Genomic DNA, 57671 nt, shown 5'->3' with positions numbered 1-57671 from the left:
TTTCTTTATTTCCAGAAGGACAGCTGGTCATTCTTGTAGATGACAAAGTTGTCGGCTCTGCACTTTCTATTCTCGTAAATTATAAAAAAGCCAGCTCAAATCATACCTATCAAAAGATTACCGGAAATTCTTCCTTCTCAACACATGATCCCGAGGGTGAAGTCTTATATGGAATTGACGTCTTTATTGACCCGGAATATCGCGGACTCCGCTTAGGACGAAGATTATACGATGCCCGTAAAGAACTCTGCGAAACATTAAATCTCAAATCGATAATTTTTGCAGGAAGGATTCCAAAATATTCTAAGTATTCGGAAGAAATGACGCCTAAAGAATATATCGACAAGGTGCGCTTGAAAGAATTCTACGATCCAGTTCTCTCTTTTCAGCTGAGCAATGATTTCCATGTCATGAAAATCATGAAAAATTACCTTGAAGGCGATGTCAGCTCACAAGAATATGCTGTCTTGCTGGAATGGAACAACATATATTACGAAAAAAGTCCAAAGCTGATCAATGCCAGAAAAAGCGTCATACGTCTTGGGTTAGTACAATGGCAGATGCGTCCGCTTGCTAATCTGGAAGCGCTTTTCGAACAGTCAGAATTTTTTATCGATGTCGTTTCTGGTTATAGCAGCGATTTTGTGCTTTTCCCAGAATTGTTTATCGCTCCATTAATGGCCGATTACAACCATCTTTCTGAAGCCGATGCTATTCGGGAGATTTCGCATTTCTGCGAGCCCATTCGCAAAAAATTCCAAGAATTTGCGATTGCTTACAATATCAACATCATTACCGGAAGCATGCCGTATACAGAGGATGGAAACTTATACAATGTAGGATTTCTGTGCAAAAGAGACGGTACTTCTGAAATGTACACGAAAATCCACATCACGCCTAACGAGGTGCAATATTGGGGAATGAAAGGCGGTTCTGAAATCAAGACTTTTGATACAGATTGTGGCAAAATTGGAATCATGATCTGCTACGACGTAGAATTTCCAGAATTGTCAAGGCTAATGGCCGATGAAGGGATGGAAATCCTATTTGTGCCTTTTCTTACCGATACGCAAAATGCCTATACGCGCGTAAAACTCTGCGCTCAAGCCCGAGCCATTGAAAACGAATGTTATGTTGCAATTGCGGGTTGTGTTGGAAATCTTCCAAAAGTGAATAACATGGATATTCAATATGCCCAAGCAGCAGTCTTCACGCCTTCAGATTTTGCCTTTCCGTCTAATGGAATCAAGGCTGAAGCGACTCCGAATACCGAAATGACCCTCATTGCAGATGTAGATCTTGATATGTTGAAAAAACTGCATGAACAGGGAAGTGTCAGGATATTAAAAGATAGACGTGATGATTTATATAAAATTAAAAAGCTGAAATAGAAAAAAATTTCTGATGTTTGTGTAAGAAAAAAGAACAATGATTTGTTTTTATTTTTATTTTAGCCAAAACACCCTCCAAGTTCACATGAAGTTTGTTAAATATTTACACCAAAAAAAGAAAGATTATGCCAAAAACATGTTTAGAGTGCGGAGCGGTCATAATAGGCCGCGAGGACAAAAAGTTTTGCAATGACGGATGCAGAAATGCATATAATAACAAAATTAATAAAGATTTGAATAATTTAATGCGGGACATTAACAACAAGTTACGCAAAAATTATAGAATTTTATCCGAAATGAATGTCGAGGGTAAGACGAAGGTCACCAAGTCAAAACTTTTAAGCAAAGGCTTTGACTTTGAATTCTTTACGAACATCCTGCATACACAAGCTGGAAGTACCTACTACTTCCTTTATAATCAAGGTTATTTGCTGTTGGATAATGATTTTTACGTGCTCGTCAAAAAAAATTAACACCACCTAAATACTCACGAACTGAATGAAAAAAAGATATAGTTCCCTTATTTCTGCTTTGCTTGTTGCAGGAATTATTTATGGAATTTTCTTTGCAATGATGCCCCAAACCGTTGCCAAAGAGGAAGTTCCATTGACGGAATTTTCTACAAAAAGAGCTCTTGAACAAGTAGCCTCGATATCCAAGCTGCCCCATTATGTTGGTTCTGAAAATCACAAGATCGTAGCCTCTCTTCTTGAAAAAGAACTTCAAAAACTAGGATTAGAAACGACTACTCAAGAAGGTTATACCTTGACCGAATGGGGAAATCTCGCTAAATCAAAAAATATTCTTGCCCGAATAAAAGGATCAAATAGCTCCAAAGCACTTATGCTTTTGTCCCATTACGATAGCGCTCCGCACTCTTCTTCTTTAGGTGCTGGTGATGATGCTTCGGGAATTGCTACAATTTTAGAAAGTGTACGTGCCTTTTTGGCCAATAAGACGGCCAATAAAAATGATATTATCATCTTATTTTCAGACGCAGAAGAATTGGGCCTTAATGGCGCTGCGCTTTTTGTGACCGAACATCCTTGGGCAAAAGAGGTCGGATTGGTCCTCAATCTGGAAGCAAGAGGAAGTGCCGGACCTTCTTATATGTTGATGGAAACTAATGAAGGAAACGCTTCCATGGTTAGAGAATTTACAAAAGCAAATCCTGGCTACCCTGTCTCAAACTCATTAATGTACAGTATCTACAAAATGCTGCCTAATGATACGGATCTGACCGTTTTTAGGGAAGAAGGAAAAATCCAAGGATTCAATTTTGCCTTTATTGATGACCACTTTAATTATCATACGCAGCAAGACGACATTCAGCATTTGAGTCAGACAACGCTAGCGCACCAAGGCACTTACATCATGCCATTGCTGAACTATTTTGCCAATGCCGACTTGAAGACGCTCAGTAGCACAGAAGATTACGTCTATTTCAATACTCCTTTTTACTTTGTAAGCTATCCTTTTTCTTGGAATTATATCTTGGTAATTATTGCAGGAGCGCTCTTTATCTTTCTCGTATTCATCGGTATCGGAAAGAGAACATTGTCCATTAAAGAAATCGGACGCGGTTTTGTTCCGTTTTTTGCTTCTCTCTTAGTATCAGGAGCAGCGGCTTTTTTAGGATGGAAAATCATAAACGAATTTTATCCTCAATACAAAGACATCTTACACGGATTTACATACAACGGCCATTATTATATAGGATTCTTCGTGTTCATCAGCTTGGCCATAAGCTTTGGTTTCTATAAAAAATACTACTTCGAGAATCAGGCCATGAATTTTTCTATCGCGCCTTTATTTATTTGGATTCTCATCAATATAGCTTTAGCTGTTTATCTTCCTGGAGCCGGATTTTTTATCATTCCTGTTTTTTGCTCCTTGATCATGTTGGCTTATTTTGTGATTACACAAAAGAAAAGCTGGATTTTAAATCTTATCCTGAGCATTCCTGCTTTTATAATTTTTGTTCCTTTTATCACCACTTTTCCGATTGGCTTAGGACTAAAACTTTTAGGAGCGAGCGCCGCACTTACTGTTTTAGTTTTCACCTTGCTTATGCCTGTTTTTGGTTATTATCCAAAGAAAGGAATTTGGGCAATGGCAATGGTCGCAATAGCGATAGGCTTTTTTATAAAAGCACATCTGGAATCTGGTTATGAACCCGGAAAAGCAAAACAGAATAGTCTTTTATATGTCTATGACAGCGACACAAATAAAGCGCTGTGGGTCACGTATGATCAAAATCTTGATTCTTGGACAAAAGGTTATCTTGGTGAAAAACCTTCGGATGCCAAACAATTAGAACCTTATAACTTGTTCAGCAAATACAATTCAAAATTCACATATTCTCATACTGCTCCTGCCAAAGATTTGGACGGCCCTACGATTCGTTTCTTGAGAGATACCGTAATAGGAACACAAAGGCATTTGAAGATTCAAATCAGTCCTAATAGAAAAGTTAATCGCTATGATATTTTTGCTCATGAAAATCTGACTTTTCACAATCTGAGAACAAATGGCGTGAAACATATCAACCAAGAAGGCTCTGCTTTCAAGAGAAAAGGAAGAAAAATATTGAGCTATTATGTAACCGACAATGAGCCATTGGAATTGCAATTCAGCGTCGCTTCTAAAGCCGTTCTTGACATGGAATTGATGGAATCTTCTTTCGATTTGCTGTCCAACAAGATGTTCAGCATTGCCAAACGTGAAGACTGGATGATGCCGACGCCTTTTGTATTAAACGATGCCGTTGTTATAAAACAAAAAATCAAGCCGAACTTTAAACAAGAAATTGTTCCTGCTCAAATCTTGGACAGCATACAGCAACAGCCCGCAACTCTAGAAATCAATGCCGGAAATTAGTATTTTAGGCTGCGGCTGGCTTGGACTTCCTTTGGCAAAAGTTTTAATCGGAAAAGGATTTTCGGTGAAAGGATCCACGACTTCAGAAGGCAAGCTTTCCATTCTAGAAAATGCGGAAATAAAGCCTTTTTTGATTTCTGTTGGCGCTCACGAAATTTCGGGAGATATCAATGGTTTTTTAGGAAATTCCGAAATCATTATCATTGATATTCCGCCTAAACTAAAAAGCGATCCATCCGAAAATTTTGCTTTAAAAATCCAAAAACTAATTGGTAAAATTGAAGAATTCTCAATCAAAAAAGTAGTATTTATTAGCTCCACCTCTGTGTATAATGACACGGAAAGTATTTCTATTATTACAGAGAAAGATATTCCAAATCCAGATACCGAAAGCGGAAAGCAGCTTTTCGAAGCAGAAAATCTCTTATTAAGCAATTCTAAATTCGATACTACAATTGTTCGATTTGGAGGATTGATTGGCGAAGACCGACATCCTGTAAAATTTCTTTCGGGACGCGAAAACATTGAGAATCCAGATGGTCCGATAAACCTCATCCATCAAAAAGATTGCATTGGAATCATCTCAACAATCCTTGAAAAAGGGATTTGGAATGAAACTTTTAATGCTGTTGCGCCATCTCATCCTACAAGAAAAGACTATTACACTAAAAAGGCCAAAAGCTTAAACTTAGATTTGCCAAGTTTCAACTCTGAAAAGAAATCGGTTGGAAAAATTATTGATAGTAAAAAATTAGAAGCTATTTTGGGCTATAAATTTTGTGAAATATGAAACGTTTCTTTGCTTGTCTTGGACTGACATTCTTCATCAGTTGTAATGATAAATTACCTCTTGAGCAAAAAGAAAAGGAACTATATATTATCTCAAAAAAGGACAGTATTCAAAACTTGTCCTTTAAAATTGAGCATGATTATTATTCAAGAAATAATTTTGTTCTTGTAGACACCAATAAAATTTTCTTTTACAGAAATGGTCCATTATGGAATTGCACACCTACAGAAGATAAACGTCCTGTTTTTATTGATTTAGACACTGATGATATAATAGAATTACCTTTAAGTAGTATTGGAGAATTTATAGATTTAAATTTTGGTGGCGAAAAAAAGTTTAACAATTCGATTTCCGTAGTATCTTATACAGACACAATAAATTCAAAAGCATTTGATGAGCTAATGAAGGCATTTTCAAAAAATAGATTGCCAAAATTTTTAATACGTAGAACGACTTTAGAAGAAGAAATTGTTCTTCAACATAAAATTCAAGATTTACCTTATCTTCCTGATGAAGTTGAATGGGATACTACACGTATAAATTTCGAATCCGAAGAAGATGTAAAAAATGTATTGAAGATAAGTCAGGCAAAATTTAAAAAATAAAAAATCCCAAGTGTGAGCTTGGGATTTCTTATAAATCTTATTACCAGATCTTAACTCTCTTTTCTGGTTCTACGTACATTCCGTCGCCTTTTTTGATTCCGAAAGCCTGGTAGAAGGCATCCACATTTTGTAGCGGCACATACGCTCTGTACATTCCTGGCGAATGCGGATCAGTTTTTACCTGATTCTTGATTGCTTCGTCACGAGCTTTTGTTCTCCAGATGGTCGCCCAAGAAATAAAGAAACGTTGTTCCGGAGTATAACCGTCGATTAATCCTGGGTTTCCGTTTTCTTTCAAGTACAGTTGTAGTCCGTCATAAGCTGCATTTACGCCACCTAAATCTCCGATATTTTCACCTAAAGTAAATTTTCCGTCCACATAAATTCCTGGTAATGGCTGTAAAGCACTGTATTGATCTGCCAATGAACCTCCCAAACCGGTAAATTGTTTCAAATCTTCGTCTGACCACCAGTTTACCAAGTTTCCGTCAGCATTGTATCGAGAGCCAGAATCATCAAAACCGTGAGAAATCTCATGGCCGATTACGGCTCCAATTCCACCATAATTTACCGCTTCGTCCGCTTTGTAATCATAAAACGGCGGTTGCAAGATGGCTGCAGGAAAAACGATTTCATTATACGAAGGATTGTAATAGGCATTCACTGTCTGAGGCGACATAAACCATTCGTCTTTGTCAACTGGCTTGTTTAATTTTTCGATATCTTCTTTATAGCTCCATCTAGCCAGATTTTTCATGTTGTCAAAATAAGTACCTCCTTTTTCAGGACCTACAATTGTCAATGCAGAATAATCTTTCCACTTGTCAGGATAACCTATCTTGATTCTTGATTTGTGCAATTTCTCGATAGCACTTGCCTTAGTCGCTTTGGTCATCCAAGGAAGTTTGTTGATTCTGTTCTCAAAAGCTAAAAATACGTTTTTGATCATTTTTTCAGCTTTTGCCTTAGCTTCTGGCGGGAATTTTTTAGCCACATACAGCTTCCCTAAAGCTTCTCCAACGCTACCATTTATAGTCTGCAAAGCTCTTTCATTGCGAGGTCTTTGCTTTATGGCTCCGGTTAAGGTTTTTCCGTAGAATTCCCAGTTAGCGGTCTCGATTTCTGTTGAAAGCGTTCCCGAAGATTTGTTCAGCAACGTCCACTTCATATATTCTTTCCAGTCCTCTACTTTATTTTGCTTGAAGATATCTTCGATAGCCGTCATGTATTTTGGCTGAGAAACAATAACAGAGTCCAATTTTGGAAATCCGATTCCTGTCAGATAGGTATTCCAGTTAATAGAAGGCGTTAATTTTTGCAGATCTGCAATCGTCATCGGATTGTAGGTCTTTCTTCTGTCTCTTCTTTCAACTCTGTCCAATCTAGGCTTCGCCATTGCGATTTCTAAGGCTAGAATTTTAGCCGCATTTTTCTTTGCATCGGCTGGTTTTTCACCAAGATACTGCAGCATTTTTGCAACGTGCAGTTCATATTTTTCACGTTTTTCTTTAGAATCTGCTTCATCAGAAACATAATAGTCTCTGTCTGGAAGACCAAGACTTCCTAAACCGACAGTCACGACGTTTCTGTTACTGTTTTTAGCATCGGTTCCGACACCAGCGCCTAAAAATCCAACACCGCCGATAGGTTCCATTTCAATCATCAAAGCCTGAAGGTCTTTTACGTTCTTCACTGCATTGATTTTTGTCAAATACGGTTTCAGAGGCGCAATTCCTTGCTTGTTTCTTGTCACCGTATCCATGATTGTTTTATACAAGTTTACGGCTTTTGCTTGGTCTGATTTTGGATCTAGTTTTTTATCCGCCACAGCCTCATTAAGGATAGCCAACGCGTCTTCATCTGTTCTTTGGCGAAGCTCGTCGAAGCTTCCCCAACGGGTTCTGTCTGCTGGAATTTCTGTCTCATCAACCCATTTTCCGTTTACAAATTTAAAGAAGTTGTCATTTGGCTTTACCGACAAATCCATATATTGGAGTTCAATTCCAGGATGTTTTGGTTTTTCCTGGGCATTTGCCGCAACTGCCGCCAAAACCATTGCGGTGATGGACAGCATACCCTTATTCAAAATTATTTTCATATAGAAGTGTTTAGTATTATTACAAATTTAAAAAGTAAAATATTTGTTTGGCTTATATAACTGTTAAAATAAAATCTGCGTGAGGCTTTCTTTTGTAATTTCGCAAAAATTTCTTTCGAATGCTTACCTTTTTTAAAAAATATAGAATTTTCTTTCTTGTCCTTTTCTTGTTATCGGCGCTTATAATTACTCTTTTTTACTTCGCATTAAAACCTAAAAAGACTTTGAAGATTTACAATCCGGCAGATGTCAATCCGGAAATGGTCGATACAACCGTGCAATACGTCAAAAAATACCATACGATTGATGATTTTTCGTTTACCAACCAAAACGGAAAAACGATTACGCAGAAAGATTACGAAGGGAAAATTTATGTAGCTGATTTTTTCTTCACCACCTGCCCGTCAATCTGCGTGCCGATGGGAGAGAATATGGCTTGGCTACAAGAGCAAATTAAAGACAATCCAAAAGTCATGCTGTTGTCGCATACAGTCATGCCTGATATTGATACTCCAGAAGCCTTGAAAGCCTATGCTGTTAAAAAAGGAGTAATCGACAGCAAATGGAATCTTGTTACAGGCGACAAAAAAGACATTTATTATATTGCCCGAAAATCATATCTAGCCGTAAAAACAACAAGTTCCACAGAATTATATGATATGGTCCATACCGAAAATTTTGTCTTGGTCGATACAAAAAGAAGAATTCGAGGGTTTTATGATGGAACCAAGCTGGAAGATGTAAAAAGGCTTTTAGACGATATTAATTACCTGAGTGCAGAAAAATAACTGTTAGATAAAAAAAGAGGCGATGTAAATTTACACCGCCTCTTTTCTTTTGTAATAAAGCATTATTCTTTTTCCTTTTTCTTTTTCCCATCAATAATAGCTCCAGTACCTGCTCCGACAGCGGCTCCTGCCAGTCCGCCGATAATAGCACCTTCGCCTTTTTTCTTAGAAATGGCTGCACCGGTAATCGCTCCTGCACCAGCACCGATTACAGCTCCTTTAGCAGTAGAGCTCCATCCCTTTTTTTTCTGTTCTGCAGTTACGGGCGCGGCTTTGTTGACAGCAGCAGCTTGTGCTGCACGAGCTTGAGTTTCCGCTACAATAGCATTCATAGAATCGATTGTTCTTTGTTTGGCTAATGCTTCTTCTTGCTGTTTCATAGCAACTTTCATAGAATCTATTTCGCGTTGTTGCTTTATCGCAGCGCTATCTGCCGCGGTATCTTTACAGGCTGTAAAAACAACAGCTATAAGGGCAACATAAAGTAACTTTTTCATGACATTTCTATTTTTTCGATTATGCTATAAAAGTAAGCCAAGATCTCCTATCCAACTTTACACGATTGCACTATAATCTTATACGACTTAAACCTATTCTGTTTTATAGCCTACTTCAATAATAATTCCTATTTTTGCAATCTAAATTGAATCTAAATAAGGCTTGAAAACTTTAGCACAGCTCAAAATCGGTCAAAAAGCACTAATACTTGATTTTAATATTGATAGTATTCCACTAAAATTGCTAGAAATGGGATGTCTCCCAGGCAATCATGTGGAACTCTTGCAGATAGCGCCGCTGGGTGATCCGCTCTATATCAATGTAAATGACAGCCATGTTGCAATTCGCAAGGAAACTGCCCATGCTATTACTGTTGAAGTCGTGAATGAAACCCTATGAGCCATCAAAATCTTAAAGTAGCCTTAATAGGCAATCCCAATACAGGAAAGACTTCTGTTTTTAATCAGCTTACCGGATTGAAACAGCAGGTAGGTAATTATCCTGGAATAACAGTTGAAAAGAAAATCGGCTACAGCAAGCTGACCGACAACTTAAAAGCCACAATTCTTGACTTACCTGGAACCTACAGCCTGAATGCCAGTTCGATTGACGAAAACGTCGTGATTGAACTGCTGCTCAATAAAAACGACTCCAATTATCCTGATGTTGCCGTTGTTGTTACGGAAGTCGAAAACTTAAAGCGCAACCTTTTGCTTTTCACTCAAATCAAGGATTTGGAAATTCCGACAATCTTAGCCATAAACATGTCGGATAGGATGGATTATAAAGGAATTGAACTTGATATTCCATATCTCGAAGAACAGCTAAAGACCAAAATTGCGCTGATTAGCTCCAGAAAAAATATCGGAATAGACAGCTTGAAAAAATTGATAGCCGATTATAAGAATATTTCTACCGAACCTTGCTTGAACGCTTCGAGCATAGACATCGATTATTTCGACAAGCTTCGTCGTGCGTTCCCAAAGGAATTGCTTTATAAATTGTGGCTTGTAATTACACAGGATGTGAATTTTGGGCATCTGCAACGAAACGAGATTGCTGAAAAATCGTTCGCAAAATCCAATTCCGAGCTCAAAAAAATGCAACAAAAGGAAACCATCAAAAGATATCAATTTATCAATGATGTCCTTAAAATCGGATACAAGATTGATACCACTAAGGCAAAAGGCATACGGGCAAAACTAGATAAGATTTTAGTCCACAAGGTTTTCGGATATGTGATATTTTTTGCCATACTGATGCTTATCTTCCAATCTGTTTTTTCTTGGTCGAGCATCCCAATGGATTTTATCGATGAAAGCTTTGCCAAATTAGGCACTTTTGCAAAGACAAATCTTCCGGCGGGCGTCCTGACTGACTTGATTTCCGAAGGTATTATTCCTGGAGTTGGAGGCGTCGTGATTTTCATTCCTCAAATTGCTTTTCTCTTCTTATTTATTTCTGTACTAGAAGAAAGCGGTTATATGAGCCGCGTAGTCTTTCTGATGGATAAAATCATGCGGAGGTTCGGACTTAGCGGAAAAAGTGTCGTGCCATTAATTTCGGGAACAGCCTGTGCCATCCCAGCGATTATGGCTGCAAGAAATATCGAGAATTGGAAAGAGAGACTGATAACAATTCTTATAACTCCTTTTACGACCTGCTCTGCTAGGTTGCCAGTATATGCTATCTTAATTTCCCTGATTATTCCAGAAAAGAGAATCTTAGGTTTTTTGAACTTGCAAGGACTGACGTTAATGGCCTTATATCTTTTAGGTTTTGGAATGGCTATATTTTCGGCTTATATTTTGAATAAAATCCTGAAAATAAAATCGAAATCCTATTTTGTAATTGAAATGCCCAACTACAGGCTGCCTTTGTTCAAAAACGTGGCAATCAATGTTCTTGAAAAGACAAAAGCATTTGTTTTTGGCGCCGGAAAAATCATCTTGGCGATATCGATCATTCTTTGGTTCCTTGGCTCTAACGGTTCGTCTGATGAATTTGCAAATGCAGAAACCATAGTCAAAAAAAGAATTGAACAGCAAGGATTGACGAGATTCAACCAGCATTATATTGACAATAAGTTGTCAGAACATTACGTAGCACTTAATGACAGCGTAACAAAAAACATTTATAAAATAAGCACTCAAGATATAGCCGATTCGCTTACTCATAAGAAACAAGAACTTTTCTTAAAACTGGAAAATCAAGAAATATCAAGCTATAAGCTAGAAAAATCCTATATCGGAGTTTTAGGAAAAACAATAGAACCGGTGATACGGCCTTTAGGCTATGATTGGAAAATTGGCATTGCCGTTATTACTTCTTTTGCTGCAAGAGAAGTGTTTATTGGCACTTTGGCTTCTATTTATAGCGTAGACAGCGAAGAAGAAGTCACGATAAAAAACAGAATGGAAGCAGAAATAAATCCTGTTAATGGCAAGAAAGTTTTCAATTTTGCTACTGGAATATCGCTTTTGCTATTCTATGCTTTTGCAATGCAATGTATCAGTACGTTAGCTATTACAAAAAAGGAAACCAATTCTTGGAAATGGCCTATAATACAGCTAGTATTCATGAGTGCTTTGGCGTATAGTGTTTCGCTAGTTGTTTACCAGATCTTAAAATAGCCACTAGAGTTTATAGTTTTATTAGCAATAGTCAAGGAGTTTAATTTTTAACTTTGCAAGATGAATATTCAAGAAATCATAGTGTACCTCTTAGTCGCAGGATCCATGGCTTTTCTTATCAAAAAATTCTTTTGGAAGAAGAAAAAGAAAGCAGGGAACTGTGGTAATGATAATTGTGGCTGCCACTAAAGCAGTTTCACAAAAAGATTGCTCGCTATTTTATTCGAAATTGTCAGCTCTTTTTTATCAACTCGGATTCTTAAAGACAAATCGAAGCTTTCTCTAGAAAGAAATTCGATTTTTGAGCCTAAGGCAATTTCCTGCTTGTCTAGGTATTTCAAAAATTCAGAAGACGTATCTTTCACTCCAACGCAGACGCCCACTTGGTTTTCTGACAATTCAGAAAGCAGTTGTTTTTCTATTTTCACGATTCTTCCTTCTCTGTCCGGAATTGGATCGCCGTGCGGATCTTCAGTAGGATTGTCTAAAAAATCATCCAGCTTGTTAATCAGTTTTTCTGATTTTATATGCTCCAGTTGTTCTGCGATGTCATGCACCTCATCCCAAGAAAAATCAAGCTTTTCTACCAAAAATACTTCCCAAAGACGGTGCTTTCTCACAATCATTTTTGCCGCAGATTTTCCGGCATCCGTCAAAGAAACACCTTGGTATTTTTTATAATTTACTAAGTCTTTTTCAGCCAATTTTTTCAGCATATCCGTAACCGATGATGCTTTGGTTTCCATTCTTTCAGCAATAGCATTTGTGCTGACTTCAGAATCTGAAGCTGTTGTAAGGTGATAGATTGTCTTTAGGTAATTTTCTTCTGAAAAAGTCATTATAAACTATTTAATTCGGGTATAAATTTACTTCTTTACAATAAATAAAGGAATGGATATTTTATGACGCAATTTGTCGACTGTCGTTCCAAAAATCAAATCCTTAAAACCAGTGTGCCCATGAGTTCCCATCACTAGAATATCAAAAGCTCCTTCATTAACAATAGCTGGGATTACATTATGAGGTTTACCGAATCCTAATTGGGTTTCGACCTTAAAGCCTTTTTGGGTAAGCATTTCTTCATATTGCTTGAGCAATTTCTCATCAATTGTCGTTTCATGATCCTTTATATTTTCTCCATACATCATTGCTCCTACGGTTTCAACCACATGAATCAGCGTGTATTTTGCCTCCATACCACCCAATTCAAAAGCATTATTTATGGCAGCCTCATCAGCTTCAGAAAAGTCAACCGAAATAGCAATATTTTTTTTGTCATAGGTAGCTGTTTCCGAAAACTTCAACACCAAATTATGAGGCGAATGGTTGTAATTCTTGGCTTTGGCCTTGGCAAAAAATGGTTTGAACACGATATATAAAAGCAGGGCCAAGAATCCAAAAGCTAAAGGAACAACCGTAAACCAAAGTACCAAAGGATTTTCTGAGCCTTCAAGCCAACCTGTAATTTCATCGTACACCAGTTTTGCATTTAGTGAAACAATGGTCGTCGCAATAATCCAAGACGCGATTTGAGTCAGCCTTCCGATATGGAAACCGTTCATTTTAGTTTTGTCGCTCACAAAATGAATCAGCGGAATAATCGCAAAACCTAATTGAAGGCTCAAAATTACTTGGCTTAAGATCAAAAGTTTTCCAGTGACTTGTTCTCCATAAATCAAAATGACAATAACGGCCGGTACAATAGCAATCAGACGTGTAATTATCCTTCTGACCCAAGGCTGGATTCTCAAATTCAAATAACCTTCCATTACGATTTGACCTGCCAAAGTTCCTGTAATCGTTGAACTTTGCCCAGCAGCGATTAAAGCAACTGCAAAAAGTATTGGAGCCCATTTTGTGCCCAAAAGCGGCTGTAAAAATTGATGTGCATCTTGGATTTCAGCAACATGAAACATACCGTTACGATAGAAAGTTGCTGCAGCCAGAATTAAGATAGCGGCATTAACAAAGAAAGCTAAGTTTAAGGCTATCGTAGAATCGATAAGATTGTATTTTAAAGCTTGCTTTATTCCTGCTTTGCTTCGGTCGAATTTTCTAGTCTGGACTAAAGAAGAATGCAGATAGAGATTGTGCGGCATTACTGTCGCACCAATAATTCCAATTGCAATATACAACGCCGCTTCGTTGGGTATTGATGGAATCAATCCCAATACGACTTTGTCAAGTTCTGGTTCCGCAAATATCATTTCAAAGACAAACGAAAAGCCAATTATTGCTACCAATGCGATGATAAAAGCTTCCATTTTCCGAATGCCTTTATTGATCAGAAAGAGCAAAAGAAAAGTGTCAAGAACTGTAATCAAGACGCCTTCGATGAGAGGAATATCAAACAAAAGATTAATTCCGATGGCCATTCCCAGTACTTCTGCCAAATCACAAGCTGCAATAGCAATCTCGGCCAAAAAATAAAGTATGTAATTTATAAAAGGAGAATACGTTTCTCTTGATGCCTGTGCTAAGTCACGTTGTGTCACGATGCCTAATCTCGCGCTCAAACTTTGCAAAAGCAACGCCATGATATTACTCATTAGCAATACCCAAAGCAACGTATAACCGAATTGGCTACCTCCAGCAATATCGGTTGCCCAATTTCCCGGATCCATATAACCAACGCTTATTAAGTAAGCAGGACCGAAAAAAGCTAATATTCTCCGAAATACCGACTTCTTGTTTTGAGTGGATACCGATTCATGTACCTCTTCTAATGATTTGCCCATACAATTAAGTTACTGATACAAATATAATTATTTTATTTGTTTAGTAAAATATAATTTTTAGTTTTGTCTAAAAATTAATTAACTTACATGAAAAATATAATTTTACTATTTCTAATAACTTGTTTTCAAAATAGTATTGCTCAAGAAAAAGGAAGTATTTCGGGAATGATAACTTCTGACGGAATTGCCATAACCGATGCCGATATAAAAATTCTAGGAACAAACTTTGGCACTTCTTCGGATAGCCTTGGTAATTATAAAATCGGAAATATTCCTGTTGGAAATCATAAAATCCAAGTTTCTTATGTTGGAAGTAAAACATTAAGAAAAAGCATATTCATCAAAAAAAATGAAAATACAATTGCAGATTTAGAACTCGAAAATGATAAAAATTCTCTTGACGAAGTCGTAATTAGCGGTACGCTTAAACCTGTAAGTCGTTTGGAAAGTCCTGTCCCTGTAGAAGTCTACAAGCCTTCTTATTTCAAGAAAAACCCGACCGCTAATATTTTTGAGGCGTTGCAAAATGTCAACGGTGTCCGCCCCCAATTGAACTGTAACATCTGCAATACGGGCGACATTCATATCAATGGGCTTGAAGGTCCTTACACTTTGGTATTAATCGACGGAATGCCGATAGTAAGCGGATTATCAACCGTTTACGGATTATCTGGGATTCCTAATTCATTATTAGAACGAATTGAAATCGTAAAAGGTCCTGCCTCCTCTTTATATGGAAGCGAGGCTGTTGGAGGATTAATTAATATCATCACCAAAAATCCATCTAGCGCTCCGAGATTTTCAGTTGACGGCTTCAGCAATTCTTGGGGAGAGGCGAATTTAGATTTGGGATTCAAAGGAAATATCGGGGAAAATTCATCTGTTTTGCTTGGCGTAAACTATTTCAATTACAATAATCCAACCGATAATAACCATGATAATTTTACCGATGTGACACTGCAGCATCGTATTTCTGTTTTCCAAAAGTGGAATTTCGGAAGAAAAAGCAACAAATTGTTTTCACTTGCCGGACGCTATTTTTATGAAGATCGCTGGGGCGGTGAAATGCAGTGGGAGAAAAAATACCGCGGCGGAAGCGAGGTATATGGCGAAAGCATTTATACCGAAAGATATGAAATATTAGGAGCCTACGAACTCCCTATTGAAGAGAAAATGTTGTTATCTTTTTCTTATACGGATCACGATCAAAATTCGGTTTATGGAAATACGCCTTATATGGCCCAGCAGCGAATAGGTTTCGGGCAACTGACATGGGATAAAAAAATTTCCAATCATGATTTGCTTTTCGGAACAGCTGTCCGCTACCAATTTTATAACGACAATACTCCGGCAACTTCTACCGCAGACAAGACATGGATTCCAAGTATTTTTGCACAAGACGAAATACGCTTTAATGAAAAACATAGCGTTTTGCTCGGTGCCAGATACGATTACAACAGCGAGCACGGATCGATTTTCACGCCTCGTTTTGCTTATAAATTTAAAGCAACAGACAACGACATTATCCGCCTAAATGCTGGAACAGGTTTCCGTGTTGTAAATCTATTTACCGAAGAACACGCTGCCTTGACCGGTTCGAGAGAGGTGATTGTGGAAGAAGAGTTAAAACCCGAAAGGTCTTATAACGCCAACTTAAATTACCTGAAAAAGATTTATACAAGCAACGGAACGTATATCGGCATTGAAACTGCGGCTTGGTATACCTATTTCACCAACTCGATTATTCCCGATTATGATACCGATCCGAACAAGATTATCTATAAAAACTTAGATGGCTTTGCAGTAACCACGGGAATCAGTACCAATATCGACGTTGTTTTTCAAAACGGACTGAAATTAATCCTAGGTGCAACCTATATGGATGTGTCAAAAACCGAAAATGACATCAAGACACGACAGATGTTGACAGAAAAATTCTCAGGAACTTGGGCTATTTCTTATCGAATCCCAAAATTCTTCCTCGACATCGATTATACTGGAAACATTTACGGTCCGATGCGACTGCCGCTTCTTGGCGAATTAGACCCGAGAAAAGAATATTCGCCAACATGGAGCATACAAAACATTCAATTTACCTATAATAAGATAAAAAATGTCGAAATTTATATGGGCATCAAAAACTTGCTAAACTGGACGCCAAACAAAGGCAATCCCTTTATTATTGCAAGAGCCAACGATCCTTTTGATGAAAATGTGCAATATGGCCCGCAAGGAAATGTGCTGCCTACGCCTGACAATCCGTACGCCTTAACTTTCGACCCAAGTTATGTGTATGGCCCAAATCAAGGAATCCGAAGCTTTTTTGGAATACGATATACTTTAAAGTAAAAAATTTCCGATTCGAATTATGAAAAAACTGCTCTTAATTGTGTTGATACTGATGGCAAACGAAAGTTTTGCCCAGCTAAAAACGCATACTTTCGAGCAAGTCGAAGAAATGTCGAAAACAAATCCAAAACCTTTCATAATTTTCATCCATACCGATTGGTGTAAATTCTGCAAAACGATGGAAAACACTACATTTAAGAACAAAGCCATAATCAACAAACTGAATCAAGACTTCTATTTTATTTCCTTCAATGCTGAAGAAAAAAGAGACATCATTTTCAAGGAAAATACATTTAAATTCAAACCAAAAGGAAATAACTCCGGAATTCATGAACTCGCCACTATTTTAGGAGATAAAAACGGAAATGTGGTTTATCCGACAATCACTATTCTCAATCACGATTATTCAATAGTAGCACAGCTGCAGTCTTATATCGGCCCTAAAGAACTGTTGCAGATTCTAAGCAAAATCCAGTAAAATATTCTCTATTTTTGAATTATGAAAAAGTACGATTACATTTTTGCGGGAGCAGGACTATCAGCCTTGATGACAGTCTATCAAATAGTACTTTCTAGAAAATTCAAAGACAAGAAAATCTTACTTTTAGATTCCGATTCCAAGAAAAACAACGACCGGACTTGGTGTTTTTGGGAAACTCCAGACGGAGACTACGAAAATCTCGTCAGCAAAAAATGGAACATCGCTGTTTTTTCAGATCAAAATTATGCTCGAGATTTAGACTTGAGTCCGTATCAATACAAAATGATTCACGGATTGGATTTCTACAATTTTGTTTTTAATCGTATTTCTAAAGAAAAAAACATTGAGTTTTCCAATCAAAAAGTCATCAACTTTAAAGAAAAGAACAACGAAGTTATTGTAACGACCGAAATCGAAACCTACCATTGCGACAAGCTTTTCAATAGTATTTTAAATGCTCAAGAAATTTTGTCACAACAAAAATATCCCTACTTGCAACAGCATTTTATTGGTTGGAAAATAAAAACCCAAGAACTCGTTTTTAATCCCGAAAAAGCCACTTTTATGGATTTTTCTGTTGCCCAGAAAGGAAACACGCGATTTATGTATGTCCTGCCTTTTTCCGAAACGGAAGCTTTGATTGAGTATACCTTATTCTCGAAAGACCTTCTCCCTGAAAAAGAATATGAAGACGAAATCAAAAAGTATCTTGAAAAATTACGGATTACGAATTACGAAGTGATTGAAAAAGAGCGAGGCGCTATTCCGATGACAAGCTATCCTTTTTGGAAAAATAATACGCAAAACATCCTCAACATCGGATCGGCAGGCGGATGGACAAAAGCAAGCACGGGTTATACGTTCAAAAATGCGTCAAAAAAATCCAGAGCTCTAGTTTCTTTTTTATTGAAAGAAAACGACTTTAGAAAATTCCATAGAAAAGACAAATTTTGGTTTTATGATTTGTTGCTTTTGGATATACTGAACACAAAAAACCATCTCGGAAGTTCCATCTTTTCCTCTTTGTTCAAAAAAGGAAATCCGACTCTTATTTTTAAATTCCTAGACGAAGAAACTTCACTTTATGAAGATATAAAAGTCATTTTAAAATGTCCGACAAAACCCTTCCTTCAAGCTTTGTGCAACAGGATTTGGAATATGAAATAAGACTATGAAACTATAACAAATCTTTATGCCCGAATTTTTTACTGCATATCAAAACTTTGTAACTTTGTAGCTTAAAACTTTAAACTAAAAAAGTCATGTATCCAGAAGAAATGGTAAAACCTATGCGCGCTGAATTGTCAGATGCAGGTTTTGAAGAATTATATAGTGCCGGTGCCGTTGAAAATGCAATTGGAAAACCAGGTACCACATTGGTAGTCGTAAACTCAGTTTGCGGATGTGCAGCAAGAAACGCACGTCCGGGAGCAAAAATGAGCTTGGACGGAAGCAAAAAACCAGACCATCTAGTGACTGTTTTTGCTGGAGTAGATAAAGAAGCAGTTGACGCAGCACGCGGATTTATGTTTCCTTTTCCTCCATCCTCTCCAAGTATGGCGCTTTTCAAAGATGGCGAATTGGTTCACATGTTAGAACGTCACCATATTGAAGGCCGTCCGGCTGAAATGATTGCTGAAAACTTAAAAGACGCTTATACAGAATTCTGCTAAAAATCTTTAAAATCTTTTATTTCAACCCTTTCAGAGTTTAAAACTCTGAAAGGGTTCTTTTTTAAACATGACAAATGTCATTTTCGATTCTTGAATAAAAGCTTTATTTTTGCCGCAGATTCAATAAGAATCAACATAATTTCTCACTTAAACCGTTTATAGCATGCAACTGTACAACACTTTAAGCGCAGAAGAAAGAGCGGCTCTCATTGACGAAGCCGGCAAACAGCGACTCACGCTGTCATTCTATGCGTATGCCAAAATTGAAGATCCAAAAAAATTTCGTGACGATTTATTTATAGCTTGGAATGAGCTTGATGCCTTAGGCCGAACTTATGTTGCCAAAGAAGGAATCAATGCCCAAATGTCTGTTCCTGCCGAAAATTTTGAAGCTTTCAGAGAAACATTAGAACAATATGATTTCATGAAAGACATACGCCTAAATGTAGCCGTGGAACATGACGACCATTCTTTCTTGAAATTGACCGTTAAAGTTCGCGATAAGATTGTAGCAGACGGATTGAATGATGATACTTTTGACGTGACCAACATTGGCGTACACCTAAAAGCCAAAGAGTTCAATCAGATTTTAGAAGATCCAAACACGATTGTCGTTGATTTTAGAAATCACTACGAAAGCGAAATCGGCCATTTTAAAGGAGCCATTACGCCCGATGTAGAAACATTTCGCGAATCCTTGCCAATAATTAACGAACAATTAAAAGATTTCAAAGAAGATAAAAATCTGGTCATGTATTGTACCGGAGGAATTCGTTGTGAAAAAGCTTCTGCCTATTTCAAGCACCAAGGCTTTAAAAATGTATTCCAGCTCGAAGGCGGTATTATTAATTATGCCAAACAAATCAAGGAAGAAAACATAGAGAGCAAATTTGTCGGAAAGAATTTCGTTTTCGACCATAGATTGGGCGAACGCATTACAGATGACATTATTTCCCAATGCCACCAATGCGGAAAACCATGCGACAATCACACCAATTGCGAAAACGAAGGCTGTCATTTACTATTCATCCAATGTGATGAATGTAAAGCTGTCATGGAAAACTGCTGTTCTACAGAATGCCAAGAAATCATTCACATGTCGCTAGCAGAGCAAGTAATATTGCGTCGTGGTGTGAAAAATGGAAACATGATTTTTAGAAAAGGAAAATCTGAAAAATTAAAATTCAAACATTCCGGAGAGTTATCAGACATTGCTTTGGCAAAAGCTGACAATAGCGCCACCGAAGTCGTTAAGCCAAAAGATATCCGACAAAAAATCAAAATAAAGAAAGCTTTGATTGGAAAGGCAGAGCATTATTTTGTAAAATCCGAAATCGGACAATTCTTGATTGAAAGCAACGAGTTAAAAATCAACGACAGAATTATTATTTCTGGACCGTCGACAGGAAATCAAGAATTACAGATAACTAAAATGTTTGTCAATGGTGCGGAAGGAACAATTGCAAAACCTGGAGACAAAATAACCCTAACGCTCCCATTTAGAATTCGCCTTTCGGATAAGCTGTATAAAATTCTAGACTAAAAATATTTTTACTTTATTTACGTTAAAACCTATTCCACAGTCATGGAATAGGTTTTGTTTTTTCATTGACTGGCAACAAGTTACAAGCTTTGCATCATTAAAAGTAAAAATGCTATCTTTACGCACAAAACATTTTACGAATTTTAAGTTGCGTTAATCGCGACATCTATATAAAATTATGGCCTGTACAAGTTGTTCAACGTCTGATGGCAGTGCGCCAAAGGGCTGTCAAAATAAAGGGACTTGCGGCACCGACAGCTGCAACAAGTTAACAGTATTCGACTGGCTGTCTAACATGAGCCTTCCTAACGGAGAAGCTCCTTTTGATTGTGTCGAAGTACGTTTCAAAAACGGAAGAAAAGAATTTTACCGAAACGCCGAAAAACTTACACTAAGCATTGGAGACATTGTCGCTACTGAAGCTTCTCCTGGACACGATGTGGGAATTGTAACATTGACCGGAGAATTGGTAAAAATTCAAATGAAGAAAAAAGCGGTAAATCATACCAGCAATGAAATACCGAAAATTTACCGAAAAGCATCTCAAAAAGATATTGATATTTGGTCTGAAGCCCGTGCAAAAGAAGAACCGATGAAAGTTCGCGCGCGCGAATTGGCTATCGCTCAAAAACTAGAAATGAAAATTTCGGATATCGAATTTCAAGGCGATGGTTCAAAAGCAACTTTTTATTATACAGCAAACGACCGTGTCGATTTTAGGATGTTAATTAAAGATTTCGCAAGAGAATTCAGCACTAGGATTGAAATGAAACAAGTCGGTTTCCGTCAAGAAGCGGCCCGTTTGGGAGGAATCGGATCCTGCGGAAGAGAACTTTGCTGTTCGACTTGGCTGACCGATTTCAGAAGCGTAAATACATCAGCAGCAAGATACCAGCAACTATCATTGAATCCTCAAAAACTAGCTGGTCAGTGCGGGAAATTGAAATGTTGCTTGAATTACGAGCTCGATACTTACATGGATGCCTTGCAACATTTTCCTGATTTCGACACCAAATTGGTGACCGAAAAAGGAGATGCCATCTGCCAGAAACAAGACATTTTCAAAGGGCTGATGTGGTTCGCCTATACCAATAATTTTGCCAATTGGCATGTACTGAAAGTAGACCAGGTAAATGAAATTATTGCTGAAAATAAACAGAAAAAGCGCGTTTCTTCGTTAGAAGACTATGCTCTTGAAGTAACTCAAGAACCAGAAAAAGATTTCAACAATGCGATGGGTCAGGAAAGCTTGACGCGTTTTGACCAGCCAAAGAAAAAGAAAAGGCCAAACAAAAAACGCAAACCAGCGGCAGCAGGAGAAAACACAGCAACTGAAAAACCGGCTGGAGAAAATAAAAATCCAAACGCAAATCAGAATAGAAATAACAACCCGAACAGAAACAATCAAAAAAACAGGCCTCCTAGACCTGCAAATGAAAAAAAACCGGATAACAAAATAACACCTGTCAAAAAAAATGAGCCTAAAAAATAGCCTTCTTTTTGTTTTCACAGTACTGCTTTTGGTTTCCTGCGATAAAAAAAGAGTCTTTGACCAATACAAATCGCTTGGAAGAACATGGCATAAAGACAGCATTGCTTACTTTACCTATAACAATCAAGACACCACTAAAGCCTATGATCTGTTTGTGAACCTGCGTTCCAATAACGATTATCCTTTCAACAATATCTTTTTGATTGTGGCTATGGAAGCTCCGGGCGGCTTGACAAAAGTAGACACTCTTGAATACCAGATGGCAAATCCAGATGGTACTTTGCTAGGCAGCGGCTTTTCTGATATTAAAGAAAGTAAGCTTTATTTTAAGGAAAAATATAAATTCCAATCCGTTGGAGATTATAAGATTGGAATTCAGCAAGCGGTACGCCAGACTGGAAAAGTAGCAGGAGTACAAGAGTTGGCAGGAGTAACAGAAGTCGGCTTTAGAGTAGAAAAATTAGATTAAAAAGTTATGGCAACTAAAAAAAATAACAGCACACAAGTTAAAGATATAGCATACTACAACAGAAAATTCTGGAAGATATTTCTGTATGGGACTGGAGGAGTAATCCTATTTTTCCTTTTTGCTTCTTGGGGTCTTTTCGGTTCTATGCCTTCCTTTGAAGAACTTGAAAACCCAGAATCTAACTTGGCAACCGAAGTTATTTCTTCTGACGGAGAAACCATCGGTAAATTTTACAACGAAAACAGAACAGCGATAAAATATTCTGACCTGCCAAAACACTTGGTAGATGCTTTGGTTGCTACAGAGGACGAACGATTCTATGACCACTCAGGAATCGATGCCAGAGGAACTCTAAGAGCTGTCACTAGCCTAGGTACAAGTGGCGGAGCCAGTACAATTTCTCAGCAGTTAGCAAAATTGCTTTTCCATGGTGAAGGCTCACGATTCTTGCCATTCAGGATGGTTCAAAAAGTAAAAGAATGGATTATCGCAACTCGCTTAGAAAGACAATATACCAAACAAGAAATCATCGCCATGTATTTCAACAAGGCCGATTTCGTCAATAATGCCGTGGGAATACGTTCTGCTGCAAAAGTATACTTCGGAAAAGAACCTCGCGATTTAAAAATTGAGGAAGGTGCTGTTTTGGTAGGAATGCTAAAAAACCCTTCTCTTTTCAATCCGATCAAAGAAAAAAGAAAAGAACTTGTCTTCAAAAGAAGAAACACGGTTTTAGGACAAATGGTTAAAAACGGCTTCCTAGAAGAAGCGGCAAAAGAATCTTTGTCTAAAAAGCCTTTGGTTCTTGACTATCACCCAGAAAGCCATAACGAAGGAATTGCGACTTATTTCAGGGAATACCTTCGTGATTTCATGAAAACTTGGGCAAAAGACAATCCAAAAAAGGATGGTACTGAATATGACATTTATCGCGATGGACTAAAAATCTACACGACTATCGATTCTAGAATGCAATTGTATGCTGAAGAAGCCGTAGATGCTCATTTAGCAAACCTTCAAAAAGAATTTTTCAAGCAAGCCAAAACAAACAAAAACGCACCATTCATCAAGCTGTCCGATGCCGAAACCGAAAAATTAATGGATCGGGCTAGAAAAGCTTCCGAAAGATGGAGACAGATGAGCAGCCAAGGAAAAAGCGAAAGTGAAATCCTAAAATCGTTCAGCGTTAAGACCGACATGACTGTATTTACCTGGAAAGGTGAAAGAGATACAATCATGACGCCTAACGATTCTATCCGATACTACAAGCATTTTCTTCAGACTGGAGTTATGGCTATGGAGCCAAGAACTGGCCATGTAAAAGCTTGGGTTGGCGGTATCAACTACAAACATTTCCAATACGATCACGTTGGACAAGGCGCAAGACAAGTCGGATCTACATTTAAGCCTTTTGTATATGCCGCTGCAATTGAACAGCAAGGATATTCTCCATGCGATTCTATTATTGATGCTCCGTATACCATTCCAAAAGGAAGACATAATGTAACTGAAACATGGACGCCTCGAAATTCCAACGGAACCTATAAAGGAATGGTAACCTTAAAATATGCATTAGCACAATCCATCAATACCGTTTCTGCTAAATTGATAGACAAAGTCGGTCCTGATGCTGTAATCGATTTGGTGAAAAAATTAGGCGTGAAATCAAACATACCTTCACAACCTTCTATCGCTCTAGGAGCTGTAGAAATTACAGTAGAAGATATGGTAGCAGCCTACAGTACTTTTGCCAACCAAGGTGTGTACATAAAGCCTCAAGTAATCACAAGAATAGAAGATAAGAATGGCGTAATCCTTTACGAAACTGTTCCAGAATCTCACGATGTACTGAACAAAGACATTGCTTATGCAGTAATCAAACTTCTAGAAGGTGTTACCGAATCCGGTTCTGGAGGACGTTTGAGAACAGACGGTGGCGGTTTTGGTTATGAAATGATGACCGGCTATCCGTATGTATTGAGAAACCCGATTGCTGGAAAAACAGGAACTACTCAAAACCAATCAGACGGTTGGTTTGTAGGAATGGTTCCGAATTTAGCGACAGGCGTTTGGGTTGGGAATGAAGACCGTTCTGCCCACTTCAAAAGCATTACCTATGGACAAGGTGCCGTAATGGCTTTGCCAATCTGGGGATTATTCATGAAAAAATGCTACGCAGACAAAGAACTGAACGTTTCTAAAGAACCTTTTGAAAGGCCAGCGAACCTTTCTATCAAAGTAGATTGCTGGAAACCACCCGTAAAAGACACGACAGCTGTCGACCAAGAAGAACAAAATACAGACGAATTTGATTTTTAATAGAAACGCCTTTTTTAAGGCGTTTTTTTATATATTTATCGTCCAAAACAAACATTCATTATATGATTAATAAAAAAGTCGCATCTGTTGCCGATGCACTGAAAGATATTCAAAATGGGCAGACTATCATGCTTGGCGGTTTCGGTCTGTGCGGCATCCCAGAAAATAGCATCGCAGAATTAGTAAAACTTGAAGTAACGGATCTGACTTGTATTTCAAACAATGCAGGAGTCGATGACTTTGGATTAGGATTATTGCTTCAAAAACGCCAGATAAAAAAGATGATTTCTTCGTATGTAGGAGAAAATGCTGAATTCGAACGCCAGATGCTTTCTGGAGAATTAGACGTAGAATTGACTCCTCAAGGAACTTTAGCGGAAAAATGCCGTGCGGCACAAGCCGGAATTCCTGCCTTTTTTACGCCTGCTGGTTATGGAACCGAAGTAGCGGAAGGAAAAGAAGCGCGTGAATTCAACGGAAAAATGCACATCATGGAAGAAGCCTTCAAAGCCGATTTTTCAATCGTAAAAGCTTGGAAAGGCGATGAAGCTGGCAACCTCATCTTTAAAGGAACGGCAAGAAATTTTAATGCTTGCATGGCCGGAGCTGCAAAAATTACAATCGCCGAAGTAGAGGAATTAGTTCCAGCTGGCGTACTTGATCCGAACCAAATTCACATTCCGGGAATCATGGTGCAGCGCATCTTCCAAGGCGAAAAATTTGAGAAAAGAATTGAACAACGAACCGTAAGACAAAAAAACTAATTATGGCACTTAGTAAAGAAGATATTGCAAAACGAATCGCCAAAGAAGTAAAAGACAAATATTTCGTCAATCTTGGAATCGGTATCCCAACTTTGGTTGCCAATTATGTTAGAGAAGATATTTCCGTAGAATTCCAAAGCGAAAACGGAGTGCTTGGAATGGGCCCTTTCCCGTTTGAAGGTGAAGAAGATGCCGATGTTATCAACGCAGGAAAACAAACCATTACAACGCTTCCCGGCGCCAGTTTTTTCGATTCTGCCTTTAGCTTCGGAATGATTCGTAGCCAAAAAGTAGACTTGACAATTCTTGGAGCAATGGAAGTTGCCGAAAACGGTGATATCGCCAACTGGAAAATTCCAGGCAAAATGGTCAAAGGAATGGGCGGTGCTATGGATTTAGTAGCCTCTGCTGAAAACATTATCGTAGCGATGATGCACGTGAACAAAGCAGGAGAATCAAAACTTCTAAAAAGATGTTCTTTACCTTTGACAGGCGTTGGCTGCGTGAAAAAAGTAGTAACTGAATTAGCCGTTTTAGAAATCGTTCCTGAAGGTTTTAAGCTTTTAGAAAGAGCGCCTGGCGTTTCGGTTGAAGACATCAAAAGAGCAACAGAAGGAAATCTGATTATTGAAGGAACTATTCCGGAAATGATTATCGATTAAATTCTTCATAAATTTAAAAAAGCCGCAAATCAAACTGCGGCTTTTTCTATTATTGTTTATGATATTCGTCAAAAGTAAATTTCTCTGTCCGATACACCTTTCCTTTTTCAGATAACTGGTTTTTTTTCCACTTCCCGTTTTCAAAATTATAACGGGCAGAATCCGAATAAGAAACGACCAATCTGTCAATCGTGTCTTTGACGGTTTCGTCAGGAGAAACATCTACGGTTTTTACCACAAAAGACGTTATCGGATTAGTTTTAAAATCAGGCGTAAACTCGGAATCAACTCCATAACCGCTGTCCCACATGGAATCCCATTGCGAAACCAGCTGAATGCCATCTTCTCCTAAAAAGAACAGAAATTGCGTGTGAGTATAGCCACAAGCCGCAATGCCATTATCACAATGAACAAATCGCTTGTCAGTATTCGCTTGCTTTGAATCGGTCATGAATTCTTGATTGATACTCCACTCGGCTCCTTCTTCTCTTCCAAAATCAATTCTGACAGGGTGTGAATAAACTTTCTTTGCATTCTTGAAAAAATCAATGGCAAAAAAAGCAGTACCGATACTGTCTTTATCATAAGTTCTTTTCAATTCTGTAATTACAACTTTGTCTGCGGAGATATTGCTTCCTATAGCATCTAACATCAACGAGTCTTTTTTCAAGGAAGTAATTTCAGTTATAGGAATAGTTTCCGGTTCTGTCTGGACAGCAATTTCTTCTGTTTCCGTTTTTTTATCAGAACAGGAAAGGCATGCGAAAAAAAGCAAGCTCAGGATGTATTTCATAGAATTCGTCTTTTAATTTCCTTTCGGTATGGCCGCAATTAATTTTTTCGTGTATTCTTTCTGTGGATTTTCATATAGGACATCTGCATCGGCCATTTCTTCAATCTTGCCTTTGCTCATGACCAAAACCTGATCTGACATGTATTTTACAACAGCCAAGTCATGTGAAATAAAGATATAAGTAAATCCGAAATTTTCTTTCAGCTCATTCAAAAGATTCAACACTTGCGCTTGAACCGAAATGTCTAAAGCAGAAACTGACTCGTCACAGACAATTAATTTTGGCTGAAGGGCAATCGTTCTGGCAATTCCAATTCGCTGTCGCTGTCCTCCAGAAAATTCATGCGGATACCGATCAAAATACTCTTCGCCTAATCCTACTCTTTCTAAAATCTCGATGGTTTTTGCTTTGCGCTCTGTATCATTTTTATACAACTTATGGACTTTCATCGGTTCCATAATGGCTTTACCAACAGGAATTCTAGGATTTAAAGACGAATACGGATCTTGAAAGATAATCTGGATTTCCTTTCTCAGCGCCCGGATATCTTTTTTGGAAAGTTTCATAATATCGACACCTCTGTAAAAAATCTGGCCTGCTGTTGCTTTATCTAATTGCAGAATGGCATTTCCTAGAGTCGATTTTCCGCATCCCGATTCGCCGACAAGTCCCAGTGTCTCGCCTTCGTAAATCTTAAAACTGACATCATTCACGGCTTTAAAACCGATTCTTTTTCCAAACAATCCTGCCGTAGAAAAATATTCTTTTTCGACATTTTTTACTTCGAGAATCGGAATTTGGCTATATAATTTCTCATGTTCCTTTTTTCGCTTGTCGGCAGTAATAATTTCTAGGTTCACGGAATTTTCCAGATAATCTTTTATGGTGGGAAGCCTTTTCAGACGAACATTCAAAGAAGGCCTAGAACTCACTAAAGCTTTTGTATAGATATGCTGCGGGTTATGAAAAACATCCGACGCATCGCCTTGCTCAACGATTTCTCCTTTATACATGACCAAAACGCGGTTGGCAATTTCAGAAACTAACGCCAAATCGTGCGAAATAAACATAATGCTCATCCCTGTTTCTTGTTGGATATCTTTCAGTAATTGGATAATTTCTTTCTGTACGGTTACGTCTAAAGCCGTTGTAGGCTCATCCGCAATAAGGATTTTGGGCTTGCAGGCAATCGCCATCGCTATCATAACACGCTGTTTCTGTCCGCCAGAAATTTGGTGCGGATAGCTTTCATAAATTTTCTCTGGGTTGGGAAGCTTTACCTTTTCGAACAGCGCAAGCGTTTCTTTTTTTATTTCCTTTTTAGAAAGTCGGGTATGCTGCAGCAGCATTTCTTCTACTTGAAAGCCGCATTTTAAGGAAGGATTCAACGAACTCATTGGTTCTTGAAAAATCATGGAAATCTCCTTGCCTCTCAAATTTCGCAGTTTCTCTTTTGAGAGCTGTGCTATGTTTTTGCCTTGAAAAAGTATCTCTCCATTAGAAATTTTAGAAATATTTTTAGGAAGCAGTCCCATAACGGCAAGAGAAGAAACTGATTTCCCAGAGCCCGATTCTCCGACAATTCCTAAAATCTCATTGCTTTCTAAAACGTAGCTTATAGAATTGATGATGGGCTTAAAGATTCCTTCTTTTTTAAAAAAAATTTCTAAGCTGTTAACTTCTAACAATGGCTGTTTTTTCATGTGTATAAAAATAGCAAAAACGATTGTACATAAAAATAAAACCTTCGTTCCTTTTTGGACGTATATATTTTATGATTCTTTTATAAAACATTGGTATTTCTTACATATTTCGTTTAATATGTTTGTTTTCAGTGCTATTTGAAATAAAATTTTCAAAACATTATTGAATATGAGACAATTCGCTATATTTGAAAAAATTTTAAAAACCCTTAAAACGCACCCCAAGTGATAAAAAATTCCACTTCCTATTTTAAAATAGGTGCTCTGTTATTTTTATTTGCTATTTCCTCTATAGGTTTTGCACAAGATAAACATGACATTGAGCAGATTACAAAAAATTACGACTTAAAAAAGCTTAAGGAGCTTGAAGAAAAGTACCGCGAACAAGCGATAATTGAGAAAGAACATGCCTTAAAGGTTGCGAAATCAAAAAACTGGCCTGAGTTTTTTAAAAATGAAAATGGCACGGTTGACGAATTGATGAAAGTAACGCCTGATGGATTTCCTATTTATTATTCGCTAAACAATGTTGCCGCGGCACGGTCGACAAGAACTAACTTTTTAAATACTGGTGGTGCTCTTGGCCTTAATTTGGACGGACAAGGAATGACAGCCCGTGTTTGGGACGGAGGAAAAGTTAGAGCTTCGCACCGTGAATTTCAAGGTAGGATTACTGTTGAAGATGCTATGGCTGGCGCAACAGGAAATAATTTCCATGCTACCCACGTTACAGGTACGATTGCAGCAGCGGGAATCAGTGCGAATGCAAAAGGAATGGCTACTCAAGCACAAGTAAGGACTTTCAACTGGACTAATGACCAAAGCGAAGCGCTTGCAGAAATCCAATTAGGAATGCTTCTTTCTAACCATTCTTACGGGGTTCCGATTGTGAATCCGAATAGTGGAGAGTTCGCTCCGGATTGGTACATTGGAGGCTATACGGCCGACACAAGAGCTTGGGATGAAATTGCTTACAATGCTCCCTACTACTTAATGGTTGCTTCGGCAGGAAATAACGGAAACGATGAAAATCCTTTTGCTTTAGCTTTTGGATATGACAAGCTAACGGGGAATAAAACAGCTAAAAACAATCTTGTCGTTGCAAACGCACAAGATGCTGTTATTGTTGCCGCAACCGGCAATTTGTCAAGCGTTGCGATTAATTCTAGCAGCAGCCAAGGTCCTACTGACGATTTTAGAATAAAACCAGATATTACTGGAAACGGTACAGGTTTATTTTCAACTTTTGAAACATCGGATTCGGCCTATGGAACTCTTTCTGGAACTTCTATGGCTTCTCCAAACGTTACAGGAACACTATTGCTTTTACAACAATATTATAGAATAAAGAACAATCGTTTCATGAGAGCGGCTACCTTAAAAGCATTGGCTTGCCATACGGCAGATGACGCTGGTAATCCAGGTCCAGATGCTGTTTTTGGATGGGGATTGCTGAATGCTAAAAAAGCGGCTGAAACAATTACAGCAAACGGATTAGGCAGTGTAATTTCTGAAGAAAAACTACAACAAGGACAAACGTTTACAATGACCGTAAATTCAAACGGTGTAGATCCATTGCAGGCAACTATTGTTTGGACAGATGTTCCCGGAACTCCAAACAACAATGGAATTGCAAACGACCCAACACCAGCACTTGTAAATGACTTGGATATCCGAATTACAAAAGGAGCTTCAACGTATTTCCCATGGAAATTACTAGCTGATCCTTCTGCAAATGCGGTAAACAATGGCGATAACAATGTTGATAATGTCGAAAAAGTAAATGTTTCTGGAGCTTCAGGAACGTATACTATAACTGTGACGCACAAAGGAACATTACAATTAGGTCCTCAAAATTTCTCTCTTGTTGTAACAGGAGTAACTTCAACATTTGCGTTGACTTCCCTTTCGGAAGACCAGACAATATGCAGTACTAATACAGCAACCTATAATTTCAGATATACAACTACAACTGCCCAAAGTACTGCTTTTTCAGTAGTGGATCTTCCTGCTGGAGCTACTGCTAACTTAAGCACTTCTTCTTCTTCAGTAAATGGAGATGTTTCTATGGTAATTTCTAATCTTCAAAATGTTGCTCCTGGTGAGTATACTATTGGACTTAAAGGTACTCGTGGGGCTGAAACTGAAACTAAATATGTTGTCTTAAGAGTTTACAATACAAATTTCCAAAATACGGTGCTTTTAACGCCAACAAATAACAAAGCTGGTCTAGCTACTGCGTTTGAGTTAAAGTGGGAAGCATCTGTTAATGCTGAATCTTATATCGTACAAGTCGCAACAGATAGCAACTTCGCTAATCTGATCCTAAATTTAGAAACTACAGACACATTCTATGCTTTAAGCGACCTTACTACAGAATCAGAGTATTTTTGGAGAGTAATGCAAAAAAACAGATGCGGCCAAGCTGCTACTAGCACTGCATTCAATTTCAAGACTGGAGTCCTAACGTGCAATAATATTTTTACTGCTACTGATTTTTCTCAGGCTGCTATTGCAGATGTTGAAGATTCTCAAGGTTCTGTACCAATTACCGTAACCGGCGGCATGACTGTTGGAAGCCTTACAGCCACTATCAATATCACGCATACATATATCGAAGATATGACCATCTATCTGGAAGGACCAGAAGCAATCGGCTCTCCTATTATTAAATTATTCCAAGAGCCTTGCGGTGATAATGATAATATTTCAGCCACTTTAAGCGATGCTGGAAGTGCTTTTTCATGCCGTACTACTTCCCCTTCAATCATCGGAACAGTACAGCCTTATGAAGCTTTGAGTAATTTCAACAACCTGCCCGCAGACGGAGTATGGACATTGTATGCCGTTGATCCTTATGAAGGCGATGGAGGTGCAATTACAGCATTCAGCCTTAATTTCTGCAATGTTGTTGTTTCTAACCTTAGCGTTGGTAACAATGAATTGCTAAATGTTTCTGTGTATCCGAATCCTACAAAAGGTATCTTGAATGTAAGATTACCTCAAAATTCTGAGAAAACTACTTTATACTTGAACGACATCCAAGGAAGAAGAATTCTTACGAAAGAAACTGCCAATACGGATGAAGTTTTAAATATTGAAAACTTATCGGATGGAGTCTACATCCTTTCTATCCAAAATGGAAGTCTGAAAACGACTAAAAAAATTGTCTTGAACAGATAATCCATTTTCAGATATAAATCACTGATAATTAGTCCCGATTGCAAAAAAAGCAATCGGGATTTTTATTTTAAACAGCCCAGCTTCTTTATTCTAAAAAAGTTTTGGCACGCAAATTGGATAAGGCTAAATAACCTTACTTTTTAAGGTTCGAAAAAGCTGAAAATCGCAAGAGTAGGCAGGAACTCAATTATCTTGATTATGAAAAGAATTACTCTCTTAGTGGCTAGTATTTTAGTACTTGGAAACACAGCGAATGCAGAAGTAACTCAACTTTTTGGCGAAAAAAGTTTTATTACAAATTTTAACGATGAGCCAATAACATTTATTGAAAGGGGAATTGCCTTTTATGTTTTTCCTGATGGCCAATTCGATTTTAATACAGAACCAACTGTTGGCGACGGTGACCTATATTATAAAAACGGCAAAAGAAGCTCAAGTGCCAATGTAAATAACACTTATGGTGCTCCAGGCGTAAGACGTCCAGCACAAGGCATCCGAATAGAACATGACAGCCAAGGCAGGATTAGACGTATCGGAAACGTGTTTATAAATTATGACGCTCAAGATCGAATTAAAAGAATCGGTTCTGTATATATGACTTATAATCGTTATGCTTTGTCTCAAGTCGGTGGCCTCCAACTTATCTACAGTCGTAATGGACAAATAATAGATACTGTCGGAAGCGTTAAAGGAAATGCTTACGCAGGAAACACAGGAAGTTCTTATTACTACGGAAGCAGCAGTAATTATGGAAACAATAGCAATGACAACTATTATTATAAAACGAACGGAACAAATCCTTCTAAAAAATAAAATGCTTGAAAAAGAAAAATGCCTTGAAATTTCAAGGCATTTTTTATTTAGATATGTATTATTTCTTCTTCAATAAGCAAATCTTCGCGTCTCAATCGCAGAAAAATCTGTGCTACAGCAATGACATCTTTTTCGCAATATGTAATAATCCGATCAATGTCTTTTTCTACATAATACACATGTCCGACATCGCTTCCGCTGATATCGTCTTTCGGCGAGGGAATATTTAAAACGTTAGTCAGCAGCTTTAAAGAAGTATAATGCTTGAAATCGCCAAACTTCCACATTTCTAAAGTGTCCAAATGAGGAACTTCCCAAGGCTTTTTCCCGAAAAGATTTAGCTTGTTCGGAATTCTTATCTGATTGATAATCATTCTTCTTGCAATAAAAGGAAAGTCAAACTCTTTAGCATTATGCCCGCACATGATATGCTGCGGCTTGTCAAAGTGATTATCTAGCAGGTTGCTGAAATCTCGGAGTATCTTCTTCTCTTCTCCAAAAAAGGAGGTAACTCTGAAATGACGGATATCACTTTTAAAAGTAAAATACCCGACCGAAATGCATACTATTTTACCAAATTCGGCCCAAATTCCAGCTCTATCATAAAATTCTTCCGCGGTAAATTGTTCTTTTCGCTGGTATTGCGTCTTTTGGTCAAATAATTCTTTTTTTTCCTCGTCTAAGGCATTAAAGGCTTCTTCTTCTGGAACAGTTTCAATATCCAGAAAAAGAATGTTTTCTAGGCTAATTTTGTCTATCATGGCGTATCATTTTATAAGTTTCGTCTATATATACATAAAAATCGTTTCTGTGGAAATTGCCGTCTGCTCTTTCATCGCGCTCGCGTCCCAGTCTCACAATAATTAAATCATCGTCTGGTATTACAATTACATATTGTCCCAAATGTCCTTGCATGTAGTAAAGCGGCTTATTGAGATGATCGCTGATCCACCAACCATAACCGTACATCGGTGCATCTGAGAATCTAGGAGTTACGCATTGCTGCACAAAAGCCGAATCTAAAATTTGTTTTCCGTTCCATTTGCCGTGCTGCTTGTATAATTTCCCGAAGCGAGCAAAATCTCTAGCATTGCTTGCGATACAGCAATAAGCTTTCTCAATTCCGTTTGGATTATCGAGCTGCCAGAGCGCTTCATTCTCGGCTCCGAGCGGCTTCCAAAAGTGTTCAGAAACATAATTGGCCAAATGCTCGCCTGTCGCTTTTTCAATTATCATGGAAAGCAATTGTGTATTACCACTCAAATATTTAAATTCTTTACCCGGTTCTTCGACCACTTTTAGACCGAGAATAACATCCGTGAGGTTATCATCAAAATAGGCTCTGGTAGTAATTGAAAAAGGACTGTAATAGGATTCGTCCCAATCCAATCCAGAAGACATTGACGACAAATCGCCAACCGTCATCTTATCGCCAAATTTTCCTGAAAATTCTGGAAAAAAATCCGTCACTTTTTGATCTAAGCTTTTAATTTTCCCTTGCATGATAGCTTTTCCCAACGCAGCCGTTACGATACTTTTAGCCATCGAGAAGGAATTTGATTTTGTGTCTTTATCATATCCGTCGTAATAGCTTTCGTACCAAATACTGTCATTTTTGATAATCATGAATGCTACCGTCTTGAATTTCTTGTTTGTTTCTTCAAGTTCATCCGTTGGTTTTGCCTTATTATATTCTTTGCTGATGGCCCAAGGCTGACCGATTCCTTTCTGTATTTCACGGTTTGGAAATTCTACATAATCTTCAAGAAAGGCTGTCTTTTCTCCGTTCAGATACGTAATCCTTACAGCACGGATCAGATAACTGAGATCAAAAATATACAGCAGAAGAATCAGCAGGGCAAAAACAACCAGAAACCACAAAAGGAATTTTCTCAGAAATCTCATACGTATCTTATTTAGAATAAACTTTGCTGTTTGACAGGATTTTCATGATCCAGAAGCCATTTTTTTCGCCACAATCCTCCGGCATATCCTGTGAGCGAACCATCTGAACCGATGACACGGTGACAAGGAACTACAATCCAAAGCGGATTTCTTCCGTTAGCAGAAGCTACGGCACGAATGGCCTTGACATCGCCAAGGCGGATGGAAAATTCTTGATAAGATAACGTCTTCCCGTATGGAATTTCAAGAAGTCCTTTCCATACTTTTTTCTGGAAATCAGTTCCTGATGGATTTAGTTGGAAGGTAAAATCGTTTCTTTTTCCGTCAAAGTAATCTTGTAGCTGGGTTACGGCTTCTTGAAGTTCGTGAGGGATATCGTCAGACAGTGGCTTTCCTTCATCAAATGCCGTAATACTGGAAATTCCGTTTTCATCGCCGCAAATTTCAGCAATTCCGAGTGGTGTTTTGATGTAGGCTTGTAGCATGGAAAAGTGTTTAAAATCTAAAGTTATGAAAAAAAACTTTCCGATTTAAAATAGGCCGCGAAAGCTTCTTAATTTTCCATGACCAATTTGAAACCGATCCTAGGAATATTTTCAATAGTGACCTTGTCTTCGTCTTTAAAAATCTTTCTAAGACGCGAGATAAAGACATCTAGGCTTCTGCCCATAAAATAATCGTCATCGCCCCATAGCGAAGTGAGGATTTTTTCACGTTTCAAGATTTCATTCTTGTTATCTAAAAATAATTTCAGCAAAGCAGATTCGCGTTCGGTCAGATTTATTTTGTCTGTATTTCTTGTCAGGCAATAATCATTTGGATGAAACTGAAAGCTTCCTATCTCATAGCTTTTTTGTACTTGTAAAGGCGCTTTAGAGCTTCTTTTTAGAAAAACTTCAATCTTTAGGCTCAATTCTTCCAAGCTGAATGGCTTGACTAAAAAATCATCGGCTCCTAATTTTAATCCTCTAATTCGGTCTTCTTTTAGCGATTTCGCAGAAAGAAATAGAATCGGAATTTCAGCATTTGAGTTTCTTATTTCTTGCGCAATTTCAAAGCCGTCTTTTTTTGGAAGCATGACATCCAAAATACATAAGTCGTAGTTTTTTTTATGGAAATTTTTTATGGCTTCAACACCATCTGAAAAATGCGTAATGTCGTAAAACTGCTCTAAATAATCTATAGTCAGAAACGCCAAGGTAGCGTCATCTTCGACATAAAAAATTTTGCTTTTTTCCATAGTGATTGCTATTTCGGAATACTGATGGTTACAGTAATACCGGTACTTTCTTGATTGTTTTTAATCGTTATTTTCCACTGGTGCAAAATACAGATTTTCTTTACATAGAACAATCCGAGTCCGAAACCGCCTACTTCATTGCGTTTTGCGCTTGAGATTCGGTAGAATTTATCAAAAATAGCATTTAATTCGGGAGTTTCAATACCAATTCCGTTATCGACAAACTCCAGCTTGATTTCTTTTGGACTCTCTGTAATTTTTATCTGGATTTTTGGCGACGCGTCATTGTATTTTATAGCATTATCTAAAATATTGTATACGACATTTGAGAAATGGAATTCATCTGCAACAATTTGATAGTCTGGCTTTTCGCTTAGTATTTCAATGGAAATTTCCTTTTCGTATTTTAGAAGTATGGTTTCTTTGGCCAAGCTAACGATATCCAATAAATTGAATTGTGTCTTTTCAAGCTGCATCATATGCGAATCGCTTTTAGCAATATGCAGGATTTTTTCGATATGCTGGTTCAGCTTATTGCTCTGTTCGATAATAATCTGAACGTATTTTGAGAGTTTTGGATTTTTAACAATTTCCTCCTGATTGCTGGCATAATTGGATGCGATAAGGATTGATGAAATCGGAGTCTTAAACTCATGTGTCATATTATTGATGAAATCGGTCTGAAGCTCGGTGTATTTTTTTTGCTTGATTAAGAGCAATACCGAATAGACATAAATTACCAAAACTAAAATAAGCACTCCCGTGTAGACCCAATATTGCTGGAGGGACGTGATATAATTGTATTTGAGTTGCGGAAAGCGGATTGCAAAATAATACACCAAGCCTTCTTTTTTAGTAAAGCACTTTTCACATCGCGGTGCTTTTCTGTCGGATGAAGACACGTACTTTCCATACATCATTTCGTCTGAACCGCAGTTGTAGATGGCGTATTCGTAATCGATATTCAGTTTTACTTTTTGGAATTCGGTCTTGAGGTAATATTCTAACACCGTCGCATCAAAAACATCATCGACGTTTACAATATAATAATCATCTGTAATTTTTTTTATCTGGCTGGTTATCGGAATTTCAGTCTTGTTGTCTTTATGGATTTTTGTGACCACATCCTGCAATGCAAAATGTATCTTTTCGCTGAATTCCTTTTTTTCAAAAGCATACGCTTGCGAAAGAGTGAGCAATTGCATAAAAAGGACGCCTACGATAGCAAACAATCCAATGAAAATAATAATATTTAATTTGTTGAATTTCAATATATGAAGTATGAATTAGAGTACGATATTACTATAAATTAGGGTGCAAAGCAACCCGTTAACAAGTCATTAACAAGAGTTGCAAAATGCTTAACATCTTTATTAAAAAAACTAAATACATTTGTATTGTTCATTTGGAACACCAATCACTAAATCTAAAATTAATTTAAAATTTCTGATCTATGAAAACATTAAAATTATCATTTTTCGCTTTAGCTGGAGCCTTATTATTAAGCGCTTCTTCATTCGCACAAACAGCAGCACCAGCAAAAACACAAGCTGCAGCGCCTGCAAAACCAGCATCAAAACCATCTCTAGTAACTTGGACATCTGACGTTCATGATTTTGGAGATATTGCAAAAGGAAAACCAGCTTCTTTTGATTTTACTTTCAAAAACACAACAAAACAAACTATTTTGATTACAAACGTAAAAGCATCTTGCGGTTGTACAGCAACAAATTATACAAAAACTCCTATCAAACCAGGAGAAACAGCTAGCGTAACTGCAACTTATAATGCAGCAACCCCTGGCCCATTCTCAAAATCAGTTACTGTAACAACTAACGATACTGAGACTCCAAAAATCTTGACTATCAAAGGAAAAGTTATCGAGCCACAATCATAATCTCGATTTATAGAATAAAAAAAGCCATCTTTTTGGATGGCTTTTCTTATTATTTATCTTTTAAGTGACTATAAAAATAGGCTTCTAATGCTTTTAATTCTTCTTCAGAAAATGTTTTGGTAATAGCAAAATTGGTCTTCATCACCGAATATTGGCTTGGATCTACTATCGGCTTGCTTTTTTCTTTCAAGAACAATTTAATGTCGCCATTTTTCTCTTTGTAAATTTTTGCAATCTGTATAATACTTGGCCCAATAACTTTCTGGTCGGGTTTATGGCAGGAATAGCACATTCCTTTTCCGTCAAATATTTCTTGTCCCATCTGTAGTTGTTTTTCTTCAGCAGATAATGTTGTTTCTGGATACAACGATTCTTTTTTTTCTTCTTTTTGGCAAGAAGCAAGAAATAAGATTGAGAGGATAATAAATAGATTTTTCATAGTATTAAAAACCCTGAAAGGGTTTGAAACCCTTTCAGGGTTGGTGATAATTAATTATTTGTTTAAAATGATAGCCGCTTCTTTCGCAAAATAAGTAGAAATAATATCGGCTCCTGCTCTTTTGATACAATGCAGCTGCTCTATCATAATCTTGTCATGATCTAGCCAGCCTCTTCCGGCAGCGGCTTTAACCATTGCATATTCTCCTGAAACCTGATATACAGAAACAGGTACATTTACGGCATTTTTTACTTCTCTTACAATATCCAGATAGGCAATTCCTGGCTTTACCATCACAATATCGGCTCCTTCTTCAACATCGTGAAGCGCTTCTTTAATAGCTTCAATTCTATTGGCGTAATCCATCTGATATGTCTTTTTGTCTTTCGGAACTTCGTTCACATCAACAGGAGCACTGTCTAAAGCTTCTCTAAACGGGCCGTAAAAAGAAGAAGCATATTTAGCGCTATAGCTCATGATTCCCACATTGTGGTGTCCATTTTGTTCTAGCGCTTTTCGGATTGCTAAAACTCTTCCATCCATCATATCACTTGGCGCTACAAAATCGGCGCCAGCTTCTGCATGACTCAGACTCATCAAAGTTAAAGCATCTACCGTGGCATCGTTAACAACCTGTCCTTTTTCGATAATTCCGTCATGGCCATAAATTGAATATGGATCCAAAGCAACATCAGGCATTACTATCATTCCGGGAACGGCATCTTTGATTGCACGAATCGTTTCCTGCATCAATCCGTTTTTATTCCACGCTTCTTTTCCGGTATTGTCTTTTAATTTGTCATCCACTTTTACATAGATATTGACCGCTTTGATTCCCAAATCCCAAAGTGCTTTGACTTCTTTTACCGTTAAATCTAAAGAACGACGGTAGATTCCCGGCATTGACGGAATTTCAACTTGATAGTCTTTTCCTTCTGCCACAAACATCGGAAACATAAAATCGTTTGGTGATAAATGAGTTTCACGAACCAAGCTTCTGATGGATTCATTGGTTCTTAAACGGCGATTTCTTTGTAATGGAAACATAATTATTTGAGATTTTTTGATTTTTGATTTTGGTCGAAACCGAAATTTAAAATCGATGTTTATTTATAACCAATCTATTGGGTTTTCTAATATTTTGATTAGTTTTTCTTCTTCGCTTCCTGCTTCTGGATGATGGTCGTAAACCCATTGCACGTGCGGCGGCAAGCTCATCAGGATGCTCTCGATTCTTCCGTTGGTTTTTAATCCGAAAAGCGTTCCTTTATCGTGAACCAGATTAAATTCTACATAACGTCCGCGGCGAATTTCCTGCCAGTTTCTGTTTTCTTGTGAATATTCTAGGTTTTTTCTTTTTTCAACAATCGGCACATAGGCTTCAAGAAAGCTATTCCCAACTTCTGTCACGAAATCATACCAGTTCTGTAACGTAAATTCCTCAGAAGCTTTGCAATGGTCAAAAAACAAGCCTCCTATTCCACGAGCTTCATTTCTATGCGCATTCCAAAAATAGTCATCGCATTGTTTTTTAAACTTCGGATAAAATTCTGGATTGTGCTTGTCACAAGCTGACTTACAAGTCTGATGAAAGTGCTTAGCATCTTCTTCAAACAAATAATACGGCGTCAGATCTTGACCTCCGCCAAACCATTGGTTGACCGTATTTCCTTCTTTATCATACATTTCAAAATAACGCCAATTGGCATGAACTGTAGGTACTTTTGGATTTTTAGGGTGGATGACCAAACTCAATCCGCAAGCGAAGAAATCAACATCGCCCACATTAAAATAAGCCTGCATTGCTTTTGGCAACGGACCATGTACAGCAGAAATATTGACGCCTCCTTTTTCAAAAACAGCTCCGTTTTCAATAACACGAGTCCTGCCTCCTCCGCCTTCTGCACGTTCCCAAATATCTTCTTTGAATTTGGCTTGGCCGTCCACTTTTTCAAGTCCTGCAGTTATTGTATCCTGAAGGTTTTGTATGTAAGCGTAAAATTTGTTTTTCATTATAGTTTAAGCTTTTGCGGCAGTAATCTTATTGAAAATATCAAAAGAAAACGTCTTGCTTTCTTTTTGAATGTATTCGTAAACAGCAACTGCTTTTTCTTTTAATCCTATTTTTGATTCTTCTGCTCTTGCCGAAAGCAGTACCAAAAAATCTGCAAATTGTTCTGCATTTGTCCAATCAAAGTGAAATTTTTCCAAATGCTGAATCAGCTCGTCGGAAGAAAAACTCGAAAGACTTTCGAAAGTCAGTGCTAAGTGCTTCAATTGATTATCCAACTCATCTAAATTCCAATTTTCGGGAATGTAGGTCAAGGAAATCAACTGTTTTAGAATCGTGTTGATTCTTTCATTTTCTTCGTCTCGTAATCCTTTGGTAAGCATTTTATCTTGATTTTGAGATTTTTGATTTTTGATTTCAGTCTGAAATCTGCAACTTGAAATCTATTTATATTCTTTCACGGCATCTACAAATGCTTTCGCATGGTCCACAGGAATATTTGGTAAAATTCCGTGGCCAAGATTAGCAATAAATTTGTCCTTGCCAAACTCATTAATCATTTCTGTAACCATTTTTTTGATGGTCGGGATTGGCGAAAGCAGTCTTGACGGATCAAAATTTCCTTGTAACGTAATGTCTCCTCCTGATAAATATCTCGCGTTTCTTGGCGAACATGTCCAATCTACACCTAAAGCCGAAGCTTTACTTTTTCCCATTTCATTTAGGGCGAACCAACAGCCTTTCCCAAACACGATAACATGCGTTTCTGGAGCCAATGCTTCTACAATCTGATTGATATATTTCCATGAGAATTCTTGATAATCGACTGGCGAGAGCATTCCTCCCCAACTATCAAAAACCTGAACTGCATTCACACCTGCTTTTACTTTTTCTTTCAGATAAGCAATGGTCGTATCGGTAATCTTTTGCAATAAAACATGAGCTGCTTCTGGATGCGTGAAGCAAAATCCTTTGGCAGTATCAAAACTTTTCGACCCTTTTCCTTCCACGGCATAGCAAAAAATGGTCCATGGAGAACCCGCAAACCCAATCAACGGAACCTCATCGTTCAACATTTCTTTCGTCAGCTTAATAGCATCCATCACATAACCTAAGGTTTCGTGAATGTTCGGGACAATTACTTTTTCTACATCTTGAGGTGTTCTAATCGGATTCGGTAAAAACGGACCGACACTTTCTTTCATCAAGACTTCGATTCCCATTGCCTGCGGCACAACCAAAATATCAGAAAACAAAATCGCTGCATCAGGTACAATTCTTCGAATGGGCTGTACTGTGATTTCTGCTGCTAATTCTGGTGTCTGGCAACGCGTAAAGAAATCATATTTATCACGCAATGCGATAAATTCTGGCAGATATCTTCCGGCTTGGCGCATCATCCAAACTGGTGGACGTTCTACAGTTTCTTTATTTAGGGCTCTTAGGAAAAGGTCGTTTTTTATCATTTTTATTTGCTTTAGGCTATAAGCTCTAGGCTTTAAGCTTTCATTTATGACTTAAATTTTGCTTACGGCGTAATGCCTAAAGCTTTTTCTTATAATAATTTATGGCTTGAATAATCACATTCTCAACGGTTTGCTGTTTTGCGATTATTATTCTGTCTGTTATTTTTTCTAAAGCTTCTGCTGTTGTCGTTCCGATACAGAAGCAGTTTTGGTTTTCAATTTTATTGCCTTTTAAATAGCTTTGGACTCCTGACGGACTGAAAAAAAGTAATGCGTCGGCTGGTGAATTTATTTTTTGTGGCGTCAATTTTGTTTCATACACTTCGATTTCTCGAAGAGCTATATTGGATTTCTTCAAGGTTTCCGGTAGTGTTTCACGTCTTAGATTTCCAGAGAAAAAAACAAAACTTTCTTTTTGAAAATCATGTACGATGACTTCTGATAATTCCGAAGCATATTCTCTTGAAACGGCCACTTTATAACCGTTTTCTTCTAATAAAGCTTTGGTTTTGCTTCCTACACAGAATATTTTTTTGGCTTTAAGCTCTTTGGCTTTTTCATTCTCCAGAAAACTTTTTACAGCATTTTGGCTCGTAAAAATCATGTTTTCGAAAGAACCTTCCAGTTCAAAATCTTTCCTTACAATCTCAATAAAATCGGCTTCGATGACAGAGAAATTGGCATTCAGCAAAAACTGCTTCTGGTTGGGAAGTAATTTTTTAGTGGATAAAATTCTAATGGGTTCAGGCATCTTACTGACGTTTTAAAGAAAAGACTATTTCTTTAGGTCTCTTTTGATTATTTCCATCAGTTCTTGACCACCATTCGCTAGAATTTCAAGTGCTGCTTCTTGTCCAAAGTTTTTATAGTGCGTTACTTCTACTGTTTTTTCTATTTCGATTTTTTCTTTTCCATCTATTGAAAAAAGTACGCCTTCAAAACGAATTTTGTTGTCGATTACTTCTGCATAAGCTCCAATTGGTGCCGTACAGCCGCCTTCTAGAGTTCTTAAAAATTGGCGCTCGATATGTGTACATATTTCGCTTTCGAAATGGTTCAATTTTGCTGTTGCCTCTTTGCAGAAATCATCATTGTCCATCGCAACGATAACCATCGCGCCTTGTGCTGGAGCAGGAATCATCCAATCAAGGACGGTATGATTTTCTGGCAAAAGCTCGATTCTTTCTAAACCGGCTTTGGCAAAAACAGCTCCATTCCAGTCATTATCTTTTAATTTCAGCAACCTCGTATTGACGTTGCCGCGCAAATCGACCACCTGATGGTTCGGGTAACGGTGCAACCATTGTGCCTGGCGACGCAAGCTTCCTGTAGCAACAGTTCCGTTGGAATGTAGGAAATCTAAATTGCCTTTATGCACTAAAATATCTTGATGATTGGCCCTTTTTAAAACAGCCGTCTGAACAATACCTTTTGGTAAAGCCGTCGGGACATCCTTTAAGGAATGCACAGCGATATCCACTTCGCCTTTAATCATGGCTAGATCAAGGGTTTTCGTAAAAATTCCTGTAATTCCGAATTCGTAAAGTGGGATGTCAAGAATAACATCACCTGTAGATTTTACGGCAACAATTTCTGTTTTATACCCTAAATCGTTAAGTTTTTTTTCAACTGTATGAGCTTGCCAAAGTGCTAATTGGCTGTCGCGGGTTCCTATTCGGATCGTTTTATTCATTTTTTGAAGCTTCAATCTGAAAAACTTTTTCAATCCACTCGATACTTTCATCTACCATAGTATCATTGTCTTTTAGATGATTGGCAAAATGCGTCGTGATTTTTTGGATGATTCTTTTGCTGATGATTTCAGCTTGTTCTTCATCAAAATTACTGATTTTTTTTCGCTGGAAGCTCAATTCTGTATCTTTAATAGAATTCAGTTTTTCTTTTAGCGCATGAATCGTAGGCGCAAATTTTCTGCCATTTACCCATGTCGTAAATTCTTCCATCATTTCTTCAATAATCGCTTCGGCCTGAGGGATGTGTTTTTTCCTGTTTTCTAACGTAACATCCGTAATCTTAGACAAGTCATCTAAATGAACAACTGTTACGCCTGGAATGCTTTTGACATTGTCATGGACATTTTTTGGGATGGACAAATCCAAAATCAAAAGTGGCTTATTTATATCTAAAATGGCTTCATCAATCGTAGGATTGCTTGCTCCTGTTGCGACCACTAACACATCTGCTTTTGGAATTTCCAACGGCAGCAAATCATAGTCTTTTACAATCAGGTTGAATTTTCCAGCAATTTTTTCAGCTTTATCTTTTGTCCTGTTTATAAGAGTAATATGGTCATTTTTGGTATGTTTTACTAAATTTTCACAGGTGTTTCTTCCTATTTTTCCTGTTCCGAAAAGCAAGATATTTTTTGTGCTGACATCAGCAACATTATTCATTATATATTGAACCGAAGCAAAGGAAACGGACGTTGCCCCAGAGCTTAATTCGGTTTCATTTTTGATTTTTTTGCTAGTCTGGATGACCGAATTCACCAATCTTTCCATAAAAGCATTAGCCAAGCCTTGTGACTTTGCTTCAGAAAAACTTGTCTTTATCTGGCTGATGATTTCAAAATCACCCAAAATTTGGCTGTCCAATCCGGTTCCTACTCTGAAAATATGATTTATCGCTTCCTGATTTTTATATACGAAGCCTACATTTTGGAATTCTTCTACCGTTCCTTGGCTATTATTGCAAAGCAATTTGATCAACTGAAACGGATGCTCTGCAAAACCATAGATTTCGGTTCTGTTGCATGTGGAAGTAACAATCAAACTGCTGATCCCATCTTCTTTTGCCTGTTGCAAAACTGCGGATTTAGCTTGATTTCCTAAACTGAATTTCCCTCTAATCTCTGCATCCGCCTTCTTGTAACTCAATCCAACCGCATAGAAGTAGTGATGCTTTGACAAGTTATTTTTATTCATAGTGTTACCTTAAAGTATCTTTTTGAAACGAAGCAAAAATCACAAAATGGATTTTCATTCGAACACCACAAAATTATACTTATACATTTTATAAAAGTAACGCTGAAAGTACTATTTATGTCGCTGTGAGATATTTTGATAATTTTAGCCATTATAAATTAGAAAAATTTTAAATTTGCAGTGAAATCAGCATTTGACAGCTTTTTTGTTTAGAACCATTCTAAATAAAAATCTTTCTAATTTTCAAATTCACGAGAAAAAAAATACCGCTATGAGTTCACCCGAAGAGATCAAGATTGAAGACGATTTTATCATCATCCGATTTCAAAATGACAGCGATGAAACTTCCCATTTTGAGCGCGAAGTCAACGTGGATCTGATTCAGTTTCACTTTGGCATTAAAGGCCGAGCCAAGTTTATTTTCAACCAAGGACGCTATGCTCTCGACCTAAAAGAAGACCTTTCTCTTTTTCTGTATAACCCGCAAAAAGAGCTTCCAGTGCATTTGGAAATAGCGCCACATTCTTGGGTAATTTCTGTATTGATTTCGATTAAAAAATTCCACGGATTGTTTTCTTCAGAAGCGGATTATATTCCTTTTTTGAGTGAGGAAAACAAAGACAAAAAATACTATAAAGACGAACCAATCAGTCCGTCGATGTCGATTGTATTGAATCAGCTTTTCAATTTCAACCTTCATCCGTCGATTAAAAATCTTTATTTTAAAGGAAAAGCATATGAATTGTTGAGCCTTTATTTCAATCGAAGTGAAGATCCAAATGCAGAACAATGTCCGTTTTTGGTAGATGAAGACAATGTACTCAAAATCAGAAAGGCTAAAGATATTGTTATTGCGAACATGGCCGAGCCTCCAGGATTGCAAGAACTGGCGGACCAAGTGGGCATCAATCTGAAAAAACTAAAAATGGGCTTCAAGCAGATTTATGGCGACAGTGTTTATAGTTTTCTTTTTGATTACAAGATGGAATTTGCTAGAAAATTATTAGACAGCGGTTCTTATAATGTCAATGAAGTCGGACTCAAAATAGGCTACAGCACAGCCAGTCACTTTATCGCAGCATTCAAGAAAAAATTTGGCACAACACCGAAAAAATACTTGATGTCGATTGCAGTAACCAGCTAATCAATTTTGCACATTAAACAATCAATAAAAAATAGTTAATCCAGTCTGATTAATTTATGACGGAGATTACTTTTACAAATAAAATTTTAAATAATAACCCTGCCAGAGTTTGAAACTCTGACAGGGTTAGGAAAAAACAAATTTAGATGAAAGGCGTATTATTAGTAAACCTTGGCTCTCCCAAAAGTCCTGAGCCCAAAGACGTAAAACCATATCTTGATGAATTTTTAATGGACAAATACGTTATCGACGTACCATTTCTTTTAAGAGCCTTATTAGTTCGAGGCATTATCTTGAGGAAACGTCCTGAAGAATCGGCTCATGCTTATAAAAAAATCTGGTGGAAGGAAGGCTCACCTTTAATGGTTCTTTCTGAAAGGATGCACAAAAAAGTACAGGCCAAAACCGAAATTCCTGTCGCTTTGGCGATGCGTTATGGCGAAATGACAATTGAAAAAGGACTTCAAGAATTGCATGAACAAGGTGTTACCGAAGTATTGCTTTTCCCTTTGTATCCGCAATATGCGATGGCTTCAACATTGACAATTCTAGTTTTGGCAGAAGAAATCAGGAAGAAGAAATTTCCTCACATGAAATTTACTGATGTGCCTGCATTTTACAATAAGCCTGACTATATCAAAAATCTAGCAGACTTAATGAAAAAACATTTGGAAGGCTTTGATTATGACCAACTTGTTTTCTCCTACCATGGAATACCAGAGCGTCACATCAGAAAAACAGATGTAACAAAATCACACTGTAAAATAGACGGTTCTTGCTGTTCGACTCCATCGGCAGCGCATGCGTTTTGCTACCGCCACCAATGTTATGAAACTACAAGACTTGTGGTAGAACAACTAAATATTCCAAAAGAAAAATACTGCCAGACGTTCCAATCTAGGCTTGCTGGTGACAAATGGCTGGAGCCTTATACCGATATTGAAATCAACAATATGCCGGCCAAAGGAATCAAAAAAATTGCTGTAGTAACGCCTGCTTTTGTAACCGATTGCCTTGAAACTTTAGAAGAAATCGCCATGCGTGCTAAAGAAGATTTCGTAGAAAACGGAGGCCAAGAATTTTTGGCAATTCCGTGCTTAAACGATGACGATAGCTGGGTCGAAACTGTGACCAATTGGATTGAAGAATGGGCGTTTGTCGAAAAACTAGCCGTCTGATATGGCAGTTACTTCGGAAGAATTAGGAACGCAGGATATCAAAAAACTGCTGATCAAGCAAGCCATTCCCTCTTCGGTCGGAATCTTGTTTATGTCGGTCAATATTTTGGTGGATACCATTTTTGTAGGCCAATGGGTCGGTTCTTTGGCGATTGCTGCTGTGACAGTTGTTCTTCCGATAACCTTTTTGATTTCTTCTTTAGGAATGGCAATAGGTGTTGGCGGCGGTTCGGTGCTTTCGCGAGCATTGGGTTCTGGCAATAAAGAAAAAGCCATTACCGTTTTTGCGAATCAAGTCATGATGACTTTCTGCCTTTCTTCTATTTTCGTGTTTCTCGGATTGCTTTTCAGTGAAGAAATGCTGTTGCTTTTCGGAGCCAACGGAAACATCATGGAACCGGCAAAAGAGTTCTTTTTTCCTGTTTTAATTGGAGTTCCCTTTTTAGCCCTCTGCATGATGGGAAACAATGTAATCCGGGCTGAAGGAAAGCCAAAATTTGCCATGATTTCCATGATTATTCCTGCCTTTGTAAACATACTTCTCGATATTCTTTTTATTAAATTTTTAGATATGGGAATCTTTGGTGCCGCCATGGCAACTCTTATTTCCTATACCAGCTGTTTTTTGTTTGTGTTATGGTTTTTTGTTTCCAAAAGTGAAATGAAACTGCACTTTCATCATTTTAGATTTGACAAAAAAATCATCCGAGAAATTACTTCCTTGAGTTTTGTGACCTTTTCAAGGCAAGGAGTCGTGAGTATTTTGGCTATCATCTTAAACCATACTTTATATACGTATGGTGGCGAACATTCTGTAACCGTTTATGGAATCATCAGCCGTATGCTGATGTTTGCCTTATTTCCTGTTTTGGGAATCACGCAAGCTTTTTTGCCTATCGCAGGATATAATTACGGTGCTGAAAATTACAATCGCGTCAAAGAAACCATTTTGACTTCTATAAAATATGCTGGATTTTTGGCCATCTTGATTTTTGTGGTCATCTTATTCTTTGCTAAATCAATTGTTGCTGTTTTCACGACAGATGCTGACGTAATTGCAGAAACTCCAAATGCATTACGCTGGGTTTTTGCGGCTTCGCCCATTATTGCTGTACAATTAATCGGCGCAGCCTATTTCCAAGCCGCCGGAAAAGCCAAGAAAGCATTATTTCTGACTTTAACCAAACAAGGCTTTTTCTTAATTCCACTGGTGCTTATCTTGCCGACATTTTTCGGTATTTTTGGCGTATGGGTTGCTTTTCCAATTGCTGATATCCTTTCCACAATCATAACAGGACTTTTCCTAAAGAAAGAAATGAACGAGAATTTAATCGAAACTACAGATGGAAAATTATTATGAGTATTTAAAATCCCTTCATTTGATTTTCGTAATCACTTGGTTTGCAGGATTATTCTATATTGTCCGCTTATTTGTCTACCAAATTGAAGCTTCACAAAAAGCATCTCCAGAGAAAGAAATCCTTCTAAAGCAGTATAAGATTATGACCTATCGCTTGTGGTACATTATCACATGGCCATCGGCAGTCTTGGCTAGTATTTTTGCTTTTTGGATGTTGTTTTTTACGCCACAGGGAAATTTTTGGTTGCAGCAATCTTGGATGCACGTAAAGCTTGGCTTTGTTTTTGCTTTGTATTTGTATCATTTAAAATGCCATCAAATATTCAAGCAACTGCAAAACGACGAGGTAAAACATACTTCAAATTTTATGCGCCTTTGGAATGAAGGTGCGACAATTATACTTTTCGCAGTAGTTTTTTTGGTAATTTTGAAAAATGCCGTCAACTGGATTTATGGAGTAATCGGAATCATGCTGTTCTCCATAATCATCATGTTGGGCTTTAAATTTTATAAAAGAATTCGGGAAAGAAACCAGTCTTAATGCTGAAACCAATCAAAATAAAACGCCTGTCGCTTCGTGTCAGAATCTTCCTCTCGATGATTTTCCTGACCTTGATTTCATCAATTCTGATGGCTTCTCTTTCGGTTTATCAGTTTAAGACCGCGGCAAAAGAATACCACGAAGAACGTCTCGAACGCCGTGAAACTGCTGTCAAGGAACACATCAATTACATTCTGAGCACGACAACTTATCCGCTGACTTCAGAAAACCTGCCTCTTATTTTCAAGGATGAAATTTACAAACTGGCCGACATCCATAGCTTAGCTATCAATATTTACAGCTTGGATGGAAAACTGCTGAAATCATCTAAGGCTTCTTTTACTGTTGATACGATCTTGCCTCCGATTCCCAATTATATTTTGAAATTGGTACAATCTTCCATGGACAAAAGGTATGTCGACGTACAGAGCATCGATGGCATGAAATTTCGCTCTTCGTATACGCAGATCAAGGATACAAAGTTTAAGCCTTTGGGCATCTTGAATCTTCCGTACATTCCAGATGACGGATTTTATGAGCGAGAATTGCGAAACTTTTTGATCAGCTTGGGCCAAGTATATTCCATCATGTTGATTGTGGCTTTTGTCCTGGCGTATTTCTTATCGAGTTACATCACGAAGTTCCTAAAATCGATTACCGACAAGATTACGGAAACCCGATTCAACCAAAAAAACGAAAAGATTGAGCTCGAAGAAAGCAGTAAGGAAATTGCCTTGCTTGTCCATGCTTATAATTCAATGGTGGAAGAATTGGATGAAAGTGCCACAAAATTAGCTCAAAGCGAAAGGGAACAGGCTTGGCGCGAAATGGCTAAACAAGTTGCCCATGAAATTAAAAACCCGTTAACTCCTATGCGATTGACGGTTCAGAGTTTCCAAAGAAAATTTGACCCGAACGACCCTGATGTCAAGCAAAAAATGACGGACTATTCTAATACGTTGATTCAGCAGATTGATACGATGAGTTCGGTAGCCTCAGCCTTTTCAAACTTTGCTTCGATGCCTGCCCAGCAGAATGAAACATTAAATGTCGTAGATGTCGTACAACTTACTTTGGACATTTTCAATGAAGATTATATCGAATTTCGAAGTGAAGAAAAAGAAATCATCACGATTATGGACCGTACGCAATTGATTCGTGTTGTAACCAATCTGGTGAAAAATGCAATACAAGCTATTCCAGAAAATCAGGCAGAAAAATCCGTAGTTGTTTCTGTGAAAAAAGAAGAAAATCAAGTGCTGATCAGCGTCCAAGACAACGGGACAGGCATTGAAACAGATAACCTCAACCGAATTTTCGAGCCCAAGTTTACGACCAAAAACAGCGGCATGGGCTTAGGATTGGGAATCATCAAAAATATCATTGAAAATTATAATGGAACGATTACTTTTGAAACAGCTTCTGGAAAGGGAACTGTTTTTTGTGTTTTCCTTCCCATAATCAAAATGTAATGTTGCGAAACGAACAATAAACAACCTTTAGATATGAATTACGAAAATATTTTAGCGACTTCTGAAAACGGAATCGCCACGATAACAATCAACAGGCCTACAAAATTAAATGCTTTAAACAAGGCAACTATTGAAGAACTGCATACCGCTTTTGACACCTTAGACAAAGATCATAGTGTACGTGTAATTATATTGACAGGGAGCGGCGATAAGGCTTTTGTTGCTGGAGCTGATATTTCTGAATTTGCCAACTTTTCGGTTTCGGAAGGAGCAGAATTAGCGGCAAAAGGACAATCGTCTTTATTTGATTTTGTAGAAAATTTAAAAACTCCAGTTATTGCTGCCGTTAATGGTTTTGCTTTAGGCGGTGGTCTAGAATTGGCTATGGCCTGTCATTTTAGGATTGCTTCTGATAATGCAAAAATGGGTTTGCCAGAAGTTTCTCTTGGCGTCATTCCAGGGTATGGCGGGACACAACGACTGCCTCAATTAGTCGGAAAAGGAAAAGCAATGGAATTAATCATGACCGCCGGAATGCTGACTGCCGAAGAAGCTAAAGCATCAGGATTAGTGAATCACGTAGTTCCACAGTCTGAATTAGTAGAATTGGCAACTACTTTAGCGCAGAAAATCATGAAAAATTCTCCGGTTGCTATCGGAATGGCAATCGAGGCCATCAATGCCAATTTCAAAGACGGTATTGACGGCTATGCTGTGGAAATCAAAAACTTTGGTGATGCTTTTGGAACTGAAGATTTTAAAGAAGGAACAGGTGCTTTCTTAGAAAAAAGAAAGCCGGTCTTTATTGGAAAATAATAAAACAAAAAAGCCAGAATATAAATTCTGGCTTTTTATTATCTCTTTCCTTCGCATTCTGCAAAAAACTGTTCTAGGAATTTCTCCATATAGGCATGTCTTTCCTCAGCTATTGACTTACCTGTCTTGGTATTCATCTTGTCTTTCAGCAACAGCAATTTCTCATAAAAATGATTGATCGTTGGCGAAACGGAATTTTTATATTCCTCTTTGCTCATGTTCAGGTTAGGAGCAATTTCTGGATTGTAAAGCGGCCTGTTTTTAAATCCTCCATAATTAAAAGTCCTGGCTATGCCAATAGCTCCAATCGCATCCAAACGATCGGCATCTTGCACGACATCGAGTTCAATGGAAGAAAACTTACGTTCAAAATTCCCTCCTTTAAAAGAAATATTTTCGATGATGTTTACGACGTGGATGATTGTATCTTCTGAAACGTTTTGCTTTTCAAGAAACTCCCAAGCCAATTTCGGGCCAACAGTTTCATCTCCATCGTGAAATTTACTATCGGCAATATCGTGCAGCAAAGCGCCTAAGGCAACAATAGTATTATCGCAATTTTCATACTGAGCAATATTCAACGCATTGTTATAGACTCTTTCGATGTGAAACCAGTCGTGTCCGCCTTCGGCATCTTTAAGTTTTTCTTTTACGAAAGCAATTGTCTTTTCTATTAGTATCTTGTCCATAATTTATTTGAGAAAAAAAATCCTCTCTGTGAAGAAAGGATTTGATTATTATTTTAATGTTGCAGGCTCTACCCATTTAAAAATATGGGATTCTGCAGGAATTACTAATCGTTCTGAAATCTTGGCCATCCTTGCAGGAAGTTTCATCAAGAAATCTCTGGCTTTTTCGGCTTCATCAGTCAATCCTGAAATTTTACCGATTTCCCATTTGTCCATCAATTTCTGCATGATTTCAATATAATCGGTAGCCGTATACACTCCGATTCTTTGTGCTGAATCTGAAAATTGTTCGAAAGCAGTACTTATCTTTTCACCCGATTCTCTCAAGAAATGAGCCGGCATCACGATTTTCTGCTTCATCATATATTGGAAAGCCAGCATCATTTCACTCGGGTCTACTTGAAAAATTCTGTTTACAAATTCAGAATAAGCATGATGATGACGCATTTCGTCACCCGCAATTAGCTTGCACATTTTTGACAATTTGTTATCTCCAAATTTCTTTGCAATTTGAGAAACCCTGTTGTGCGAAACATACGTCGCTAATTCTTGGAAACTCGTATAGACAAAGTTTTTATACGGATCTCTTCCTGTTCCGATATCAAATCCGTCGTTAATCAGATGCTGGGTAGTCATTTCAATCTCGCGCATATTCACACGACCTGAAAGATAAAGGTATTTGTTCAAAAGGTCTCCATGGCGATTTTCTTCTCCGGTCCAATTTCTAACCCATTTAGACCAGCCATTTCCACCCTCATCAACTTGATTAACACCTTCCACATCCATAAGCCAAGACTCATACGTTGGAAGCGCTTCTTCTGTAATCGTATCGCCGACTAAAACTACCCAGAAATCATAAGGCAATTCTTTTGCAATCTCTCTTAATTCTTTTACGTCTTCAAAAAAGGTTTCTTTTTGAGAATCTGGCAAAAGGTCAGAAGGCTGCCATATCTTCTCCACAGGAATCAGATATTGATCAACGAACGTATCAATATTTTTCTCTAGAAACTGCATTACTTCTAGACGAATGTTTTTTATAGACATAATTTTAATTTTTTATTCCTTCAACTACAGCTTTTTCTGTCTCTTTCATCAATTCATCAAAAGGAACTTGTGCCACTGAAATTGGCTTATGAGTGGTAAAGGTAAGGCGATTTCCTAAACCTACAGGAAAAAAGCCATATTTAACAATTTTCCAAGAATTGTTTATGGTAATCGGAACCACAACTGCCGATGGTGCATTCTTGCATAAAATTTTCAATCCCGTCTGGGCGAATTCTTTAGGATTTCCGTCTTTGCTTCGGGTTCCTTCTGGAAAAATGACTGCCGCACGGTTGTGTTTTTCAATATATTCCGCCAAGCCTTTGATTGTTGGTACGGCCTGTTTTGGATCTTTTCTATCTATTAAAACGGAACCTCCGTGTCTTAAATTGTAAGAAACGCTTGGAATTCCTTTGCCTAATTCTTTTTTGCTGACAAATTTCGGGTGGGATTTCCTGAAGAACCAAATTATGGCAACTATGTCGTACATGCTTTGGTGGTTGGCGACAAAAATTACGGGAACTCCTTTAGGAACCAATTCTCTTCCTTCAACTTTATACGTTGTTCCCAGAAGATGCGTTGTCCTTAATAAGCATAAATTTAGGTAATCGACACTTTTTTTATGCGCCTGATACCCAAACACATTAAAACAAATCCACTGGATGGGATGAAAAATCACTAAAAACAATCCAAAAAACAGATAGTATACTGCCGAAATTGGGTATGAAATAAGTTTCTCCATAGTTATTATAATTCACCGCAAAAGTACTAATTATATTTTTGTTTATTTTAATTGAGAAATAGCAAAATTGTATCAAAAAATAACGCTTGCTACGTAGAAAAAAAGAACTATTTTTACGAAAAATAAGTGCCAATTATAAATGAAAGAAAAAATGAGTTCAGAGAAAGAAGCCAAATTGAAAGCGTTGCAACTAACGCTTGATAAATTAGATAAGACCTACGGTAAAGGTACCGTAATGAAGCTGGGTGACCGCGCTGTTGAAGAAGTAGAAACGATTTCATCCGGATCTTTAGGATTGGATTTAGCTCTTGGAGTGAATGGATATCCAAAAGGAAGAATTATTGAAATTTACGGACCTGAATCTTCGGGTAAGACCACATTAACTTTGCATGCGATTGCTGAAGCTCAAAAGGCTGGCGGTATTGCTGCTTTTATTGATGCGGAACATGCTTTTGACAGAAGTTATGCAGAAAAATTAGGCGTAGATGTAGAAAATCTTATCATTTCACAACCAGACAACGGAGAGCAAGCTTTAGAAATTGCAGAAAACTTAATCCGTTCTGGCGCAATTGATATTGTTGTAATTGACTCTGTTGCCGCCTTAACGCCAAAAAGCGAGATTGAAGGCGAAATGGGAGATTCAAAAATGGGACTTCACGCTAGATTGATGTCGCAAGCCTTGAGAAAATTAACCGGAACAATCAGCAAAACGCATTGTACCGTTTTCTTCATCAACCAGCTTCGTGAAAAAATCGGTGTAATGTTCGGAAATCCAGAAACGACAACAGGTGGTAATGCCTTGAAATTTTATGCTTCGGTTCGTTTAGACATCAGAAGATCTTCGCAGATTAAAGATGGAGAAAACGTAATCGGAAACAGAACAAAAGTAAAAGTCGTAAAAAACAAAGTGGCTCCGCCATTCAAGACAGCAGAATTCGACATCATGTATGGTGAAGGAGTTTCTAAAACTGGAGAAATTTTAGATCTGGCAGTAGAATTTGAAGTCGTGAAAAAATCAGGCTCTTGGTTCAGCTACGGCGACACGAAACTCGGCCAAGGTCGAGATGCGGTAAAAGCCTTAATCAAAGACAATCCAGAATTGGCTGAAGAATTAGAGCTGAAAATCAAATCGCTGATTAAAGAAAATAATAGTTAAAAATAAAAACCCGAAAATTTCGGGTTTTTTTATATCCAAACGCAACCTTTAGCATAAATCTTCATCTACACAATAAAGCATAAATAGTAATACAAAAAAATGAAAAAGTTAATTTCAATTTTATTTCTGGCAATTATAGCTGTCACTGCCTTTAGTTCCTGCGAATTAGGCGACGATGACAACGTTAATTACCACTTTGAACTGATTCCTACAGAAAGCGCAGTATTTCCTGAAAGTTTTATCTTGGGACAGACGTATACCATAAAAGTGTATTATAAAAGACCTACAAGCTGTCATTTTTTTGAAGGCTTTTATTATGAAAGAGATTCAAATGTTAGAACAATAGCGGTACAGACAAGCGTTATGCACAGTGATTCTTGTACTGAATTAGATGAAGAGCCTGTTGAGGCTTCATTTGATTTCTTGCCAACAAGCACCGGTTCTTACGTTTTCAAATTTTATCAAGGAAAAGATCAATATGGAAATAACCGTTTCTTGGAGTATGAAGTACCAGTAGTTCAACAATAATTTTTAATTTATACAGGAAAACTTTGGGTTTAGAACAACTCATATACGATTGCAGAGATAATGATACAAAAGCTCAAGAACAATTATATAAGTTGCTCTCTCCTAAATTGTTCAGTGTCTGCTTGAAGTATTCGCGAAATTATGTGGAAGCCGAAGATAATCTTCAGGATGGATTCCTGATTATCTTCAGCAAGATAGGACAATTTAATTTCAAGGGTTCTTTTGAAGGCTGGGCAAAAAGAGTAATGGTGAACAATATCCTACAAAAATATCGAGGCAGTTCTGTTTTTGAAATCGTAAATGATACTATTCCTGATGAAGCAGAAGTTGAGATTGATGATGAAAATGTGACGCTTGAATTTTTAATGAAAATTATTCAAGAATTACCAGACCGGTACCGATTGGTTTTTAACTTGTATGTAATGGACGGTTATTCGCATAAAGAAATTGCCGATATGCTTGACATCACTACAGGAACAACAAAATCAAATCTTGCACGTGCAAAAATGATTTTAAAAGAAAAAATAGAAGCTCAGGCCGGAAACGGAAATTATACAGCAGCAAAATGAGTGAGAAAAAAAATTTAGAACGGCTTTTTCAAGAAAAGTTCAAGGACTTCGAAGCGACACCTTCGCCTGCAGTCTGGGACAATATAGAAGCCGAACTTAGGAAGAAAAAGAAGAGAAGAGTCATTCCGTTATGGTTTAGACTTTCAGGTGTTGCCGCAATATTGCTTATCGGATTCGTAATCGGAGATGGATTAATCAACAATTCTTCGGAAACTGATAACGGAGTTGTAAATCAAGAAAAAAATAATTCAAATAACGGCGGTACAAACGAATTAGTTCCTATGAAAAGCCCTGTAAAAAGCAACGAAGTTGTTACTGAGGCTGAAAATACGGATTTAGAAAAAAATACATCATCAAAAAACGAATCAGAGGATACAAATGCAACACAAAACAGACCTGACAAGTCTAATGCATTAGAAAGAAACTATGTAAAGAACAAAGCAGTTGCTAGCCAAGATAATACCGACAGCAACAATGCTAAAAAGGGCACTATTATAAAAAACAGCACTAATAAAAGCCTAAATAAGTTTAAAAATCAGACCTTAAAAGACAACAATACAGGCCTTGCCAATCAAGAAGCTGTTAATAAAAAGAATACTCAAGGCAATACTAGCGCTATCGCAAATTCTGGAAATAAAGAAAATAGTTCTGAAAAACTGTTTAATGATAATACCAGTAATAAAAACAAAGCTTTAGCCAATCAAGAAAATCTGAACGGAAACGAAAAGCAGCTTGCTTCAGTTGAAAAAAAACAAAATGACAACGTTCAGAAAAATGACAAGACCATACAAAACAAAAATCTGATCGATAAAAATCAAAATAACACTTCTCGAATTGCTTTTAATACTGATGCTTTCGAGAAACAAAAAAAAGATTCGGCAGCTGTTGCTACTGTCGAACCTAATCCGCTGGAAGAATTGCTAAAAGAAAAAGAAAAAAAACAACAAGCGGTTACAGAAACTAAAGTAAATAGGTGGCAAATTACGTCCAACGTAGCCCCTATTTATTTTAGCTCTGCTTCCAACGGTTCCCCTATCGCCCAGCAATTTGCAGATAATAATAAAAGCTACGACAAGAACCTTAGTTTTGGCGTAGGCGTTAATTATGCATTAAACAAAAAATGGTCTGTCCGTGGCGGAATCAACAAATTGACTTTGGGCTATAATACGAATGATATTGTGTATTATGCAGGCTTGTCGGATGTTAATTCTAGAGGTATTATGGCTTCTAGCAACATCCAAGAAAGTTCTTCTGCCATAGTTATAATTGTAGAAGACAATACGGCCACGAACTTGGTCTCATTTGATGATGTTCCTGGGAAAAAAGCCGGGCATCTAAACCAAACTATGGGCTATGTGGAAGTTCCTGTAGAACTTTCGTATAAACTTATAGATAACAAATTTGGAATAGAGCTAATCGGGGGAATGAGTACGCTGTTCTTAAACGAAAACAGCTTGTCTGTAGTATCGCCTGGTATGACGACTAGTATAGGAAAGGCATCGAATTTGAACGATGTTTCTTTTACCTCTAATATCGGAATTGGATTTAAATATAAATTTTGGAAATCATTTGAAGCGAATGTTGAGCCTAAGTTGAAATACCAAATCAATACATTCAGCGAAAATGCAGGAGGATTTAAGCCTTATTTTATAGGCTTGTATTCTGGAATAAGTTTTAACTTTTAGATTAGTTGGTTTTATAGTTTAGTTAGGTTCGTCATTACTTAATACGTTAATGACAGAAAAAGGCGTCGTGGTTAGGCGCTTTTTTTGTGGCCAAATTTCAAGAGTTGCTGATAAATAATCTCTCTCACTATTTCTCGCAGTTCTTTGATTTCTTTTTTATCGCCCACATCTTTCCCTTTTG

General features: G+C 37.6%; 55 protein-coding genes (2 of these 55 only partly in view). 32 read left to right on the top strand and 23 right to left on the bottom strand.

Annotated features, from left to right (window positions below; genetic code table 11):
- From GGR22_RS07925 to GGR22_RS07910, 5 genes are all read left to right on the top strand, one after another.
- Positions 1 to 1391: the 3' portion of a carbon-nitrogen hydrolase family protein gene (locus GGR22_RS07925; protein WP_121375813.1), read on the top strand. Its footprint begins 136 nt before the window's first position; only the last 1391 of its 1527 coding nucleotides appear in the window; the start codon falls outside the window, past its left edge; the stop codon is at positions 1389 to 1391.
- Between the two features lie 125 nt (positions 1392 to 1516).
- The gene (locus tag GGR22_RS17135; protein WP_121375812.1) at positions 1517 to 1864 is read left to right on the top strand and encodes a hypothetical protein; all 348 of its coding nucleotides are present in this window, start codon (positions 1517 to 1519) and stop codon (positions 1862 to 1864) included.
- A gap of 25 nt (positions 1865 to 1889) precedes the next feature.
- Complete coding sequence (locus tag GGR22_RS07920; protein ID WP_246336927.1) at positions 1890 to 4271, top strand: M28 family peptidase; 2382 nt, start codon at positions 1890 to 1892, stop codon at positions 4269 to 4271.
- The gene (locus GGR22_RS07915) at positions 4258 to 5061 is read left to right on the top strand and encodes an SDR family oxidoreductase (protein WP_182493206.1); all 804 of its coding nucleotides are present in this window, start codon (positions 4258 to 4260) and stop codon (positions 5059 to 5061) included. Before GGR22_RS07920 ends, GGR22_RS07915 begins: the two co-directional genes overlap by 14 nt.
- A complete protein-coding gene (locus GGR22_RS07910; RefSeq protein WP_182493205.1) occupies positions 5058 to 5666 on the top strand; it encodes a hypothetical protein in 609 nt (202 codons plus the stop codon). Before GGR22_RS07915 ends, GGR22_RS07910 begins: the two co-directional genes overlap by 4 nt.
- A gap of 40 nt (positions 5667 to 5706) precedes the next feature.
- Here the strand turns inward: GGR22_RS07910 and GGR22_RS07905 are convergent, their stop codons facing one another.
- Complete coding sequence (locus GGR22_RS07905; RefSeq protein WP_182493204.1) at positions 5707 to 7764, bottom strand: M13 family metallopeptidase; 2058 nt, start codon at positions 7762 to 7764, stop codon at positions 5707 to 5709.
- 119 nt (positions 7765 to 7883) lie between these two features.
- On the opposite strand from GGR22_RS07905, the gene GGR22_RS07900 reads away from it, so the two are divergent.
- A complete protein-coding gene (locus GGR22_RS07900) occupies positions 7884 to 8552 on the top strand; it encodes an SCO family protein (RefSeq protein ID WP_182493203.1) in 669 nt (222 codons plus the stop codon).
- A gap of 62 nt (positions 8553 to 8614) precedes the next feature.
- Here the strand turns inward: GGR22_RS07900 and GGR22_RS07895 are convergent, their stop codons facing one another.
- Positions 8615 to 9049, bottom strand: coding sequence for a YMGG-like glycine zipper-containing protein (locus GGR22_RS07895; RefSeq protein WP_182493202.1), 435 nt, complete (start codon positions 9047 to 9049; stop codon positions 8615 to 8617).
- Between the two features lie 163 nt (positions 9050 to 9212).
- Between GGR22_RS07895 and GGR22_RS07890 the strand changes: the two genes are divergently transcribed.
- Genes GGR22_RS07890 through GGR22_RS07880 form a run of 3 tightly spaced genes read left to right on the top strand, consistent with a single transcriptional unit; the run spans position 9213 to position 11872 of the window.
- On the top strand, positions 9213 to 9449 hold the full coding sequence (locus tag GGR22_RS07890) for a FeoA family protein (protein WP_121375807.1): 237 nt from the start codon (positions 9213 to 9215) through the stop codon (positions 9447 to 9449).
- On the top strand, positions 9446 to 11683 hold the full coding sequence (gene feoB, locus GGR22_RS07885; RefSeq protein ID WP_182493201.1) for a ferrous iron transport protein B: 2238 nt from the start codon (positions 9446 to 9448) through the stop codon (positions 11681 to 11683). The genes GGR22_RS07890 and feoB overlap by 4 nt, the downstream gene beginning before the upstream one ends.
- Before the next feature lie 60 nt (positions 11684 to 11743).
- Positions 11744 to 11872, top strand: a complete 129-nt coding sequence (locus tag GGR22_RS07880) for a FeoB-associated Cys-rich membrane protein (RefSeq protein WP_182493200.1) — start codon at positions 11744 to 11746, stop codon at positions 11870 to 11872.
- On the opposite strand, the gene GGR22_RS07875 is transcribed toward GGR22_RS07880, so the two are convergent.
- Positions 11869 to 12522, bottom strand: a complete 654-nt coding sequence (locus tag GGR22_RS07875) for a metal-dependent transcriptional regulator (protein WP_182493199.1) — start codon at positions 12520 to 12522, stop codon at positions 11869 to 11871. The genes GGR22_RS07880 and GGR22_RS07875 overlap by 4 nt on opposite strands.
- A 27-nt stretch (positions 12523 to 12549) precedes the next feature.
- Entirely contained in the window at positions 12550 to 14421 is a 1872-nt protein-coding gene (locus GGR22_RS07870; protein ID WP_182493198.1) for an Nramp family divalent metal transporter, read from the bottom strand.
- A gap of 87 nt (positions 14422 to 14508) precedes the next feature.
- Between GGR22_RS07870 and GGR22_RS07865 the strand changes: the two genes are divergently transcribed.
- The 10 genes from GGR22_RS07865 to GGR22_RS07820 all read left to right on the top strand — a co-directional run bounded on the left by GGR22_RS07865 (position 14509) and on the right by GGR22_RS07820 (position 26173).
- Positions 14509 to 16770: a TonB-dependent receptor gene (locus GGR22_RS07865; RefSeq protein WP_182493197.1), complete on the top strand. Its 2262-nt coding sequence runs from the start codon at positions 14509 to 14511 to the stop codon at positions 16768 to 16770.
- A gap of 19 nt (positions 16771 to 16789) precedes the next feature.
- A complete protein-coding gene (locus GGR22_RS07860) occupies positions 16790 to 17248 on the top strand; it encodes a thioredoxin family protein (RefSeq protein WP_182493196.1) in 459 nt (152 codons plus the stop codon).
- A gap of 21 nt (positions 17249 to 17269) precedes the next feature.
- The gene (locus tag GGR22_RS07855) at positions 17270 to 18418 is read left to right on the top strand and encodes a lycopene cyclase family protein (protein ID WP_182493195.1); all 1149 of its coding nucleotides are present in this window, start codon (positions 17270 to 17272) and stop codon (positions 18416 to 18418) included.
- A 95-nt stretch (positions 18419 to 18513) separates the two neighbouring features.
- Positions 18514 to 18924, top strand: coding sequence for a BrxA/BrxB family bacilliredoxin (locus GGR22_RS07850; RefSeq protein WP_121375799.1), 411 nt, complete (start codon positions 18514 to 18516; stop codon positions 18922 to 18924).
- A gap of 163 nt (positions 18925 to 19087) precedes the next feature.
- A complete protein-coding gene (trhO, locus tag GGR22_RS07845) occupies positions 19088 to 20467 on the top strand; it encodes an oxygen-dependent tRNA uridine(34) hydroxylase TrhO (protein WP_182493194.1) in 1380 nt (459 codons plus the stop codon).
- 178 nt (positions 20468 to 20645) lie between these two features.
- Positions 20646 to 21959, top strand: a complete 1314-nt coding sequence (locus GGR22_RS07840; protein WP_182493193.1) for a PSP1 domain-containing protein — start codon at positions 20646 to 20648, stop codon at positions 21957 to 21959.
- Positions 21943 to 22428 (top strand): gliding motility lipoprotein GldH, encoded by a 486-nt coding sequence (locus GGR22_RS07835; protein ID WP_182493192.1) that lies wholly within the window; start codon positions 21943 to 21945, stop codon positions 22426 to 22428. Before GGR22_RS07840 ends, GGR22_RS07835 begins: the two co-directional genes overlap by 17 nt.
- Before the next feature lie 6 nt (positions 22429 to 22434).
- Complete coding sequence (locus GGR22_RS07830; protein ID WP_182493191.1) at positions 22435 to 24747, top strand: penicillin-binding protein 1A; 2313 nt, start codon at positions 22435 to 22437, stop codon at positions 24745 to 24747.
- A 62-nt stretch (positions 24748 to 24809) separates the two neighbouring features.
- Positions 24810 to 25511, top strand: a complete 702-nt coding sequence (locus GGR22_RS07825; RefSeq protein WP_182493190.1) for a CoA transferase subunit A — start codon at positions 24810 to 24812, stop codon at positions 25509 to 25511.
- Between the two features lie 2 nt (positions 25512 to 25513).
- The gene (locus tag GGR22_RS07820) at positions 25514 to 26173 is read left to right on the top strand and encodes a 3-oxoacid CoA-transferase subunit B (RefSeq protein ID WP_182493189.1); all 660 of its coding nucleotides are present in this window, start codon (positions 25514 to 25516) and stop codon (positions 26171 to 26173) included.
- 49 nt (positions 26174 to 26222) lie between these two features.
- Here the strand turns inward: GGR22_RS07820 and GGR22_RS07815 are convergent, their stop codons facing one another.
- A complete protein-coding gene (locus GGR22_RS07815; protein ID WP_182493188.1) occupies positions 26223 to 26966 on the bottom strand; it encodes a hypothetical protein in 744 nt (247 codons plus the stop codon).
- A 12-nt stretch (positions 26967 to 26978) separates the two neighbouring features.
- Entirely contained in the window at positions 26979 to 28670 is a 1692-nt protein-coding gene (locus GGR22_RS07810; protein ID WP_182493187.1) for an ABC transporter ATP-binding protein, read from the bottom strand.
- 225 nt (positions 28671 to 28895) lie between these two features.
- Here GGR22_RS07810 and GGR22_RS07805 point away from each other — a divergent pair, with 225 nt between their 5' ends.
- Positions 28896 to 31853, top strand: coding sequence for a S8 family serine peptidase (locus tag GGR22_RS07805; protein WP_182493186.1), 2958 nt, complete (start codon positions 28896 to 28898; stop codon positions 31851 to 31853).
- A 198-nt stretch (positions 31854 to 32051) separates the two neighbouring features.
- Positions 32052 to 32666 carry a hypothetical protein gene (locus tag GGR22_RS07800; protein ID WP_182493185.1) on the top strand — a complete coding sequence of 205 codons (615 nt, stop codon included), beginning with the start codon at positions 32052 to 32054 and terminating at the stop codon, positions 32664 to 32666.
- A gap of 47 nt (positions 32667 to 32713) precedes the next feature.
- Here the strand turns inward: GGR22_RS07800 and GGR22_RS07795 are convergent, their stop codons facing one another.
- The 5 genes from GGR22_RS07795 to GGR22_RS07775 form a co-directional block, all read right to left on the bottom strand.
- Entirely contained in the window at positions 32714 to 33427 is a 714-nt protein-coding gene (locus tag GGR22_RS07795; protein ID WP_182493184.1) for a 3'-5' exonuclease, read from the bottom strand.
- Entirely contained in the window at positions 33411 to 34571 is a 1161-nt protein-coding gene (locus GGR22_RS07790) for a serine hydrolase domain-containing protein (protein ID WP_182493183.1), read from the bottom strand. Before GGR22_RS07790 ends, GGR22_RS07795 begins: the two co-directional genes overlap by 17 nt.
- An 11-nt stretch (positions 34572 to 34582) precedes the next feature.
- On the bottom strand, positions 34583 to 35056 hold the full coding sequence (locus tag GGR22_RS07785; protein ID WP_182493182.1) for a methylated-DNA--[protein]-cysteine S-methyltransferase: 474 nt from the start codon (positions 35054 to 35056) through the stop codon (positions 34583 to 34585).
- 68 nt (positions 35057 to 35124) lie between these two features.
- Complete coding sequence (locus GGR22_RS07780; protein WP_182493181.1) at positions 35125 to 35811, bottom strand: response regulator transcription factor; 687 nt, start codon at positions 35809 to 35811, stop codon at positions 35125 to 35127.
- A gap of 8 nt (positions 35812 to 35819) precedes the next feature.
- Complete coding sequence (locus GGR22_RS07775; protein ID WP_182493180.1) at positions 35820 to 37082, bottom strand: sensor histidine kinase; 1263 nt, start codon at positions 37080 to 37082, stop codon at positions 35820 to 35822.
- A gap of 182 nt (positions 37083 to 37264) precedes the next feature.
- Here GGR22_RS07775 and GGR22_RS07770 point away from each other — a divergent pair, with 182 nt between their 5' ends.
- Positions 37265 to 37708 carry a DUF1573 domain-containing protein gene (locus GGR22_RS07770; protein WP_182493179.1) on the top strand — a complete coding sequence of 148 codons (444 nt, stop codon included), beginning with the start codon at positions 37265 to 37267 and terminating at the stop codon, positions 37706 to 37708.
- Positions 37709 to 37757: 49 nt separating this feature from the next.
- Here GGR22_RS07770 and GGR22_RS07765 read toward each other — a convergent pair whose 3' ends face one another.
- The 8 genes from GGR22_RS07765 to hemA all read right to left on the bottom strand — a co-directional run bounded on the left by GGR22_RS07765 (position 37758) and on the right by hemA (position 44569).
- A complete protein-coding gene (locus tag GGR22_RS07765; RefSeq protein ID WP_182493178.1) occupies positions 37758 to 38147 on the bottom strand; it encodes a c-type cytochrome in 390 nt (129 codons plus the stop codon).
- A gap of 54 nt (positions 38148 to 38201) precedes the next feature.
- Positions 38202 to 39194: a porphobilinogen synthase gene (gene hemB / locus GGR22_RS07760; protein WP_182493177.1), complete on the bottom strand. Its 993-nt coding sequence runs from the start codon at positions 39192 to 39194 to the stop codon at positions 38202 to 38204.
- 63 nt (positions 39195 to 39257) lie between these two features.
- Positions 39258 to 40160, bottom strand: a complete 903-nt coding sequence (gene hemF / locus GGR22_RS07755; protein ID WP_182493176.1) for an oxygen-dependent coproporphyrinogen oxidase — start codon at positions 40158 to 40160, stop codon at positions 39258 to 39260.
- A 6-nt stretch (positions 40161 to 40166) separates the two neighbouring features.
- A complete protein-coding gene (locus GGR22_RS07750; RefSeq protein WP_182493175.1) occupies positions 40167 to 40541 on the bottom strand; it encodes a hypothetical protein in 375 nt (124 codons plus the stop codon).
- A 60-nt stretch (positions 40542 to 40601) separates the two neighbouring features.
- Positions 40602 to 41624, bottom strand: coding sequence for a uroporphyrinogen decarboxylase (gene hemE, locus GGR22_RS07745; RefSeq protein WP_182493174.1), 1023 nt, complete (start codon positions 41622 to 41624; stop codon positions 40602 to 40604).
- A 76-nt stretch (positions 41625 to 41700) separates the two neighbouring features.
- Positions 41701 to 42375, bottom strand: coding sequence for a uroporphyrinogen-III synthase (locus tag GGR22_RS07740; RefSeq protein WP_182493173.1), 675 nt, complete (start codon positions 42373 to 42375; stop codon positions 41701 to 41703).
- A gap of 24 nt (positions 42376 to 42399) precedes the next feature.
- The gene (gene hemC / locus GGR22_RS07735; protein ID WP_182493172.1) at positions 42400 to 43317 is read right to left on the bottom strand and encodes a hydroxymethylbilane synthase; all 918 of its coding nucleotides are present in this window, start codon (positions 43315 to 43317) and stop codon (positions 42400 to 42402) included.
- The gene (gene hemA, locus GGR22_RS07730) at positions 43310 to 44569 is read right to left on the bottom strand and encodes a glutamyl-tRNA reductase (protein ID WP_182493171.1); all 1260 of its coding nucleotides are present in this window, start codon (positions 44567 to 44569) and stop codon (positions 43310 to 43312) included. The genes hemC and hemA overlap by 8 nt, the downstream gene beginning before the upstream one ends.
- 271 nt (positions 44570 to 44840) lie before the next feature.
- Between hemA and GGR22_RS07725 the strand changes: the two genes are divergently transcribed.
- The 6 genes from GGR22_RS07725 (at position 44841) to GGR22_RS07700 (ending at position 51080) form a co-directional block, all read left to right on the top strand.
- Entirely contained in the window at positions 44841 to 45713 is an 873-nt protein-coding gene (locus tag GGR22_RS07725; RefSeq protein ID WP_121376262.1) for an AraC family transcriptional regulator, read from the top strand.
- Between the two features lie 146 nt (positions 45714 to 45859).
- Positions 45860 to 46891, top strand: a complete 1032-nt coding sequence (gene hemH, locus GGR22_RS07720) for a ferrochelatase (protein WP_182493170.1) — start codon at positions 45860 to 45862, stop codon at positions 46889 to 46891.
- A 1-nt stretch (position 46892) separates the two neighbouring features.
- Positions 46893 to 48251 carry an MATE family efflux transporter gene (locus tag GGR22_RS07715; RefSeq protein ID WP_182493169.1) on the top strand — a complete coding sequence of 453 codons (1359 nt, stop codon included), beginning with the start codon at positions 46893 to 46895 and terminating at the stop codon, positions 48249 to 48251.
- Positions 48235 to 48792: a CopD family protein gene (locus GGR22_RS07710; protein ID WP_182493168.1), complete on the top strand. Its 558-nt coding sequence runs from the start codon at positions 48235 to 48237 to the stop codon at positions 48790 to 48792. Before GGR22_RS07715 ends, GGR22_RS07710 begins: the two co-directional genes overlap by 17 nt.
- 56 nt (positions 48793 to 48848) lie before the next feature.
- Entirely contained in the window at positions 48849 to 50264 is a 1416-nt protein-coding gene (locus GGR22_RS07705) for a sensor histidine kinase (protein WP_182493528.1), read from the top strand.
- A gap of 33 nt (positions 50265 to 50297) precedes the next feature.
- Complete coding sequence (locus GGR22_RS07700) at positions 50298 to 51080, top strand: enoyl-CoA hydratase/isomerase family protein (RefSeq protein WP_182493167.1); 783 nt, start codon at positions 50298 to 50300, stop codon at positions 51078 to 51080.
- 38 nt (positions 51081 to 51118) lie between these two features.
- On the opposite strand, the gene GGR22_RS07695 is transcribed toward GGR22_RS07700, so the two are convergent.
- The 3 genes from GGR22_RS07695 to GGR22_RS07685 are packed head-to-tail and all read right to left on the bottom strand — an operon-like array spanning position 51119 to position 53552.
- Positions 51119 to 51769, bottom strand: a complete 651-nt coding sequence (locus GGR22_RS07695; RefSeq protein ID WP_121375771.1) for an HD domain-containing protein — start codon at positions 51767 to 51769, stop codon at positions 51119 to 51121.
- 48 nt (positions 51770 to 51817) lie between these two features.
- Positions 51818 to 52813 carry an acyl-ACP desaturase gene (locus GGR22_RS07690; protein WP_121375770.1) on the bottom strand — a complete coding sequence of 332 codons (996 nt, stop codon included), beginning with the start codon at positions 52811 to 52813 and terminating at the stop codon, positions 51818 to 51820.
- A gap of 4 nt (positions 52814 to 52817) precedes the next feature.
- Entirely contained in the window at positions 52818 to 53552 is a 735-nt protein-coding gene (locus GGR22_RS07685) for a lysophospholipid acyltransferase family protein (RefSeq protein ID WP_182493166.1), read from the bottom strand.
- 151 nt (positions 53553 to 53703) lie between these two features.
- Between GGR22_RS07685 and recA the strand changes: the two genes are divergently transcribed.
- The 4 genes from recA to GGR22_RS07665 all read left to right on the top strand — a co-directional run bounded on the left by recA (position 53704) and on the right by GGR22_RS07665 (position 57490).
- The gene (gene recA / locus GGR22_RS07680; RefSeq protein WP_121376260.1) at positions 53704 to 54708 is read left to right on the top strand and encodes a recombinase RecA; all 1005 of its coding nucleotides are present in this window, start codon (positions 53704 to 53706) and stop codon (positions 54706 to 54708) included.
- Between the two features lie 99 nt (positions 54709 to 54807).
- A complete protein-coding gene (locus GGR22_RS07675; protein WP_182493165.1) occupies positions 54808 to 55236 on the top strand; it encodes a hypothetical protein in 429 nt (142 codons plus the stop codon).
- Between the two features lie 23 nt (positions 55237 to 55259).
- Positions 55260 to 55805 carry an RNA polymerase sigma factor gene (locus tag GGR22_RS07670; protein WP_182493164.1) on the top strand — a complete coding sequence of 182 codons (546 nt, stop codon included), beginning with the start codon at positions 55260 to 55262 and terminating at the stop codon, positions 55803 to 55805.
- Positions 55802 to 57490 (top strand): outer membrane beta-barrel protein, encoded by a 1689-nt coding sequence (locus GGR22_RS07665; protein ID WP_182493163.1) that lies wholly within the window; start codon positions 55802 to 55804, stop codon positions 57488 to 57490. The genes GGR22_RS07670 and GGR22_RS07665 overlap by 4 nt, the downstream gene beginning before the upstream one ends.
- Positions 57491 to 57561: 71 nt before the next feature.
- Here GGR22_RS07665 and GGR22_RS07660 read toward each other — a convergent pair whose 3' ends face one another.
- On the bottom strand, positions 57562 to 57671 hold the final stretch of the coding sequence (locus tag GGR22_RS07660; protein ID WP_182493162.1) for a lysophospholipid acyltransferase family protein. The gene runs 652 nt beyond the window's last position; 110 of the gene's 762 nt are visible here — the last part of the coding sequence; the start codon falls outside the window, past its right edge — the gene reads right to left on this strand; it ends in the stop codon at positions 57562 to 57564.

The sequence above is a fragment of the Flavobacterium gossypii genome, assembly GCF_014138495.1.
Taxonomy (GTDB): Bacteria; Bacteroidota; Bacteroidia; order Flavobacteriales; family Flavobacteriaceae; genus Flavobacterium; species Flavobacterium endophyticum.
The sequence above is the reverse complement of the archived record's forward strand: the minus strand, read 5'-3'. Positions and strand labels throughout refer to the sequence as shown.

What these genes read in the sequence shown, in the direction of transcription:
- GGR22_RS07785 (WP_182493182.1), bottom strand. Translation starts at nt 35,056, where the DNA reads ATGCTACAAGCCTACATCAAAACACCACTCGGAATTGCTGAAATTTGC.
- GGR22_RS07900 (WP_182493203.1), top strand. Translation starts at nt 7,884, where the DNA reads ATGCTTACCTTTTTTAAAAAATATAGAATTTTCTTTCTTGTCCTTTTC.
- GGR22_RS07875 (WP_182493199.1), bottom strand. Translation starts at nt 12,522, where the DNA reads ATGACTTTTTCAGAAGAAAATTACCTAAAGACAATCTATCACCTTACA.
- GGR22_RS07835 (WP_182493192.1), top strand. Translation starts at nt 21,943, where the DNA reads ATGAGCCTAAAAAATAGCCTTCTTTTTGTTTTCACAGTACTGCTTTTG.
- GGR22_RS07770 (WP_182493179.1), top strand. Translation starts at nt 37,265, where the DNA reads ATGAAAACATTAAAATTATCATTTTTCGCTTTAGCTGGAGCCTTATTA.
- GGR22_RS07820 (WP_182493189.1), top strand. Translation starts at nt 25,514, where the DNA reads ATGGCACTTAGTAAAGAAGATATTGCAAAACGAATCGCCAAAGAAGTA.
- GGR22_RS07675 (WP_182493165.1), top strand. Translation starts at nt 54,808, where the DNA reads ATGAAAAAGTTAATTTCAATTTTATTTCTGGCAATTATAGCTGTCACT.
- GGR22_RS07850 (WP_121375799.1), top strand. Translation starts at nt 18,514, where the DNA reads ATGTATCCAGAAGAAATGGTAAAACCTATGCGCGCTGAATTGTCAGAT.
- GGR22_RS17135 (WP_121375812.1), top strand. Translation starts at nt 1,517, where the DNA reads ATGCCAAAAACATGTTTAGAGTGCGGAGCGGTCATAATAGGCCGCGAG.
- GGR22_RS07685 (WP_182493166.1), bottom strand. Translation starts at nt 53,552, where the DNA reads ATGGAGAAACTTATTTCATACCCAATTTCGGCAGTATACTATCTGTTT.
- hemC (WP_182493172.1), bottom strand. Translation starts at nt 43,317, where the DNA reads ATGAATAAAACGATCCGAATAGGAACCCGCGACAGCCAATTAGCACTT.
- GGR22_RS07880 (WP_182493200.1), top strand. Translation starts at nt 11,744, where the DNA reads ATGAATATTCAAGAAATCATAGTGTACCTCTTAGTCGCAGGATCCATG.
- recA (WP_121376260.1), top strand. Translation starts at nt 53,704, where the DNA reads ATGAGTTCAGAGAAAGAAGCCAAATTGAAAGCGTTGCAACTAACGCTT.
- hemA (WP_182493171.1), bottom strand. Translation starts at nt 44,569, where the DNA reads ATGAATAAAAATAACTTGTCAAAGCATCACTACTTCTATGCGGTTGGA.
- GGR22_RS07865 (WP_182493197.1), top strand. Translation starts at nt 14,509, where the DNA reads ATGAAAAATATAATTTTACTATTTCTAATAACTTGTTTTCAAAATAGT.
- GGR22_RS07790 (WP_182493183.1), bottom strand. Translation starts at nt 34,571, where the DNA reads ATGAGATTTCTGAGAAAATTCCTTTTGTGGTTTCTGGTTGTTTTTGCC.
- GGR22_RS07690 (WP_121375770.1), bottom strand. Translation starts at nt 52,813, where the DNA reads ATGTCTATAAAAAACATTCGTCTAGAAGTAATGCAGTTTCTAGAGAAA.
- GGR22_RS07800 (WP_182493185.1), top strand. Translation starts at nt 32,052, where the DNA reads ATGAAAAGAATTACTCTCTTAGTGGCTAGTATTTTAGTACTTGGAAAC.
- GGR22_RS07795 (WP_182493184.1), bottom strand. Translation starts at nt 33,427, where the DNA reads ATGATAGACAAAATTAGCCTAGAAAACATTCTTTTTCTGGATATTGAA.
- GGR22_RS07725 (WP_121376262.1), top strand. Translation starts at nt 44,841, where the DNA reads ATGAGTTCACCCGAAGAGATCAAGATTGAAGACGATTTTATCATCATC.
- trhO (WP_182493194.1), top strand. Translation starts at nt 19,088, where the DNA reads ATGCAACTGTACAACACTTTAAGCGCAGAAGAAAGAGCGGCTCTCATT.
- GGR22_RS07815 (WP_182493188.1), bottom strand. Translation starts at nt 26,966, where the DNA reads ATGAAATACATCCTGAGCTTGCTTTTTTTCGCATGCCTTTCCTGTTCT.
- GGR22_RS07710 (WP_182493168.1), top strand. Translation starts at nt 48,235, where the DNA reads ATGGAAAATTATTATGAGTATTTAAAATCCCTTCATTTGATTTTCGTA.
- GGR22_RS07830 (WP_182493191.1), top strand. Translation starts at nt 22,435, where the DNA reads ATGGCAACTAAAAAAAATAACAGCACACAAGTTAAAGATATAGCATAC.
- GGR22_RS07870 (WP_182493198.1), bottom strand. Translation starts at nt 14,421, where the DNA reads ATGGGCAAATCATTAGAAGAGGTACATGAATCGGTATCCACTCAAAAC.
- hemE (WP_182493174.1), bottom strand. Translation starts at nt 41,624, where the DNA reads ATGATAAAAAACGACCTTTTCCTAAGAGCCCTAAATAAAGAAACTGTA.
- GGR22_RS07910 (WP_182493205.1), top strand. Translation starts at nt 5,058, where the DNA reads ATGAAACGTTTCTTTGCTTGTCTTGGACTGACATTCTTCATCAGTTGT.
- GGR22_RS07855 (WP_182493195.1), top strand. Translation starts at nt 17,270, where the DNA reads ATGAAAAAGTACGATTACATTTTTGCGGGAGCAGGACTATCAGCCTTG.
- GGR22_RS07740 (WP_182493173.1), bottom strand. Translation starts at nt 42,375, where the DNA reads ATGCCTGAACCCATTAGAATTTTATCCACTAAAAAATTACTTCCCAAC.
- GGR22_RS07695 (WP_121375771.1), bottom strand. Translation starts at nt 51,769, where the DNA reads ATGGACAAGATACTAATAGAAAAGACAATTGCTTTCGTAAAAGAAAAA.
- GGR22_RS07825 (WP_182493190.1), top strand. Translation starts at nt 24,810, where the DNA reads ATGATTAATAAAAAAGTCGCATCTGTTGCCGATGCACTGAAAGATATT.
- GGR22_RS07915 (WP_182493206.1), top strand. Translation starts at nt 4,258, where the DNA reads ATGCCGGAAATTAGTATTTTAGGCTGCGGCTGGCTTGGACTTCCTTTG.
- GGR22_RS07715 (WP_182493169.1), top strand. Translation starts at nt 46,893, where the DNA reads ATGGCAGTTACTTCGGAAGAATTAGGAACGCAGGATATCAAAAAACTG.
- GGR22_RS07860 (WP_182493196.1), top strand. Translation starts at nt 16,790, where the DNA reads ATGAAAAAACTGCTCTTAATTGTGTTGATACTGATGGCAAACGAAAGT.
- GGR22_RS07665 (WP_182493163.1), top strand. Translation starts at nt 55,802, where the DNA reads ATGAGTGAGAAAAAAAATTTAGAACGGCTTTTTCAAGAAAAGTTCAAG.
- GGR22_RS07905 (WP_182493204.1), bottom strand. Translation starts at nt 7,764, where the DNA reads ATGAAAATAATTTTGAATAAGGGTATGCTGTCCATCACCGCAATGGTT.
- hemH (WP_182493170.1), top strand. Translation starts at nt 45,860, where the DNA reads ATGAAAGGCGTATTATTAGTAAACCTTGGCTCTCCCAAAAGTCCTGAG.
- hemF (WP_182493176.1), bottom strand. Translation starts at nt 40,160, where the DNA reads ATGAAAAACAAATTTTACGCTTACATACAAAACCTTCAGGATACAATA.
- GGR22_RS07780 (WP_182493181.1), bottom strand. Translation starts at nt 35,811, where the DNA reads ATGGAAAAAAGCAAAATTTTTTATGTCGAAGATGACGCTACCTTGGCG.
- GGR22_RS07750 (WP_182493175.1), bottom strand. Translation starts at nt 40,541, where the DNA reads ATGCTTACCAAAGGATTACGAGACGAAGAAAATGAAAGAATCAACACG.
- GGR22_RS07840 (WP_182493193.1), top strand. Translation starts at nt 20,646, where the DNA reads ATGGCCTGTACAAGTTGTTCAACGTCTGATGGCAGTGCGCCAAAGGGC.
- GGR22_RS07810 (WP_182493187.1), bottom strand. Translation starts at nt 28,670, where the DNA reads ATGAAAAAACAGCCATTGTTAGAAGTTAACAGCTTAGAAATTTTTTTT.
- GGR22_RS07700 (WP_182493167.1), top strand. Translation starts at nt 50,298, where the DNA reads ATGAATTACGAAAATATTTTAGCGACTTCTGAAAACGGAATCGCCACG.
- GGR22_RS07920 (WP_246336927.1), top strand. Translation starts at nt 1,890, where the DNA reads ATGAAAAAAAGATATAGTTCCCTTATTTCTGCTTTGCTTGTTGCAGGA.
- GGR22_RS07705 (WP_182493528.1), top strand. Translation starts at nt 48,849, where the DNA reads ATGATTTTCCTGACCTTGATTTCATCAATTCTGATGGCTTCTCTTTCG.
- feoB (WP_182493201.1), top strand. Translation starts at nt 9,446, where the DNA reads ATGAGCCATCAAAATCTTAAAGTAGCCTTAATAGGCAATCCCAATACA.
- GGR22_RS07765 (WP_182493178.1), bottom strand. Translation starts at nt 38,147, where the DNA reads ATGAAAAATCTATTTATTATCCTCTCAATCTTATTTCTTGCTTCTTGC.
- hemB (WP_182493177.1), bottom strand. Translation starts at nt 39,194, where the DNA reads ATGTTTCCATTACAAAGAAATCGCCGTTTAAGAACCAATGAATCCATC.
- GGR22_RS07895 (WP_182493202.1), bottom strand. Translation starts at nt 9,049, where the DNA reads ATGAAAAAGTTACTTTATGTTGCCCTTATAGCTGTTGTTTTTACAGCC.